This window comes from Ruegeria faecimaris (genome assembly GCF_900182615.1).
GTDB lineage: Bacteria > Pseudomonadota > Alphaproteobacteria > Rhodobacterales > Rhodobacteraceae > Ruegeria > Ruegeria faecimaris.
The window spans coordinates 1-51709 of sequence record NZ_FXTE01000020.1; the positions used below are offsets into that span (position 1 = coordinate 1).

46 protein-coding genes, 3 tRNA genes and 1 riboswitch are annotated in these 51709 nt (G+C 57.1%); of the genes, 27 read left to right on the plus strand and 22 right to left on the minus strand.

Annotated elements, in window-relative coordinates; genetic code table 11:
- Positions 1 to 270 precede the first annotated feature (270 nt).
- Entirely contained in the window at positions 271 to 1206 is a 936-nt protein-coding gene (locus tag FN806_RS19340) for a LysR substrate-binding domain-containing protein (RefSeq protein WP_142640206.1), read from the minus strand.
- A 239-nt stretch (positions 1207 to 1445) separates the two neighbouring features.
- Here FN806_RS19340 and FN806_RS19345 point away from each other — a divergent pair, with 239 nt between their 5' ends.
- The 5 genes from FN806_RS19345 to FN806_RS19365 all read left to right on the plus strand — a co-directional run bounded on the left by FN806_RS19345 (position 1446) and on the right by FN806_RS19365 (position 8261).
- Positions 1446 to 2399, plus strand: a complete 954-nt coding sequence (locus FN806_RS19345) for an ABC transporter substrate-binding protein (RefSeq protein WP_142640207.1) — start codon at positions 1446 to 1448, stop codon at positions 2397 to 2399.
- 82 nt (positions 2400 to 2481) lie between these two features.
- Positions 2482 to 3510, plus strand: coding sequence for a quaternary amine ABC transporter ATP-binding protein (locus FN806_RS19350; protein WP_142640210.1), 1029 nt, complete (start codon positions 2482 to 2484; stop codon positions 3508 to 3510).
- Complete coding sequence (locus FN806_RS19355; RefSeq protein ID WP_142640212.1) at positions 3510 to 5492, plus strand: ABC transporter permease; 1983 nt, start codon at positions 3510 to 3512, stop codon at positions 5490 to 5492. The genes FN806_RS19350 and FN806_RS19355 overlap by 1 nt, the downstream gene beginning before the upstream one ends.
- Position 5493: 1 nt before the next feature.
- A complete protein-coding gene (locus FN806_RS19360) occupies positions 5494 to 5865 on the plus strand; it encodes a cupin domain-containing protein (RefSeq protein WP_142640214.1) in 372 nt (123 codons plus the stop codon).
- A complete protein-coding gene (locus FN806_RS19365; protein ID WP_142640216.1) occupies positions 5862 to 8261 on the plus strand; it encodes a trimethylamine N-oxide demethylase in 2400 nt (799 codons plus the stop codon). The genes FN806_RS19360 and FN806_RS19365 overlap by 4 nt, the downstream gene beginning before the upstream one ends.
- Before the next feature lie 410 nt (positions 8262 to 8671).
- On the opposite strand, the gene arsJ is transcribed toward FN806_RS19365, so the two are convergent.
- The 3 genes from arsJ to FN806_RS19380 are packed head-to-tail and all read right to left on the minus strand — an operon-like array spanning position 8672 to position 11756.
- Positions 8672 to 9931 carry an organoarsenical effux MFS transporter ArsJ gene (gene arsJ / locus FN806_RS19370; RefSeq protein WP_142640218.1) on the minus strand — a complete coding sequence of 420 codons (1260 nt, stop codon included), beginning with the start codon at positions 9929 to 9931 and terminating at the stop codon, positions 8672 to 8674.
- Positions 9928 to 10926: an ArsJ-associated glyceraldehyde-3-phosphate dehydrogenase gene (locus FN806_RS19375; RefSeq protein ID WP_142640220.1), complete on the minus strand. Its 999-nt coding sequence runs from the start codon at positions 10924 to 10926 to the stop codon at positions 9928 to 9930. The genes arsJ and FN806_RS19375 overlap by 4 nt, the downstream gene beginning before the upstream one ends.
- On the minus strand, positions 10923 to 11756 hold the full coding sequence (locus FN806_RS19380) for an arsenate reductase/protein-tyrosine-phosphatase family protein (protein WP_142640222.1): 834 nt from the start codon (positions 11754 to 11756) through the stop codon (positions 10923 to 10925). The genes FN806_RS19375 and FN806_RS19380 overlap by 4 nt, the downstream gene beginning before the upstream one ends.
- A gap of 176 nt (positions 11757 to 11932) precedes the next feature.
- Between FN806_RS19380 and FN806_RS19385 the strand changes: the two genes are divergently transcribed.
- Positions 11933 to 12008: transfer RNA gene (locus FN806_RS19385), tRNA-Thr, on the plus strand.
- Between the two features lie 251 nt (positions 12009 to 12259).
- Here the strand turns inward: FN806_RS19385 and FN806_RS19395 are convergent.
- Positions 12260 to 12335 (minus strand) — tRNA-Lys (locus FN806_RS19395).
- A 212-nt stretch (positions 12336 to 12547) separates the two neighbouring features.
- On the opposite strand from FN806_RS19395, the gene dapF reads away from it, so the two are divergent.
- Positions 12548 to 13390 (plus strand): diaminopimelate epimerase, encoded by an 843-nt coding sequence (dapF, locus tag FN806_RS19400; RefSeq protein ID WP_142640224.1) that lies wholly within the window; start codon positions 12548 to 12550, stop codon positions 13388 to 13390.
- The gene (gene mtaB / locus FN806_RS19405) at positions 13387 to 14643 is read left to right on the plus strand and encodes a tRNA (N(6)-L-threonylcarbamoyladenosine(37)-C(2))-methylthiotransferase MtaB (protein ID WP_142640226.1); all 1257 of its coding nucleotides are present in this window, start codon (positions 13387 to 13389) and stop codon (positions 14641 to 14643) included. The genes dapF and mtaB overlap by 4 nt, the downstream gene beginning before the upstream one ends.
- A 139-nt stretch (positions 14644 to 14782) precedes the next feature.
- On the opposite strand, the gene FN806_RS19410 is transcribed toward mtaB, so the two are convergent.
- From FN806_RS19410 to petA, 3 genes are read right to left on the minus strand one after another with little or no spacing between them, the layout of a single operon-like run.
- Positions 14783 to 15568, minus strand: a complete 786-nt coding sequence (locus FN806_RS19410) for a cytochrome c1 (RefSeq protein ID WP_142640228.1) — start codon at positions 15566 to 15568, stop codon at positions 14783 to 14785.
- A 17-nt stretch (positions 15569 to 15585) separates the two neighbouring features.
- Positions 15586 to 16917, minus strand: a complete 1332-nt coding sequence (gene petB, locus FN806_RS19415; RefSeq protein WP_142640230.1) for a cytochrome b — start codon at positions 16915 to 16917, stop codon at positions 15586 to 15588.
- An 11-nt stretch (positions 16918 to 16928) separates the two neighbouring features.
- The gene (gene petA / locus FN806_RS19420; protein WP_142640296.1) at positions 16929 to 17513 is read right to left on the minus strand and encodes a ubiquinol-cytochrome c reductase iron-sulfur subunit; all 585 of its coding nucleotides are present in this window, start codon (positions 17511 to 17513) and stop codon (positions 16929 to 16931) included.
- 485 nt (positions 17514 to 17998) lie between these two features.
- Here petA and FN806_RS19425 point away from each other — a divergent pair, with 485 nt between their 5' ends.
- Positions 17999 to 18442: a c-type cytochrome gene (locus FN806_RS19425; RefSeq protein ID WP_142640232.1), complete on the plus strand. Its 444-nt coding sequence runs from the start codon at positions 17999 to 18001 to the stop codon at positions 18440 to 18442.
- 13 nt (positions 18443 to 18455) lie between these two features.
- On the opposite strand, the gene FN806_RS19430 is transcribed toward FN806_RS19425, so the two are convergent.
- Complete coding sequence (locus FN806_RS19430; protein ID WP_142640234.1) at positions 18456 to 19070, minus strand: FMN-binding negative transcriptional regulator; 615 nt, start codon at positions 19068 to 19070, stop codon at positions 18456 to 18458.
- Positions 19071 to 19124: 54 nt separating this feature from the next.
- A riboswitch (FMN riboswitch) is annotated at positions 19125 to 19270 on the plus strand.
- A 128-nt stretch (positions 19271 to 19398) separates the two neighbouring features.
- On the opposite strand from FN806_RS19430, the gene FN806_RS19435 reads away from it, so the two are divergent.
- The 5 genes from FN806_RS19435 (at position 19399) to cobO (ending at position 23326) form a co-directional block, all read left to right on the plus strand.
- Positions 19399 to 19839, plus strand: a complete 441-nt coding sequence (locus FN806_RS19435; protein ID WP_142640236.1) for a 6,7-dimethyl-8-ribityllumazine synthase — start codon at positions 19399 to 19401, stop codon at positions 19837 to 19839.
- 94 nt (positions 19840 to 19933) lie between these two features.
- The gene (aroC, locus tag FN806_RS19440) at positions 19934 to 21034 is read left to right on the plus strand and encodes a chorismate synthase (protein WP_142640238.1); all 1101 of its coding nucleotides are present in this window, start codon (positions 19934 to 19936) and stop codon (positions 21032 to 21034) included.
- The gene (locus FN806_RS19445) at positions 21018 to 21680 is read left to right on the plus strand and encodes an HD domain-containing protein (RefSeq protein WP_142640240.1); all 663 of its coding nucleotides are present in this window, start codon (positions 21018 to 21020) and stop codon (positions 21678 to 21680) included. Before aroC ends, FN806_RS19445 begins: the two co-directional genes overlap by 17 nt.
- 54 nt (positions 21681 to 21734) lie before the next feature.
- Positions 21735 to 22670: a DMT family transporter gene (locus tag FN806_RS19450; RefSeq protein WP_142640242.1), complete on the plus strand. Its 936-nt coding sequence runs from the start codon at positions 21735 to 21737 to the stop codon at positions 22668 to 22670.
- 56 nt (positions 22671 to 22726) lie between these two features.
- On the plus strand, positions 22727 to 23326 hold the full coding sequence (gene cobO / locus FN806_RS19455) for a cob(I)yrinic acid a,c-diamide adenosyltransferase (protein WP_142640244.1): 600 nt from the start codon (positions 22727 to 22729) through the stop codon (positions 23324 to 23326).
- 104 nt (positions 23327 to 23430) lie between these two features.
- Here cobO and FN806_RS19460 read toward each other — a convergent pair whose 3' ends face one another.
- From FN806_RS19460 to FN806_RS19470, 3 genes are all read right to left on the minus strand, one after another.
- Complete coding sequence (locus FN806_RS19460; RefSeq protein WP_142640246.1) at positions 23431 to 23796, minus strand: SPW repeat domain-containing protein; 366 nt, start codon at positions 23794 to 23796, stop codon at positions 23431 to 23433.
- 109 nt (positions 23797 to 23905) lie between these two features.
- The gene (locus FN806_RS19465) at positions 23906 to 24856 is read right to left on the minus strand and encodes an AraC family transcriptional regulator (protein ID WP_142640248.1); all 951 of its coding nucleotides are present in this window, start codon (positions 24854 to 24856) and stop codon (positions 23906 to 23908) included.
- Positions 24857 to 24981: 125 nt separating this feature from the next.
- Entirely contained in the window at positions 24982 to 25848 is an 867-nt protein-coding gene (locus FN806_RS19470) for a branched-chain amino acid aminotransferase (RefSeq protein ID WP_142640250.1), read from the minus strand.
- 160 nt (positions 25849 to 26008) lie between these two features.
- On the opposite strand from FN806_RS19470, the gene FN806_RS19475 reads away from it, so the two are divergent.
- From FN806_RS19475 to dxs, 6 genes are all read left to right on the plus strand, one after another.
- A complete protein-coding gene (locus FN806_RS19475) occupies positions 26009 to 26521 on the plus strand; it encodes a MarR family winged helix-turn-helix transcriptional regulator (RefSeq protein WP_142640252.1) in 513 nt (170 codons plus the stop codon).
- Positions 26518 to 27219 (plus strand): response regulator, encoded by a 702-nt coding sequence (locus FN806_RS19480; RefSeq protein WP_142640254.1) that lies wholly within the window; start codon positions 26518 to 26520, stop codon positions 27217 to 27219. Before FN806_RS19475 ends, FN806_RS19480 begins: the two co-directional genes overlap by 4 nt.
- Before the next feature lie 68 nt (positions 27220 to 27287).
- Positions 27288 to 28214, plus strand: a complete 927-nt coding sequence (locus tag FN806_RS19485; RefSeq protein WP_142640256.1) for a histone deacetylase family protein — start codon at positions 27288 to 27290, stop codon at positions 28212 to 28214.
- Positions 28211 to 28453: an exodeoxyribonuclease VII small subunit gene (locus FN806_RS19490; RefSeq protein ID WP_142640258.1), complete on the plus strand. Its 243-nt coding sequence runs from the start codon at positions 28211 to 28213 to the stop codon at positions 28451 to 28453. Before FN806_RS19485 ends, FN806_RS19490 begins: the two co-directional genes overlap by 4 nt.
- Complete coding sequence (locus FN806_RS19495; RefSeq protein ID WP_142640260.1) at positions 28454 to 29320, plus strand: polyprenyl synthetase family protein; 867 nt, start codon at positions 28454 to 28456, stop codon at positions 29318 to 29320. It abuts the gene before it with no gap.
- A 16-nt stretch (positions 29321 to 29336) separates the two neighbouring features.
- Entirely contained in the window at positions 29337 to 31265 is a 1929-nt protein-coding gene (gene dxs, locus FN806_RS19500) for a 1-deoxy-D-xylulose-5-phosphate synthase (RefSeq protein WP_142640262.1), read from the plus strand.
- Between the two features lie 223 nt (positions 31266 to 31488).
- Here the strand turns inward: dxs and FN806_RS19505 are convergent, their stop codons facing one another.
- Positions 31489 to 32685, minus strand: a complete 1197-nt coding sequence (locus tag FN806_RS19505) for a BCCT family transporter (protein WP_142640264.1) — start codon at positions 32683 to 32685, stop codon at positions 31489 to 31491.
- 139 nt (positions 32686 to 32824) lie between these two features.
- On the opposite strand from FN806_RS19505, the gene FN806_RS19510 reads away from it, so the two are divergent.
- From FN806_RS19510 to msrA, 3 genes are all read left to right on the plus strand, one after another.
- Positions 32825 to 33703, plus strand: coding sequence for a DMT family transporter (locus FN806_RS19510; protein WP_142640266.1), 879 nt, complete (start codon positions 32825 to 32827; stop codon positions 33701 to 33703).
- Between the two features lie 93 nt (positions 33704 to 33796).
- The gene (msrB, locus tag FN806_RS19515) at positions 33797 to 34246 is read left to right on the plus strand and encodes a peptide-methionine (R)-S-oxide reductase MsrB (protein ID WP_142640268.1); all 450 of its coding nucleotides are present in this window, start codon (positions 33797 to 33799) and stop codon (positions 34244 to 34246) included.
- Complete coding sequence (gene msrA, locus FN806_RS19520) at positions 34243 to 34752, plus strand: peptide-methionine (S)-S-oxide reductase MsrA (RefSeq protein ID WP_142640270.1); 510 nt, start codon at positions 34243 to 34245, stop codon at positions 34750 to 34752. The genes msrB and msrA overlap by 4 nt, the downstream gene beginning before the upstream one ends.
- Before the next feature lie 21 nt (positions 34753 to 34773).
- Here msrA and FN806_RS19525 read toward each other — a convergent pair whose 3' ends face one another.
- From FN806_RS19525 to FN806_RS19560, 8 genes are all read right to left on the minus strand, one after another.
- Complete coding sequence (locus tag FN806_RS19525; RefSeq protein WP_142640272.1) at positions 34774 to 36777, minus strand: hydantoinase/oxoprolinase N-terminal domain-containing protein; 2004 nt, start codon at positions 36775 to 36777, stop codon at positions 34774 to 34776.
- Positions 36778 to 36849: 72 nt separating this feature from the next.
- Entirely contained in the window at positions 36850 to 37887 is a 1038-nt protein-coding gene (queG, locus tag FN806_RS19530; RefSeq protein WP_142640274.1) for a tRNA epoxyqueuosine(34) reductase QueG, read from the minus strand.
- 79 nt (positions 37888 to 37966) lie between these two features.
- Positions 37967 to 38632 carry an FtsZ-binding protein FzlA gene (gene fzlA / locus FN806_RS19535; protein WP_142640277.1) on the minus strand — a complete coding sequence of 222 codons (666 nt, stop codon included), beginning with the start codon at positions 38630 to 38632 and terminating at the stop codon, positions 37967 to 37969.
- Positions 38633 to 38690: 58 nt separating this feature from the next.
- Positions 38691 to 39425 (minus strand): monofunctional biosynthetic peptidoglycan transglycosylase, encoded by a 735-nt coding sequence (gene mtgA / locus FN806_RS19540; RefSeq protein ID WP_142640279.1) that lies wholly within the window; start codon positions 39423 to 39425, stop codon positions 38691 to 38693.
- A 39-nt stretch (positions 39426 to 39464) separates the two neighbouring features.
- Complete coding sequence (locus tag FN806_RS19545; protein WP_142640281.1) at positions 39465 to 40379, minus strand: Hint domain-containing protein; 915 nt, start codon at positions 40377 to 40379, stop codon at positions 39465 to 39467.
- Positions 40380 to 40563: 184 nt separating this feature from the next.
- Positions 40564 to 45096: a glutamate synthase large subunit gene (gltB, locus tag FN806_RS19550; protein ID WP_142640283.1), complete on the minus strand. Its 4533-nt coding sequence runs from the start codon at positions 45094 to 45096 to the stop codon at positions 40564 to 40566.
- Positions 45093 to 45527, minus strand: coding sequence for a GFA family protein (locus tag FN806_RS19555; protein WP_142640285.1), 435 nt, complete (start codon positions 45525 to 45527; stop codon positions 45093 to 45095). Before FN806_RS19555 ends, gltB begins: the two co-directional genes overlap by 4 nt.
- A 23-nt stretch (positions 45528 to 45550) precedes the next feature.
- Positions 45551 to 46984, minus strand: coding sequence for an NAD(P)-dependent oxidoreductase (locus FN806_RS19560; RefSeq protein ID WP_142640287.1), 1434 nt, complete (start codon positions 46982 to 46984; stop codon positions 45551 to 45553).
- A gap of 230 nt (positions 46985 to 47214) precedes the next feature.
- On the opposite strand from FN806_RS19560, the gene FN806_RS19565 reads away from it, so the two are divergent.
- Positions 47215 to 48018, plus strand: a complete 804-nt coding sequence (locus FN806_RS19565) for an undecaprenyl-diphosphate phosphatase (protein WP_142640289.1) — start codon at positions 47215 to 47217, stop codon at positions 48016 to 48018.
- Here the strand turns inward: FN806_RS19565 and FN806_RS19570 are convergent, their stop codons facing one another.
- Positions 48019 to 49002 (minus strand): complex I NDUFA9 subunit family protein, encoded by a 984-nt coding sequence (locus FN806_RS19570; RefSeq protein ID WP_142640290.1) that lies wholly within the window; start codon positions 49000 to 49002, stop codon positions 48019 to 48021.
- 198 nt (positions 49003 to 49200) lie between these two features.
- On the opposite strand from FN806_RS19570, the gene FN806_RS19575 reads away from it, so the two are divergent.
- The 3 genes from FN806_RS19575 (at position 49201) to FN806_RS19585 (ending at position 51524) form a co-directional block, all read left to right on the plus strand.
- Positions 49201 to 49287: transfer RNA gene (locus FN806_RS19575), tRNA-Leu, on the plus strand.
- Positions 49288 to 49350: 63 nt separating this feature from the next.
- Positions 49351 to 50523 (plus strand): DUF6538 domain-containing protein, encoded by a 1173-nt coding sequence (locus FN806_RS19580; protein ID WP_142640292.1) that lies wholly within the window; start codon positions 49351 to 49353, stop codon positions 50521 to 50523.
- Positions 50524 to 50570: 47 nt separating this feature from the next.
- A complete protein-coding gene (locus FN806_RS19585) occupies positions 50571 to 51524 on the plus strand; it encodes a hypothetical protein (protein ID WP_142640294.1) in 954 nt (317 codons plus the stop codon).
- Positions 51525 to 51709 lie beyond the last annotated feature (185 nt).

The window sequence follows — 51709 nt, forward strand, 5'->3', positions numbered from 1 at the left end:
TCGATGCCGATCTTCGCACCAATCTCCTGAATCGGCTTCTTCTTCGCCTCACGCGCAATTTCGATGTCAGATTTATAGCTCATTGGGTTTCGGTCTCCCTGCATAAAATAGGCCAATAGTGTTCCAACCAGAACGGCAAGGAGCCGAACCAGATTCGCATATATTTTTCTTTAAAGTAAATATTTATTCCCTAGGGTCAATATGCGAGTTTAACACTCCCTGAAAGTGCTACTCGATTCATCATTAGGAAACAGAGGCTGGCCACAGCGATCAGGCGTATCTTTTCCGACCCGCGCTGAGACCAAGCAACCAATCTTCAACGATGCGCTGCTCTGGGAAAGCTTTGTGAAGAGGCCTTTTTAACAGGTAGTATCCGGACTGTGTTCGCACTGATGCGCCCTGAACCGGTCTGACCAAAGTGCCGCTTTCAAGCAATGGGTCAACAAGATGGGCCCAACCCAATGCAATTCCCAGTCCATCGACAGCTGCTTGCACTGACAACGGATAGGTATTGAACTCCACTGCCTGTTCCATCGAGGACGTCGATACGCCATTGCCACTGAACCAAGTGCGCCATGTCATCCACTCTGCATGGCCACTGGCCACTTCAATAAGGTCCAGTTCCGGCAGCGCAGATATATCTGCCGCCTTGGGGTTGCTCTTGAGATACTCTGGGCTGCAGACCGGAAATACGGTTTCTCCGAACAAAAGCTGTGCCTCGTATCCCGGCCAATCGCCATCTCCACGCAGGATCGTCAAGTCCATCGAATCCGACAGGCACTCTGCGTCGCTGTCAGAAGAGACCAGCGAAATACGGATGCGGCCATTTGATTTGTTGAACTTGCGAAGTTGCGGCATCAGCCAAAGAGAAGCGACAGAGTTGGTGGCGGAGATCGATACCGTGTTGGCCTGATGTTTGGCCAGCATATCCCGGCTGACATCCCGCATCAGGTCCAGCGACTTCTCCACGGTTGCCAGCAGGATGGCCCCTTGTTGGGTAAGCGAAACAGATCGGTGCCCTCGCACAAACAACGGCACATCATAGTGTTGCTCTAGCAACCGCACTTTGCGGCTGATCGCCGTTTCAGAGATGTTCAGAACCTTACTGGCCTGCGCAAAGCTCTGCGCCTTTGCGGCAGCTTCAAACGCCAACAAATAGTCGAGCGGTGGAAGGACTTTCCCTGTGACTGAAGTTTTCTTTGGCATTTCAGAGCGGATTCCCGAACTGGACGTTATAGCGATCGAAAAACATTTGGCCTCATCTGCTGGCAATCGATCAGGCAACTAATTGTTAAGATAGCAAAAAGTCGGGTTAGCCTCAAGAATTTATAGCCAAAGACCCTCAAATTTCTGTTCTGCGTCTGGGGCGATTCTGCGCAGAATGCACAAATTCGGGGCCGGAAGAGTCCACAACCTAAAAAATGAACATCACTCAGGGAGCAAACATGAAACTTACAAACCTCCTTTCTGCTGCAACTTTGGCAGCAGTAGCGGGAACAGGGGCGACTGCAGAAGACAGCAGCGACCCGATCGTGATCCCAATTCACAATTGGTCCAGCCAGATCGTGATGTCGAACGTTGTCGGCCTGATCTTTGAAGAGATGGGCAACAACGTCGAATACGTCACCACCGACAGCCAGGCGGTCTATGAATCGGTGCGCCTGGGCGATGTGGCGTTGGAGATGGAAGTCTGGGAAGGCGCGTTTGGCGCGTCCTACAGGGCGGCATTGGAAAAAGGTGGCCTGCATGACGCAGGTGATCATGACGCCGTTACACGTGAGGATTGGTGGTATCCCATGTGGACCAAGGAATCCTGCCCGGGCCTGCCAGATTGGAATGCACTGAACGACTGCGCACACCTGTTCGCGACAGCCGAAACCGGCGACAAGGGTCGGTATCTGGATGGTCCAGTTGACTGGTTGAAGCATGGTAAAGAACGCGCCGAAGCACTTGATCTGAACTTTACCGTGATCAATGCGGGTTCCGCCGCAGCCCTTTGGGCCGAGATTGGCGCGGCTGAGGCCGACAAAACGCCGGTACTGGTTTTTAACTGGACGCCAAACTTTGCCGAAGCCGTCTGGCCTGGTGAGTTCGTTGAGTTCCCAGCATGGGAAGACGGATGCGACAAAGACCCGGCCAAGGGTCCTAATCCGAATGCGTTGTATGATTGCGGCAACCCCGCCAAAGGCTACCTGAAAAAGGCAGCCTGGGATGGTATGAAAGACAAATGGCCGGCCGCGTATTGCGCCCTGACAGAGATTTCTTTCACCAATCCGCAGATTGCTGAGATGGCGAAGCTGGTCGACACAGATGAGCTTGAACCGGAAGAAGCCGCCGAAGAATGGCTGGACGCCAACCGCGCTGTCATCGATCCTTGGATCAGTTCCTGCAGCTCATAATCCGGCTACATCCACCGAAACTGGCGCGGCCTTGACCATCTGATCGATGCAAGGCCGCGCTCAACAAGAAAGTTAGGCAGCCATGTCCACCACAGCGCCTGTCATCTCAGCCAAAAATGTATGGAAACTGTTTGGGCCCTCGCCAGAGAGCTACCTGAAGTCCATGCCCGCTGGCCGCGGTTTTGATGAAATCCGTGCAGATGGTTATATCGCCGGTGTCAAGGATGTCTCGATTGAGGTTGGCCGTGGCGAAATGCTGGTCATCATGGGTTTGTCAGGGTCAGGCAAGTCGACGCTGGTACGTTGCTTTTCGCGCCTGCACGACATTACAGGTGGAACGATTGAGGTTGACGGTCAGGACATCATGAGCCTGAGCGAGCGCGATCTGATTGAATTGCGCAGAAACAAGATGGGCATGGTGTTTCAGTCTTTCGGACTGCTGCCACATCGCACGGTTTTGGACAACGTGGCCTTTCCGTTGGAAATGCGCGGACAAGATCGTCATGATCGGCGCGAGCGAGCGCTGGAAGTCATTAAGTTGGTGGGCCTTGAAGGTCGGGAAGAATACTTCCCACGGGAATTGAGCGGCGGCCAACAGCAAAGAGTGGGAATCGCCCGGTCGCTCGCCATTGAACCCGATATCTGGTTTCTGGACGAGCCATTCTCGGCGCTTGATCCACTGATCCGCCGCGAAATGCAGGATGAATTCCTGCGATTGCAAGAGATGCTAGGCAAAACCATCGTTTTCATCACGCATGATTTTGACGAAGCGCTACGTCTGGCAGACCGGATTGCAATCATGCGCAACGGCGCGGTCGAACAATGTGACACCCCCGACAAGATTGTGATGAACCCTGCCACCGAGTACGTGGCCAAGTTTACCGAAGATGTCGACAAGGCCCGGGTCGTACATGCCAAAGGCCTGGCAAAACCTGTGAACGGTCATGCCTTGGAGGGCGCACCAATCAATGGTGGATCAACCATTCACGAACTGGCGCGGGTTCTTGTCAACGATAACCGCATTCTTTTGCCGGTGGCGGATGACAAAGGCGTTGTCACCGGTGTTTTGGAACGTGACGCCGCATTGAATGTTCTGCTTGGAGCTGAATGATGGCGGCGCTGTCCACCGAAGTACCGGACACTTCAGACGGGACGTGGGGAAAAGCCAGAGTCCTGACTACACTGCTGGCCGCCGCCTTCGTGCTGATCGTTGCCAAAGCTGTCGGAGTTCTGCCCGAATGGCTAAACCGCATCCCCGAAGCCGCGATTCCGCCGACGGCGCAGGTTCTGGATGCAGTCTTCTACTTTATCCAAAATGATCTTGGCCTGATCTATGTCACACGATTTATCGCCGAAGGTCCGCTTGAGTTCCTGCTGGATACGTCAGCGAACCTTCTGGAAGGCAAGCGCCGTTGGCCCAATCTAGGCCCGATCCCATGGTCCGCAATCGCCGCAGTGGCAGCCGTCGTCGGCTACGCCGTAGGTGGTTGGCGTCTGGCCGCATTAGGCGCGGGAACCTTCATCTGGACGGCCGCAATCGGGCAGTGGAAGATCGCCATGCAGACGATGTCTGTCATCGTGGTTGCCGCACCGCTGGCGTTTCTTTTGGGCTTGATACTGGGCATCGCCGCCTGGAAATACCGCTGGTTCGAGCGGATGCTGAAACCCATGCTGTCCGTGCTGCAAACCCTGCCCTTCTTTACGTATCTCTTGCCAGCAGTGATCTTTTTTAAGGTCGGACCGACAGCTGGGGCCGTCGCAACAATTACTTTTGCCATCCCGCCGATGATCCTGATGACCACTCTGGGCTTGAAAAAAGTCAGCCCCGAAGTGATCGAAGCAGGCCAGATGTCTGGATGTACCAAATGGCAGATGTTGCGCCACGTCTACGTTCCAGCCGCGCGGACCGAGGTTCTGGTCGGCGTCAATCAGGTGATCATGTTGTGTCTTGCGATGGTTGTTCTGACCGCCTTTATCGGAATGCCCGGTCTTGGCGCGAAACTGCTGGCGATGATGGGTAGTTTCAAGCTGGGCCGTTCTTTCGAGATTGGCGTAACCATCGTCCTTCTGGCTGTCACGTTGGATCGGATGTCAAAGGCCTGGGTCGTCAAACAGCCAGTGCACTTCGAACGCGGCACCCCATGGTGGAAGCGCCACCAGATTTCGCTGGTCGCACTGGGTCTGTTTGTTGGGTTCACTCTGCTGTCTCAGGTCTTCCCGATCCTGGCCGAAATTGGCCGCAAGCAGCATCTAAGCCAGGGCAAGGAAATCGACGTGGTTATCAAGTCGTTCCTGGCCATCGACATGATCAAAGGGACAACCGAATGGTTGCGCTGGTTTCTGAACGTCAAGGTTCTGATTCCATTCCGGAATACGCTACTCGCCATTCCAACTCCCGCGTTCATCCTTCTGGTTGTTTCCTTTGCTTATTGGGTTGGTGGCCGAAAGCCCGGCATCTACGCAGCAGTCTTCTTTACGATTGTCGCGTTCTCGGGCTGGTGGGATCGGTCGGTTATCACTTTGTATACCGTGATCTCGGCCGTTGCGCTGGCAACCATGATCGGTATCCCCCTGGGCGTTGTCGCAGCGCGGTCCGCGCGTTGGTCCAAGAGCATTTTGCTGGCTTGCGACACTGCGCAAACCTTCCCCAGCTTCATTTACTTGATCCCTGCGATCATGTTGTTCGGGGTCAATGATGTCGCGGTTGTGTTCTCGATTCTGATCTTCGCCGCCGTCCCGCTGATCCGGTACACCATTATTGGCCTCAGCAACGTGCCGCCGGAAATGACCGAGGCAGCAGATATGTCCGGCTCGACCCGCCGGCAAAAACTTATGTCGGTTCAGTTCCCTCTGGCGCTGCCAACTATGGCGGTCGGGTTTAATCAAGCCATCATGTTCGCCTTCTTCATGGTCATTATCGCGGCCTTCATTGGAACGCAGGATCTGGGGCAGGAACTTCAACGAACTCTGGCAGGTACCGAACTGGGCAAGAACTTTGTGCTCGGCATGAATGTCTCGCTGATGGCGCTTACCTTCGACATGGCGATCAGCAGCTGGGCTGATCAGCGCAAAAAGCGGTTGGGGCTCGACTAAGATGGCACAACAACAGAGCGCACGCACCGTTATCCGCTTCGATGACCCCGGATTTGTCCGGATGCGGATGGACGGCCTGCCCGATGCGCAGGTCTGGTGGAAGAATATCAGTTTCGATGAAGAAACCGGACAAGGCAGCTATCTGATGAAGATGGCGCCAGGCACACGTTCGAACCCTCATGTCCATTACGGGCCGGAAGAGTTCTTTGTGCTTGAGGGCGATCTGACCGACCACGACGGGTTTCGATATCGCAGCGGCGATTTTGTCAGCCTTGCTGCCGGGTTCAGCCACTATTCGCGAACCGAGGCGGGATGCCTCTTGGTGGTCACCCATCGCGGTGCAACCGAAGCCATTCAGGAAAACACACTATGAATGTGAAGCCGGCCTTCGAAGTTCCATTCGAACGCAGCGGGGTTCTGGTCCCCGGCCTTCCGATCCTGCCGCATGGAACGGAACGCCACCCGATCCCCGGAATGGGGTCGCGCGCGGTACCGGTGTCCAAAGGCGATACCATCACGCTGCTGGATCGCGATGGGATGCAACCGGCTGAGATGGTCTTCTTTTCCCCTGACCGAAGCTCCGATGCAGCCATGCTGGGCACACAGGGGCATGGACGGCCCGAAGGTTTGATCACAACCCTCGCAAATGGATCAGCATCTGGCAAAAAAGTTCTGCGTGCATTGGAAATCGCGGGCTTCGACATCGGAAAAGGCGACGCAATCCGGGCATTCGCTGACGGGTCACGCCCCGGCGACATGGTGCATTTCGTGGCAGAAAGCGATGGTCTTTTGATTGTCGCTGCACCAGGCAAGGCTATGCGCCCCGAGGACAACAACCCTCCTACGGATATCATCTTGTACATCCAGCGCTCAGCGCCCGGATTGGAAAAGCCCGATGTCGGACCGCCCGATCCGCTGGCCGATCCGCTTAAGGATTTCAATATTCAGCCGGGAAATGCGCACTCATATGAAGTGAAGGCCGGTGAATTCATCCAGATCGTCGATATTCGTGGCCGAGAGTGTTCCGATTTTCAGGCATTCAGCCGCCGCGCACTGGATCAGGGGATCGAGCGTGAAATCGACCCGACAACAACACGCAGCCTGATGGGCAGCTTGTATCCTCAACCCGGGATTTTCTCAAAGTACTGGTCAGTAGATCAAGAGCCTCTGATCGAAATCGTTCAAGATACCTGTGGGCGCCATGACACGTTCGGTCTGGCCTGTACGGCGCGATATTACGAAGACCTTGGCTATCCCGGCCATGTGAATTGTTCGGACAATATCAACAAGGATCTGGACCAATATGGCATCAAGCCGCGCGGTGGCTGGCCAGCGATCAACTTCTTTTTCAACACGATGCTGGATGACACCAACGCCATTGGCATGGACGATCCGTGGTCGCGACCCGGTGACTTCGTCCTGCTGCGCGCCCTGACCGACCTGGTTTGCGTCAGCACCGGCTGTCCCTGCGATATCGACCCGGCAAATGGCTGGAATCCAACAGACATTCAAGTGCGAACCTATAAGGCGACCGAGGATTTCAAGCGGTCCTATGGCTATAGAAAATCTGCGGAGGCGGATGTGGAAGAAACTAAGAAAACAGCATTTCACGACTGCTTTGCACGGCACACCCGTGATTTCGTCGAATACAATGGCTATTGGCTGCCCAACACGATGACCAATCATGGCGCGATTGCCGAATATTGGGCTTGCCGGGACAAGGTTGCTGTCATGGACCTCAGCCCGCTGCGCAAATACGAAGTCGTGGGACCTGACGCCGAAGAACTGATGCAGCTTTGCGTGACCCGCAACATGAAAAAGCTGAGCGTTGGTCAGGTCGTTTATACGGCCATGTGCTATGAGCACGGCGGTATGATCGACGATGGCACCGTCTACCGGTTGGGTGAGACGAACTTCCGCTGGATCGGTGGGAATGACACCAGCGGGTTGTGGCTGCAGGAACAGGCGCTCAAACGCAATATGAATGTCTGGGTGCGCAACTCTACGGACCAGTTGCACAACATTGCAGTTCAGGGGCGGCATAGCCGCGACATACTTTCCAAGATATTCTGGACACCGCCTCAGCAACCAACGATCGACGAACTGCCGTGGTTCCGGCTTTCGGTCGCGCGGGTTGGTGATGTGCAGGGGACTTCTGTTGTAATTTCTCGGACCGGCTATTCCGGAGAGCTTGGGTATGAAATCTTCTGCCACCCCAAGGATGCCGTCGAAATCTTTGATCGTGTCTGGGAGGTGGGCCAAGAGTATGGCATTGCGCCTCTGGGCCTGGGCGCATTGGACATGTTGCGGATCGAGGGCGGTCTGATCTTTGCCGGGTCAGAATTCGACGATCAGACCGATCCGTTCGAGGCCGGCATCGGCTTTACTGTGCCGCTGAAATCAAAGACCGACGACTTCATTGGGCGGGCGGCGATAGAGGAGCGCAAGGCCCACCCACACCGCAAACTGGTTGGATTTGAGATCGAAGGGGGTACGGTCCCCTCACCCGGTGACTGCGTGCGCGTTGGGAAAGCGCAGGTCGGAGAGATTACCAGCGCGATGAAATCACCCATCCTCGGCAAGGTCATCGCTTTGGGTCGGATTTCGGTTACCCATGCCATCGTTGGAGCGGACATCGAAATCGGGCAGCTGGACGGCCAACAAAAGCGGTTGAAAGCCAAGATCGTGCCATTCCCGCATTTCGATCCAACAAAGGAACGTGTGAAGGGAATGTACGCAGAAGCGACGGTTCCGAACGCTGCAGAATAGCGACGGTGGTGTGACATTAACTTCTACCCGACCAAGGAATGCTGATGCTCGGACCTCATGCAACTCGAGTGGTGGCTTTCCAGGTCAAATGCCTCTGGGCAGTGACATTGGATTGTTAAGGCTGAGCGGTCGGCCACGAACCACTGCAAGCCTTATTGCTTGGGTACCAAAAAAATAATCTTTTGCTTCAGTGAGCTTTCGAACGCGTTGCTTTGCGCGCTTCCCGAGTGTGCCACTGAGATTTCGAAACAACAAATTGGATCCGCTGAAATGCCCTGCGGCATCGCCAATAAAGCGTTTCTGCCGGATAGCGTAACATGTAGGGGCTAATTCCACTTGTCCCGTCACAGAATTCATCCGCAAAAATAATGAAGTCCATGCCGCATTCGCGAGCAAGCTTGGTGAGAATGCTAACCCACCGCCAAACGGTCCTGCATCCTGTCCGAGGCCATGGCGGACAGAGCGACCATTGTTGCGGCTGTTCCCAGAACCATTGCCAAACCACCGATCTGGTAAGTGAGGCCAGACAGCACTGTGCCCAGCAATCGGCCAGCCGCGTTGGCCATGTAATAGAAACCGACATCCATCGTGACCCGCTCGGCCTGAGAAAAGGACAGGATCAGATAGGAATGCAGCGAGGAGTTCACGGCAAAGATCACTCCAAAGATCAGCAAGCCGATCACCAGCGTAATTGTCAGCCAAGTGGCGGGCCCCGAGGATAAGGCCACAGCAACGGTCAGGGCAGCAGGCACGCAGAACAGGGTTACGGCCCAATCGCGCGCGGCGCAGATCAATTGGGGCTCGGACCGGTCAGAGGCGCGCAGGATCTTCGGGGCGCTGGCCTGAACTGCGCCGTATAGGATGATCCAGGCCGCCATGAATGTCCCGATCATGAAAAAGGCCGCTCGGTTCCCGGTTTCGGACCCGTCGGACAATACCGCATAGAAATAGATCGGAATCCCGACCACAAACCACACATCGCGCGCGCCAAACAGAAACATGCGGGACAAGCACAGCCAGTTGATATTGGGGGATTTCGAAAAAACCTCAGAGAATTTTGCGCCTTTACGCCCTTTGGGCAGGCCCGGCGGCATGAACAAAATCACCGAAATCAAGATGACGCCCAGAACGCTGGCCATGGCCAGGACAGCCCAGTTAAAGCCAAACGTTGCCAACAGACCTGCGCCCAGCAAAAAGCCCAGCCCTTTGACCGCGTTCTTGGACCCGGTCAGCAGGGCAACCCAGCGAAACAGGCCGCCATCCTCGGTCGGGGCCAGCAGTTTCACGGCGGATTTCGAAGACATCTTGGCCAGATCCTTGGCCACGCCGCTGGCACCCTGAACGATCATGACAAAGGCCACTTTAGCTGGAATGGCCCAATTAGGGTCTAGTTGAGTCAGCAGCAGCAACGCCCCCACCTGCAGGCCAAGCCCCGCATAGAGCGTCGAGGTCAACCCGAACCGAGCCGCAATCCAGCCCGCCGCCAGATTGGTGCCGATACCGGCAATTTCATACAGAACAAACAGATAGGCCAGCTGGACCGGCGAGAAGCCCATCGTATGAAAATGCAGCAGCACCAGCATACGAAGCGCGCCGTCGGTCAGCATGAATGCCCAATAGGCTGCCGTGACCGCGATATAGGCGGACAACCCTTCGGGCTTCTGGGTCACAGCGCGGCTCCGACCATGAGCGCGACGTCGACCAGACGGTGTGCGTATCCCATCTCGTTGTCATACCACGCATAGATCTTCACCTGCGTGCCATTCACCACCATGGTCGACGGCGCATCGATGATCGAAGAACGCTGATCATTGGTGTAATCGGTCGACACCAGAGGGCGGGTTTCATAGCCCAGAATGCCGCTCAGTTCACCCTCAGCGGCGGCTTTGAAAAACGCGTTGACTTCTTCGACGGTTGTTTCCCGCTCCACTTCGAACACGCAATCGGTCAGCGAGGCATTCAGCAGCGGCACCCGGACCGCGTGGCCGTTCAACCGGCCTGTCAGCTCGGGGTAGATCAGGGTGATCGCTGTGGCCGAGCCGGTGGTGGTTGGGATCAGCGAATTCAGGGCCGAGCGCGCGCGGCGCAGGTCTTTGGCCGGGCGATCCACGATGGTCTGCGTGTTCGTTACGTCGTGGATTGTGGTCATCGACCCGTGGCGAATCCCGATATTTTCATGGATCACCTTGACCACCGGCGCCAGGCAGTTGGTGGTGCAAGAGGCGGCCGTCACGATGTGATGCGCGCTCGGATCATATGTGCCTTCGTTCACGCCCATTACGATATTGGCGGTCGGGCCATCATTGACCGGTGCCGAGACGACAACCTTCCTGACGCCTGCATCAAAATATGGCGCCAGCTTGGTCTCGGTTTTGAAGGCGCCAGTGCAGTCAATCACCACGTCGACCCCGTCCAGTGGCAGCGCGTTCAGGTCGCGGGTACCGACAAACGGCAAGCGTATACCCTCTATGGTGACGCTGTCTTTGTCATAGTCAAAATCTGCTTCCCAGCGTCCATGAACCGTATCAAATTCCAGCAAATGTGCGTGCATTTCAGGATCACCGATCCCGTCATTGATCCAGGCGATCTTTGCGCCTTTCTCCAATAGTGGTTTCAGGGCCAGCTTGCCCATCCGGCCAAGGCCATTCACAGCGTAGGTTGTCATGTCATGTCCTCGTCAGATGTTCTGGCAATATCGTCGACAGCAGATTGCAAGGCGATCCGGTCGAGGCTTTCGACCGGCAGCGAGGTAAAGGCCTCGATCCTGCGCCTGAGCGAACCATAGGCGTTCTGGAAGGCCAGGCTTTTTTCAGCCTTCGTGCCTATCGCCATGACCGGGTCGACCACGCCCCAGTGACCGCTGATCGGCTGGCCATCCCAGGCCGGGCATTCCTCATTCGCGGCCTGATTGCAGACGGTAAAGACAAAATCCATCTCGGGCACGTCAGAGGTGGCAAATTCTGACATATGTTTCGAGCGCAGAGCCGAAACATCATGCCCTTTGTCCTTAAGGACCTGCACCGCTATAGGGTTGAGCCCGGATGAAGGCTGCGTTCCCGCAGAATATGCGTTGAAACGCTCACCCGCCAGCGCGTGAAGGATAGATTCAGCAAATATCGAACGGGCGGAATTGCCAACGCACAGGAAAAGAACGTTGTATTTTCGGTCCGCTGATCTGTCGCTTTCCCAGCCTGGCGGGATACAGATTTCGGGGCGTCCGCGGCAGCAATCGTTCAGTAGGTAATCCAGCATCTGCTGCACATTCTGCATCTCGATCGAGTAGAGCAAAGAGGTACCAGACCGATTCTGCCGGACCAGCCCTGCCTGTCGCAACGCGTTCAGATAGTTCGATAATGTGTTGGGCTTGATCCCCAGCCCCAAGGCAAGCTCTCCGGCCGGGACAGCGTCAGGAAAGCGTCGCATCAACATGCGAAACACTGAAAGCCGTTGCGGGTGACCCAAAGTCGCCAGTTGTTCTGTTGCTATAATTTCCATTTTTCATGAAATATCGAAATATATAACTGCAGTCAACCCGGTTCCGATTTCCAGTGCGCGCCGGACCCTCAAAGAACGGTGATAACAAAATGCGGAAACAGGTGCTTCTGAGGTCATGAAACCCGGGGTTTCACCGCTTGCAAGCACCCGCACGAGGGTTTAAATGAGCCTCGGTTGCCTCAATAGCTCAGCTGGTAGAGCAGGTCCTTCGTAAGGACAAGGTCGGGGGTTCGAGTCCCTCTTGAGGCACCATTTACATTCAGAGGCTAACAGAAGTCGCAAACCCTTGAACGTAAATTGATTTCTGCAGTTCGAAGGGTTTTGTCCCGCCAACTTGCCGTTTGGATTCTCACACCCGTAATTGGACGAAGGTGACATCGAAGCAGCCATCGCCGATAAGCTACAATCGCCACGGATCTCCTCGGCAGATCATCGCACATGCGGTGTGGTTATACGTTCGCATCAATCTGATCCTGCGTAACGCCTTGGTGCTATGTAAAAAGTGGTGAGCCGTGCAGGATTCGAACCTGCGACCCACTGATTAAAAGTCAGTTGCTCTACCAACTGAGCTAACGGCCCACTCTTTTGTTTGGATCCTTTGGATCCGTGGCGCTCTGTAAGGCATTTTCCCGACTGGGTTCAAGACCTTATTTCACACCTCGTTACGCCTGTAGTTTCTTTCGAAACGGCGTCCCGATAGGCGGCCTACTTAGGCAGGTGGCGCAAGGGGGTCAACCCCTTTTTTCACGAATCTGCGCCACAGGGTGGATTCCCATCCGCAGCAACGTTATATGCCCGCCATGCAAGGAATTCAGAACACCGGATTGCCCTTTATGAAGATGCATGGGCTGGGCAATGACTTTGTCATTGTGGATGCGCGCGCGCATGAGATCGGGGTGACACCAGCCTTGGCCCAAGCCATTGGGCATCGGCAATTTGGGGTCGGCTTTGATCAGCTCGCCGTCATCGAAAATGGCGCGTCAGATGCCCATCTGGTGTTCTACAACGCCGATGGCTCGACCTCGGCCGCCTGTGGCAATGCCACCCGCTGCATCGCGCGGTTTCTGATGGAGGAAACCGGCAAACAGACCCTGACCCTGACCACCGAGCGGGGAACGCTGTATGCAAGCGATGCGGGGGACGGGCTGACTTCGGTTAATATGGGACTGCCGCAGCTGAACTGGCACGAGATTCCATTGACCGAAGACGTGGACACCTTGGAACTGCCGATCGAAGGCGCCCCAACCGCCACCGGCATGGGAAACCCGCATTGCACCTTCTTTGTCGACAATGCCGAGGCGATTCCGCTGGCAGAGTTCGGCGCACGGTATGAGTATCATCCGCTCTATCCAGAACGGACCAATGTACAAGTGGCACAGCTGACCGGTCCGGATCATATCCGCATGCGCGTATGGGAACGGGGCGTTGGTATCACCCTGGCCTCTGGCTCTTCGTCCTGCGCAACGGCCGTGGCCGCAGCCCGGCGCGGCCTGACCGGACGCAAGGTTCAGATCGAGCTGGACGGCGGCACGATTTGGATTGATTGGCGCAACGATGGCGTCTGGATGACCGGCCCTACCGCCCATGTCTTCTCAGGCCTGCTGACGCCGGAATTCCTGAGGTCGCTGGGATGAACCCGCCCAAATTCACCACGCTGGGCTGCCGCCTGAACGCCTATGAGACCGAGGCGATGAAAGAGCTGTCGCAACAAGCCGGTCTGACCGATGCGGTGGTGGTGAACACCTGCGCCGTGACCGCCGAAGCCGTGCGCAAGGCCCGGCAGGAAATCCGCAAACTGCGCCGCGAAAACCCGAATGCCCGGCTGATTGTGACCGGCTGCGCTGCGCAGACAGAACCGCAGACCTTTTCCCAGATGGAAGAGGTCGATGCCGTCATTGGCAACACTGAAAAGATGCGACCCGAAACCTGGAAAGGTATGGCGGCGGATTTCATTGGTGAAACCGAGGCCGTCCAGGTTGATGACATCATGTCGGTTACCGAAACCGCTGGCCACCTGATCGACGGGTTTGGCACTCGGTCCCGCGCCTATGTACAGGTTCAGAATGGCTGTGACCACCGCTGTACCTTCTGCATCATCCCATATGGCCGCGGTAATTCGCGCAGCGTCCCCGCGGGCGTTGTTGTGGACCAGATCAAGCGTCTGGTCGATAAGGGCTATAATGAGGTCGTTCTGACCGGCGTCGACCTGACCTCATGGGGGGCTGACCTGCCTGCCCAGCCAAAGCTGGGTGATCTGGTTATGCGCATCCTCAAACTAGTGCCTGATTTGCCGCGCCTGCGGATCAGCTCGATCGATTCGATCGAGGTCGATGAAAACCTGATGCAGGCCATTGCCACAGAACCCCGCCTGATGCCTCACTTGCATCTGTCGCTGCAGCATGGCGACGATCTGATCCTGAAGCGGATGAAACGCCGCCATTTGCGTGACGATGCGATCCGCTTTACCCAAGAGGCCCGCAAGCTGCGCCCCGAGATGACCTTTGGCGCTGACATCATCGCCGGTTTCCCGACCGAGACCGAGGCCCATTTCGAAAACTCGCTAAGGCTGGTTGCCGATTGCGATCTGACATGGCTGCATGTCTTCCCCTACTCCAAACGCGAAGGTACACCCGCCGCCCGCATTCCGCAGCAGGTCAACGGCAATGTCATCAAAACCCGCGCCGCCCGTCTGCGCGCCGCTGGCGAGGTGCAGATTGGCAAGCACCTGACCGCCCAAGTTGGTAAGGTACATCACATCCTGATGGAAAACCCGCATATGGGCCGGACCGCGCAGTTTACCGAAGTTACGTTCCAAACCCCTCAATCCGAAGGGCAGATCGTGACCGCGACGATCACCGGCTGCTCGGATACGCAGCTCAGCGCCTGATCCGCCTCTTCATCTGGCTAAAAATACCTCGGGGATGAATTGGCCGCAGGCCAAGAAGGGGCTGGCCCCTTCCACCCCCAAGCAACAAAAAACCCCCGCAACCAAAGGCGCGGGGGTTTCTAACTTGTCTGAAAACCGCTTAGTGTTTCTTCTTGCCTTTAACGCCTGCCCACAGACGCTTGTTGACTAGGTACAGCAGGACCGACAGAAGCGTCAGGAAGACAACACCGACAAAGCCCGAATACTTACGCTCCATCATCTTCGGTTCAGCCGTCCACATCAGGAAGGCTGCAACGTCTTCCGACATATGCTCGACATCATTTGCGTGGCCATCGGCAAACTCGACCTGCTCATCCGACAGCGGGGGCGCCATCGAAATCCAACCACCGGGGAAGGCGGTGTTTTCGTACAGAACCGTTCCCGCTTCTTCCTTTTCGTGGCCGGTATAACCATCCAGCAACGAGGCGATGTATTCCGGGCCGCCCATGCCGTTGACCAGCTGGTTGATCCCCAGACCGTAAGGGCCGTGGAAACCAGCGCGCGCCTTGGCCATCAGGCTCAGGTCGGGTGCGCCAACGCCATCATTGGCGGGGAAATGGTCAACGGGTTTAGCCGGGCGGAAATCGTCCAGCTCGGGGTCGAACACTTCGAAGTTGCCCGCCGCATAGGCGGTGACTTCGTCTTCCGAATAGCCCAGCGCTTCGAGGTCACGCAGAGGCACATAGCGCAGGCCGTGACAGGCCGCGCAAACCTCGGTGTAAATCTGCAGGCCGCGCTGCAACTGGTGTTGATCCCAGGTTCCGAACGGGCCTTCGAATGAGAATTGGAAGTCCTCGATATGCTGTTCGCCTCCGCCTGCCGCGTTAGACGCGACAGGAGCAAGTGCGATAGCAAACGCGGCACCGATTGCAAGTTTCTTGAACATGTTTCCGGTCCCTCTTCTTACTCGGCCGGCGTGGCATCGGCGTCAGCCTTGCCATAATGCGCGTTGAAGTCTTCTTCGATGGTTTCCGGCTGTGCATCGGGTTTTTCGATGACACCCAGAACCGGCAGGATCACGAAGAAATAGCCGAACCAGTAGGCCGATGCGATTAACGAGAAGGTCGCATAGGGCTCTTCTGCGGGCATCGCACCCAGCCACATCAGGGCAAAGAAGTCGACGATCAGCAGGTAGAACCACCATTTGAACATCGGCCGGTATTTACCCGAACGTACGGTTGACGTGTCCAGCCATGGCGCCAGAGCCATAGCCAGGATCGCACCAAACATCGCCAGAACACCAAAAAACTTGGCGTCAATGATGCCGCCGGTGATGAAGCTGGCGAATTGAACAACCCAGACCTCGCCGGTAAAGGCACGCAGGATCGCGTAGAACGGCAAGAAGTACCATTCGGGCACGATATGTGCCGGTGTTACCAGCGGGTTGGCTTCGATGTAGTTATCCGGGTGGCCCAGATAGTTCGGCATGAAACCAACGATTGCCCAGAACACAACAAGGATGACCGCCAGTGCGAACAGGTCCTTGATCACGAAGTAAGGCCAGAAGGGCAGCGTGTCTTTCTCAGCCTCGGCTTTCGAACCGCGGCGAACCTCAACACCTGTCGGGTTGTTGTTGCCGGTGGTGTGGAAAGCCCAGACATGCACGATGACTAGCGCCGCAATTACAAAGGGCAGCAGGTAGTGCAGCGAGAAGAAGCGGTTCAGCGTGGCGTTGTCCACAGCCGGTCCGCCCAGCAGCCAAGTCTGGATCGCGTCACCCACAAACGGGATCGCACCAAACAGGCCGGTGATCACGGTCGCACCCCAGAAGGACATCTGACCCCAGGGCAGAACATAGCCCATAAAGGCAGTGCCCATCATACAGAGATAGATCAGCATCCCAATGATCCACGTAACCTCGCGCGGGGCTTTGTACGAGCCATAGAACAGGCCGCGGAAGATGTGGATGTATACCGCGACAAAGAACAGCGATGCGCCGTTCATGTGCAGATACCGCAGCATATAGCCGCCATTCACGTTGCGCATGATGTGCTCGATGCTAGCAAAGGCCAGATCAACATGCGGAGTGTAGTGCATCACCAGAACGATACCGGTGACAATTTGCAGGACCAGGCAAAACGCCAGGACGATGCCCCAGATCCACCACCAGTTCAGGTTCTTGGGGGTTGGGATCATCAGGGTGTCATAGATCAGGCCGACGATGGGCAGGCGGCTGTTCAGCCACTTCTCGCCACTTGTCTTCGGCTCGTAATGATCGTGGGGAATTCCGGACATCTGGGTCTCCCTTAGCCGAGTTTGATGGTGCTGGCGTCCGTCCACTCAGCGGGCGGAACGGGCAGGTTTTCAGGTGCGGGACCTTTGCGGATACGGCCAGCCATATCGTAATGCGAGCCGTGGCAAGGGCAGAACCAGCCGCCAAAGTCACCAGCATCGCCCAGCGGGACACAACCGAGGTGAGTACAGACGCCCATCTGGACGATCCAGGCACCTGCGGCTTCGCCTTCCGGCGACGGCATCACGCGGTTTGCATCCGTGGCCGGTGCATCAGCATTCAGATTGAAGTTACGGGCCAGCGGGTCAGGCAGGGCATCCACGCCATCGGCGTCCTGCTTCTGCGCTTCGTCGATTTCGACACCGGTGCGGTGACGGATGAACACGGGTTTGCCCAGCCATTTGACGGTCAGCTGGGTTCCGGGCTCGACACCGCTCACATCCACGCGGATCGAGGACAGCGCCTGAACGTCTGCCGAGGGGTTCATTTGGTTGATCAGGGGCCATACGGCTGCACCCGTCGCAACGACACCTGCGCCGCCTGCGACGTAGTAGAGGAAATCTCTGCGGGTGCCTTCGTGGTCTTCTGCGTGGGACACGAGGTTTTCTCCGATTCCGGCGCCCGGCAATACCGGGCAAACATGCATCAGCACCGCATCAAAGCGGCGTCTCATCGCGGCTATCTATCCGGGAGAAATCGGTTCGTCCAGCGGTCATAGGCGCGCACTACGCCGCATCTTGGCATTCATGTCACAACGAAAGGCGTTTTTTTCAAGGGATGGGCCGGATTACCCGTGAACGTTTGCCCTGCCGCGCGGGTGGTACAGGGAGTGATTCGGATGGCAACCAGGCAACGAAAACACCCTCACAACACAGAACCGAAGACTGTTGATCGGCGAAAATCTGCAAAATTCTGACCTGATTTTGCCACGCAAAAATCCACTTCGATTGAATCTACCTTGGTAAAAATAATGAGTTAAAAATAGATATTTTTCAACACACTAGATGAGTCTCAATTCGATTGCACATTTGGCTGGAATGTCCCAAGGGCCTGTAACAGGACCAACCTTAACGGGATTTTTCCATGCCAAAGCTTTTTACAGCCACTCTGACCTTCGCCCTGACTCTTTCATCGCAATCCATCGCCGCCGGCGATCCGGCAAAGGGAGAAAGCCTCTACAATCGGTGCTCTTCGTGCCATGCAATTATCAAAGATGGAAAAGTTCTGGTCAAAGGCGGCATCACCGGGCCGAATCTCTATGGGGTCGTAGGCCGGGTGGCCGGAACAGAAACCGATTACCTGAACGGAAGCGAACGCCTACCAATCGGGATGTACACCGATGACATGATCCGTGCCGGCCAGGAAGGGCTGGTCTGGACACAGGAAAACATCGTCGAATATTCGCAGGACCCGATTGTTTTCCTGAGGGACTATCTGGATGACGAAACCGCCCGTCCGAACATGAGCGTCAAACTGAAAAAAGGGGCTGAGGATGTCGCCGCTTATCTGGCGACCTTCAGCAACTGACCAGCCCGTCCGCTCACCTAGACCGCATGAGCGCGGCGAGGTGAGTGGTCTCGCTTCCGAACCCGTCTACCGCCACATGATCTGCGGCGGCTAGACGGACATCGTCCGGCTTGTTCTGGTTCAGCTTCCAGGTGCCCTGAATGTCATCTACCTGCAATTTGCAGGGCACAATCATGCGCATCATCTTGTCCAGAGCCTCCGCGCTCATCTTGCTGGCGCTCCAGGGTGGCTTGGGGTTCAACCGGCGCTCATAAAAATCCGACTGACGATCGAGTAAATCGCGCAACGCGTCCTGCGGAAGAAGCGAAAGCGTTCCGGTCAGGTGCACCGCCACATAGTTCCAAGTGGGCACCTGATCCTCAATCCCGTACCAGTCGGGCGAGATATATCCGTCAGGCCCCGATACAGCGATTCGAACCGTGCGCGGTTCATTCAATGCCCGGACGATCGGATTGGACCGCACCAGATGCAGCGAGGCTTCTGCGCCATCTTCTGACAACAGAAACGGCACATGGCTAAGCAAAGGCCCCTGGTCCGCTGACAAAGCCAAAACACCAAATGCGCGCTCGCGCGCAAAAGCAATATGACTGTCACGATCCTCGGCGCGGAAGGCGGGATTGGGGTGCATGGCGGTCCTCCTGCAAAAGCTCTTGCAGAACCGCGCACCTATTGGCAAGGTGCGCCTCGTTCTCAGGGCGGGGCGGAATTCCCCACCGGCGGTATGCGGGCGATGACCCGTAAGCCCGCGAGCGGCCCCTTTTCGGGGTGTCAGCAGATCTGGTGAGAGGCCAGAGCCGACGGTTACAGTCCGGATGAAAGAGAACGTGCAGTGTGCCGGTAACCCCGCGCGCCTGCTCGTGATCGCCTTGGGTGACGTGTCATGTCGTGCTGGCAGCGAAAAGTGGGAACCGGTTTTCGCAACCGCCAGCAGACCACCAAACCGGAAGGAGATCTTGATGACACACACCCGCTATGCGTTTGTTAAGGCCAGCTGGCATGCCGATATTGTCGACCGTGCACTCGACGGGTTTCTGGAATTGATACCCGCCGATCAAGTGGACGTGTTCGACGTTCCAGGCGCATTCGAAATGCCCCTGCTGGCCCGCGATCTTGCCCAGACTGGGCGCTATGCAGCTGTGACATGCGCGGCCTTTGTGGTGGATGGCGGCATCTACCGGCATGATTTCGTGGCGCAAGCTGTGGTCGACGGGTTGATGCGCGCAGGTCTGGATACCGGTGTTCCGGTTCTGTCTGTTTCGCTGACGCCACACCAGTATCAAGAGACGGACCACCACAATACCATCTACCGCGCGCATTTCGTGGATAAGGGGCGCGAGGCGGCACAGGCGGCGTTGAAAATCACCGCGATGCGGACGCAGCTGTCCTCGGCGGCCTGACCGGAAAGGGTTGGGGTGCTGGGCCCCAACCGCAAATCCGCTTGAGGCTACGGGCCTTGCCCGCTAATCACGATGCTCAGAAGGAGCACCCCTTATGTCGATGAACAGCTTTGGCCATCTTTTCCGCGTCACCACCTGGGGTGAAAGCCACGGGCCCGCCTTGGGTGCCACTGTTGATGGCTGCCCGCCGGGGGTGACCATCGACGCAGAGGTGATCCAGCACTGGCTGGACAAGCGCAAACCAGGACAGAATAAATACACCACCCAGCGGCGCGAGCCCGATCAGGTGAAAATCCTGTCCGGCGTGTTCGAAGGGCAGACGACCGGAACTCCGGTCCAGCTGATGATCGAGAACACTGATCAGCGGTCAAAAGACTACGGCGATATCATGGAAAAGTTCCGCCCGGGCCATGCTGATATCACCTATTGGCAAAAATACGGTATCCGCGATTATCGCGGCGGTGGCCGCAGCTCGGCGCGCGAAACCGCCTCGCGCGTTGCCGCCGGGGGCCTGGCCCGCGAAGCGATCAGGCAGATCGCACCGAATGTGCAAATCAACGGGTACATGACTCAGATTGGCCCGCACAAGATCGACCGCACGAATTTCGATTGGTCACAGATTGAACAGAACCCATTCTGGACGCCCGATGCGACAGCCGCCGAAGATTGGGCCGCCTATTTAGACGGGTTACGCAAGTCCGGCAATTCGGTCGGGGCGGTGGTTGAGGTCGTTGCGCGTGGTGTCCCTGCCGGGATTGGTGCGCCAGTTTATGCCAAGTTAGACACTGATCTTGCCGCAGCGATGATGTCGATCAACGCAGTCAAAGGTGTTGAGATCGGCGAAGGCATGGCCGCCGCTGAACTGACCGGCGAGGCCAATGCCGATGAGATTTTCATGGGGCAGAACGGCCCGCAATACAGCTCGAACCACGCAGGCGGCATACTGGGCGGGATTTCGACCGGGCAGGATATAGTCGTACGCTTTGCGGTCAAACCGACCTCGTCGATTCTGACCACGCGCAAAACGATCACCAAGTCCGGAGAAGAGACCGAGATCATCACCAAAGGCCGCCATGACCCTTGCGTCGGCATCCGTGCGGTTCCGGTTGGCGAAGCGATGATGGCCTGCGTAATCCTTGACCACCTGCTGTTGCACCGGGGTCAGATCGGCGAGAACCGTGGCCATATCGGCTGAGCTGCGCGCCCGGCTGCGCGGCATCGTCGCGCAGCGCATGAAAACAGATCCTGCCCATGATCTGGCGCATCTGGATCGCGTTTGGATCAATGTACAGGCCATCGCGGACACGCAAGCAGATATTCGGGTTCTGCTTGCGGCAAGCTATCTTCATGACCTGGTCAACTTGCCCAAAGATGACCCCGACCGCCACTTGGCTTCACGCCGGTCTGCTGCCGAGTCAGTGCCTATTCTGGAGGAATTGACGTTTTCACGACCCGAGATCGACGCCATCCAGCACGCCATTGCTGCACACAGTTTCTCGGCCGGGATACCGCCAGAAACACCCGAGGCCCGCATCCTACGCGATGCAGATCGGCTTGATGCACTGGGGGCCATCGGCATTGCGCGCAACTTCGCTGTTTCAGGTGATCTAGGTCGCGACCTGTATGATCCCGAGGATGCTTTTGCCACTGCCCGCGATCTGAATGATCAGCAATTCTCGATTGATCACTGGAAGGTCAAACTGTTGAGCCTGCCGGCAGACATGCTGACGCCCACCGGGCGCGAATTGGCACAGGCGCGTGTGGCACGGATGATCCGGTTTCTTGAGGCGTTCAGCGAAGAGATCGGCCAACCCCTGCCCGACACGTGGAAATCTGCCTGATTGGTACAATCCAATCGTTGATCTTTCGCAGTCAAAGGCTCAGGTTCTCGGCCAATGGCACAATCCCTGACTTCCCACCGACCCATGCTTGCAGTGGGCCTGAAACTGGCCGCGTTGGTTCTGTTCACCTCAATGTCTGCACTGGTCAAGGCCCTGTCCGAAGATTTCCCGCCCGGCGAACTGGTGTTTTTCCGGTCGCTCTTCGCCATTCCCGTCATCATTGCCTGGTTGCTTTGGCGCGGAGAGCTGGCGCAGGGCTTTGTGGTCAAAAAGCCGATGGGTCATTTCTGGCGCGGCGTTCTGGGCACTAGCGCCATGGGTTTGACCTTTACGGGTCTCAGCCTGTTGCCACTCCCCGAGGTAACAGCGATAGGCTATGCCACGCCGATCTTCACCCTGATCCTAGCCGCGCTGATTCTGGGCGAGCGCATTCGCATGATCCGCATCGGTGCCGTCGCGCTGGGATTGTTGGGCGTGCTGATTATGGTTTGGCCAAGGCTGGGCACCACCCAGATGGAGATGGCAGCCACAATCGGGGCGCTTTGCGTGCTGGCGGCCACACTCGCCCGTGCCTTTGTTCAGATCCACATCCGGCAGCTGGTCAAGGTGGATCACCCGGCCGCGATCGTGTTCTATTTCTCGATGACCGCTACCCTGCTTTCAGCTCTGACCGCGTTTTGGGGTTGGACCATGCCAACACTTAATCAGGCTCTAATTATGATCATAATGGGGTTGATCGGCGGTGTTGCACAGATTCTGGTCACCTCGTCCTATCGCTTTGGTCAGGCCTCAATGCTGGCGCCTTATGACTATACCACCATGCTGTTTGCCATATTCATCGGCTATATCTGGTTTGATGAGCTGCCGACGCTTGCGATCCTGTTGGGTGCGACGCTGGTGATAGCGGGCAATGTGGTCGTGATCTGGCGCGAACACCAGCTGGGACTGGAACGCGGCAAGGCCCGGTCCCTGACCGATCACAAAGCGTGACTTTACCTTTTTCAATCTTGCCCTAGTTTGGGCCCAACAATCTCAGAGGTGCCCGAATGAGCGACGCGCAGGATCACAAAGAAAAGATGCAGCAGGTGCAGGCCAAGCACCGCAAAAAAGTGTCCGAGGCCGTCGACCCGGGCCGTGGTCTGGTGCTGATCAATACCGGCAAGGGCAAGGGCAAATCCTCGGCCGCGTTTGGTGTCGTGATCCGAGCGCTGGGATGGGGTCAGAAAGTTGCCGTCGTACAGTTCATCAAGGGCAAGTGGAAAACCGGTGAGCGACGGTTCTTTGAAGAGCGCGACTTGGTCACCTGGCACACGATGGGCGAAGGCTTTACCTGGGACACTCAGGACCGCGAACGCGATATCGCTGCTGCCAACGCCGCTTTTGACAAGGCGCGGGCACTGATGGAAAGCGGTGAGTATGATCTGGTCGTTCTGGACGAGATCAATATTGCCCTGCGCTATGAATATCTGACTGTCGATCAGGTGATCGACGGGCTCAAGGCGCGGTCCGACAAGACCAGCGTGTTCCTGACCGGCCGCGACGCCCCGGAGGCGCTGCGTAACTATGCTGATCTGGTCACTGAGATGACCGAAGAAAAGCACCCGTTTCAGGCCGGAATCAAAGCTCAGCGCGGCGTGGATTTCTGAGCGCTTTATCAAGGTCACCGCGATAAGCCGCCCGTTGTTTGAACGGGCGGCTTTGTTTTCCGAGTGGGAAGCAAAGGTATCGAGGCGTCAGGGCATGTGCCTGTTCAAGCAAACGCCTCTTGCTCTGGCGCGCTGAGCGAGATGACCGCCACCACCGCCGCGCCGTTCAGCCAGTAGAATATCGCATCCAGACCCTGAAACCCAAACAGGCTGGGTGCCGCCAGAAACACCACCCCGACCAGCAGATCGACGCCTAGGTGGACGCGATAAGGCAATACCTTCCAAATCCCCAGATGATGATCGGTCAATACGGTCAGGACGAATGCTGCAATGCCGGTCACAACCGACAGCCACAGGGCCATCGGATTGGACTGACCCAACCCCAGAACAAACGGCAGCGCCATCAGGGCGATGGCAACCGGGTAATCGAGATAGGCATGAATATTGCGGGTAACGAAACGGAGAGACATTGCATTTTCCTTTCCTAGTTTGAGATGATCTCAAACTAGGACAAGTAGGTCGAACGCTTAATTCTGGATCGTCCATGAAACCTTGCAGATCGTTCAGAATGATGGAGGATCAATGCATGGCTCGATAAGCCGCCGGTGACAGACCGATCTGTTTCTTGAACACGCGGGAAAACGCGGCCTCAGAGGCATACCCCACCTCGGCCGCCGCATCGGAAACGTTCCAGCGGCTTTCGACCAATCCCTGACAGGCAATCTGCATCCGCCAATCGGTGAGGTATTGCATGGGCGTGGCCCCCATCTTTTCAGCAAAGAGCTGGGCAAAGGCCGTGCGGGACATAGCGGCCTCTCGGGCCAGGGTCTCAACGCTCCATACTTCCGCTGGTGCGCGGTGAAACGCGGTCAGCGCGCGTGAAATTCGCGGATCTGCAAATCCTGCCAGGGCCGAGTCACTTGGGCTTTGATACTCAAGATAAGCACGGATGGCCTGCGCGAACAGCACTTCGGACAGTTTCAACGCGATCAGGTCGCCACCGATACGCGCGCCGCTGACCTCGGATCCGATCATGCGCAGGGTGGACTCGAACCAGGCCCCAGCCTCTTCGCCGTAATTCTCGATCAGGATGTAAGGCGGCAACCGATCCAGCAACATATGCCCGGTACCTTGTCGACCCGGAGGGCCGGTGAACGAGAAGTGGCCGCAGATCAGTTGCGTGTCACGACCTTTGTCCTCTCCGCCATAGATCAAAACCCCATCCCCCGTGTAACCCGCATCTTCCAGCACCTGCTCCAGAGGCAAAGCGTCCAACGGCTTGACTTCGTTGCACAGCAACGCATGGGCCGTACCATGGGGAATCAGGATCAGATCACCCTGCTTCAAACGCAGAGTTCCCGCTGTATTAGAGACGAAAACATGAAGCTCACCCCGTTGAACAAAATGAAACCGGGCGACGTTTTCAAAGGCTGGAACCTGAATCCCGAACGGAGGAGTAAAAGAAGTGCGGAAGTAAAATGTCCCGCGCAAGGACAGACGGGTGAGGATATCGCTGAGAAGGTCTAACATTACCGTAACCTACACCCCGCCACGCGTTCGTCCAGTTACCTGTACGATCTGCAATGAATTGCGAATGAACGGCAAAGAAAAACCCCAGCGAAATCGCGGGGGCTCTATCTGTCTCAAATCTGCGATCAGGCGCGGACCAGCGCCTCATAATCTGCGGCGATTTCGCGGGTGAGGTCACCGACTTCGAACTTATAGTCGCCGATCTGGCCCACAGGCGTGACCTCGGCCGCAGTACCGGTCAGCCAGCATTGTTCAAAATCGGCCATCTCTTCGGGTTTGATGCGGCGCTCATGCACCGTGATGCCTTTGTCTTTTAGCATCTGGATCACTGTCTGGCGGGTGATCCCGTTCAAAAAGCAATCGGCCAGCGGAGTATGAACCTCACCGTCTTTGACGAAGAACACGTTGGCCCCGGTCGCCTCGGCAACATAACCACGCCAGTCCATGAACAGCGCATCCGAGCAGCCCTTGGCCTCGGCCTTATGCTTGGAAATGGTGCATATCATGTACAGCCCGGCCGCCTTGGCATGGACCGGGATGGTTTCAGGGCTGGGCCGCTTCCATTCCGCGATATCCAGCTTGGCGCCCTGCATCTTGGCGTCGCCGTAATAGGCACCCCAGGGCCAGACCGCTACGGCCATGCGGACCGGGTTCTTGGCCGAAGCCACGCCCATATCCTCGCCCGAACCACGCCAGACCAGCGCACGGACATAGGCGTCCTGCAAGCCACTTGCCTTCAGCGCGTCTTCCTTTGCCGCTTCGATCTGGTCGATCGTATAGGGCATCGGCATGTCCAGCGCCTCGGCCGAGGCGACCAGCCGTTCAGAATGCTTCCTACTTTTGAAAATTTTGCCGTTATAGGCCCGCTCGCCCTCAAAGACCGAAGACGCATAGTGCATCGCATGGCTCAGAATGTGGACATTCGCCTCGCGCCAGGGCACAAGTTCTCCATCCATCCAGATGACACCGTCACGATCATCATACCCCGCCATGCGAAACCTCCCTGCCTGGGTTGAATATTCCGATTATTGCGCAGTATAGGTCCGAAGTGGACATAAAGTTGCGCAAAAACTGCGATTCGATACCTGTCCGCTCTTGGAATGTCAACAACGCTGACATAAACTCGGACCTGTGTAACGAATGAGGCAGAATATGTCAGATACCCGCCCCGCCCAGGCCTTTGGCGGAGAAAGCCTGTTGTTTCTTACGGATGAACAGCTGCGGCAGGGGATCGAGGCGATGTTTTTTGCCTATCGCGGGTTCACGGCGGACCCGGATCGCATTCTGACACAGCTGGCCTATGGGCGGGCACACCACCGTGCTATCCACTTTATAAATCGCGCACCGGGGACGACCGTCAATAACCTGCTTGCTATTCTTGGGGTGACGAAACAGTCTCTGAACCGGGTCCTTCGGACATTGATTGACGATGGGTTGGTCGAAAGCAGGGTCGGTACAGTAGACAAGCGCGAACGGCACCTGTTTCTGACCGAAGCCGGGAGGGCGCTTGAAACCAGGCTGTCCGAGGCCCAGCGCGTGCGGATGCGCGCGGCCTATAAGGACGCAGGCCCAGAAGCGGTGTCTGGGTTTCGCAAAGTGCTTGAAGCAATGATGGATGCTGATATGCGTCATGCCTATACCAAATTGCGGGATACGACCTCATGAGTGATATGGACGCCCATCTGTTGATCGTTGACGATGACGAGCGTATTCGCGATCTGCTCAAGAAATTCCTGATGCGAAACGGGTTTCTGGTGACCGCGGCGCGGGATGCGGCCCATGCACGTCGGGTGCTGTCGGGGTTGGATTTCGACATGATCGTTCTGGATGTGATGATGCCCGGCGAAGATGGTGTCAGCCTGACCAGAGCCCTGCGCGAGACCCACACCACCCCGATCCTGTTGCTGACGGCGCGGGGCGAAACCGAACACCGTATCGCCGGGCTTGAGGCGGGGGCCGATGATTATCTGGCCAAACCGTTCGAGCCCAAAGAGCTTTTGTTGCGGATCAATGCGATCCTGCGCCGGATGCCGGAAACCCCGGCACAGGATGCCGCAACCAAGATTCTGCATCTCGGCCCGATCCGCTATGATGTTGAGCGCGGTGAGATGTGGCGGGGCGAAGAAACGGTCCGCCTAACCGCAACGGAAAGCCAGCTGATGAAGATCTTCTCGGCCCAACCCGGCGCCCCTATCAGTCGCGCCAAGCTGGTCGAGGATCTGGGCCGTGACAAGGGTCAGGCGCAGGAGCGTGCCGTGGATGTGCAGATCACACGGCTGAGACGCAAGATCGAGCAAGACCCGAAACAACCCCGGTACCTGCAAACCGTGCGCGGGGCCGGGTACATGCTGGCTCCGGATTGATTGAACCGCTGCGTGGCGGTTCTTTGCCTTCGGCGAAGGTATTTTGACCAGATGAACAGGGGATTGTGATGAAAACTGCCCTTTTGACCCATGCGGATTGTCTTGGGCACGTGACACCCGAGGGGCATCCGGAACAAATCGCGCGACTGGAACATATCCTTCATGCGCTGGATAGGCTGGACCTGGATCGTGTGACCGCGCCGCTTGCAGCCGATGACGACCTGCTGCGTATTCACCCCGAAAGCCATATTCGCGACATCCGCAAAAGTCGCCCGACAGAGGGATTCCGGCAGGTGGACGGCGATACATTCATGTCGCCGGGATCTGTAGATGCGGCCTATAGGGCTGCAGGGGCTGTGGTAAAAGCCGTGGATTTAGTGCTGGGCGGAGAAGCCCCAAATGCGTTCTGTGCCATTCGCCCTCCCGGCCATCACGCCGAGAATGAAACCGCAATGGGGTTCTGCCTGTTCGGCAACGCCGCATTGGGGGTGAAACACGCGTTGGATCATCACGGTCTGCGTCGCGTCGCTGTGGTGGATTTCGATGTGCATCACGGCAATGGCACGCAGGATTTGCTTTGGGATGAGCCGCGCGCGTTGGTGATCACCAGCCAACAGATGCCCTTGTGGCCGGGATCAGGCCGCGCCGACGAGACCGGCGCCTTTGAGAACGTCCTGAATATTCCACTGTCTCCCGGAACCGGCGGCGCCGAGATGCGCGCCGCCTATGAAACAATGGCTTTCCCGAGACTGCGCGCCTTCAAACCCGAGCTGATCATAATCTCTGCCGGGTTTGACGCCCATCAGGATGATCCGCTGGCTAATCTGAACTGGGCCACCGAAGATTTCGCCTGGATCACTGCCGAATTGTGCAAGATTGCCGATCAGCATTGCGCGGGACGTATCGTCTCGACTTTGGAAGGCGGGTATGATCTGAAAGCCTTGGCCGAGGCCACACGTGCCCATGTGGAAGAGTTGATGAAGGCAGCCCGATGACAGATACACCCGTTGACCAGATGACATTCGAACAGGCGATGAAAGAGCTTGAGGCCGTTGTCGGCCAGCTGGAGCGTGGAGATGTGGCGCTGGACCAGTCCATCGCCTTGTATGAACGGGGTGCAGCGCTGAAGAAACGCTGCGAGGATGAACTGAAGCGGGCCGAGGAAAAAGTGGCCGCGATCACCTTGGACGCCGATGGTCAACCGACCGGGACGACGGTTGTCGAAGGTCAGTAAATGTTTCGCGAAAGACTGGCGCAGGATGCGACGCTGATTCAGGACCATTTTGATCTGGTTCTGGGTGCGCTGGACGATCTGGATGTGACACAGGCGATGGCCTATGCCACGCAAGGCGGCAAAGGTCTGCGCGGGTTTTTGGTGCTGGAAAGCGCGCGGCTGCATGATGTGGATACTGCGCGGGCGATCTGGCCTGCCACGGGGATCGAGGCGTTGCACGCCTATTCTCTGGTGCATGATGACCTGCCCTGCATGGATGACGACGATTTGCGTCGCGGGCGCCCGACAGTTCATCTGAAATGGGATGAGGGCATCGCGGTTCTGGCAGGCGACGCGTTGCAGACGCTGGCATTCGAACTTTGCACCCGTTCCGAAATTGGCCCCGCCGAAATTCGCGCGGAATTGGCCTTGTCTCTGGCGCAAGCAAGCGGAGCGCAGGGCATGGTGCTGGGCCAGGCGCTGGATATCGCGGCGGAATCGGCAGACTCTCCGCTGACGCTGGAAGAAATCACCCATTTGCAGGCAGGAAAAACCGGAGCACTGATCGAGTGGTCTGCATGCGCCGGCGCGCGTCTGGCCCAAGCTGATCTTGCGCCCTTGCGCCAATATGCCCAATCCCTTGGTCTTGCTTTTCAAATCGCAGATGACATCTTGGATATAGAGGGTAACGCCGAAATTGCGGGCAAGCGCCTTCAGAAGGATGCCGAGGCGGGAAAGGCCACGTTTGTGTCTCTGCTGGGCCTCGACGCCGCTAGAACCCGTGCCGCGGAGCTGGTGGAACAGAGCTGCGCCGCGTTGGAAGGCTATGGCGCGTCGGCTGAAACCTTGAAGGACGCCGCCCGCTTCGTTATTGCCCGGGACAGCTAAGCCAGGAACGAGCCATATGTCTGACCGCCCGAACACTCCTCTGCTGGATCTTGTGAACCGCCCGGCCGACCTGCGGCAGTTTTCAGACGCGCAGCTGCATCAGGTGGCGCAGGAATTACGGGCCGAGACGATCTCGGCCGTGTCGGTCACCGGCGGGCATCTGGGTGCGGGTCTGGGCGTGGTGGAACTGACCACCGCGCTGCATGCGGTATTCGATACGCCGCGTGACAAAATCATCTGGGATGTCGGGCACCAGTGCTATCCGCATAAAATCCTGACCGGGCGGCGCGACCGGATCCGTACCCTGCGCCAACCCGGCGGGTTGAGCGGGTTCACCAAGCGCAGCGAAAGCCCCTATGACCCGTTTGGCGCGGCGCATTCCAGCACCTCGATCAGTGCGGCCCTTGGCTTTGCCGTAGCGCGTGATCTGGGTGGTGTCACACCTGAAGGCCTAGGCGATGCGATTGCGGTAATCGGCGATGGCTCGATGTCGGCGGGTATGGCGTTTGAGGCGATGAACAATGCGGGCCACCTGAAAAAGCGCCTGATCGTTATCCTCAACGACAATGAAATGAGCATCGCACCGCCGGTTGGCGCCCTGTCCAGTTATCTGTCGCGCATTTATGCCGAAGAACCGTTCCACGATCTGAAGGCCGCCGCCAAGGGCGCGGTGTCCTTGTTGCCGGAACCGTTCCGCGAAGGCGCCAAACGCGCCAAGGAAATGCTCAAGGGCATGGCCGTAGGCGGTACTTTGTTCGAAGAACTGGGCTTTTCCTATCTCGGCCCGATTGACGGGCACGACATGGATCAGCTGTTGCCGGTGCTGCGCACGGTCAAGGCACGGGCGACCGGCCCGATCCTGATCCATGTGTTGACCAAAAAGGGCAAGGGCTATGCCCCCGCCGAGCAGGCCCGCGACAAGGGTCACGCGACCGCGAAATTCGATGTTGTGACGGGTGAGCAAAAGAAGGCGCCGTCAAACGCACCCTCTTATACGTCGGTCTTCGGCAAGACCCTGGTGGAAGAAGCCGCGCGGGACGACAAGATCGTCGCCGTCACCGCCGCCATGCCCGATGGAACCGGGTTGAACCTGTTTGCCGAACGCTACCCGTCACGTTGTTTCGATGTAGCGATTGCGGAACAGCATGGTGTGACGTTCTCGGCGGCTTTGGCTGCGGGCGGGATGAAGCCGTTCTGCACCATGTATTCGACCTTCCTGCAGCGCGGCTATGATCAGGTCGTGCATGATGTGGCCATTCAGCGCCTGCCCGTGCGATTTGCCATCGACCGCGCTGGTCTGGTGGGCGCTGATGGGGCGACCCATGCCGGATCGTTTGACATTGCCTATCTGGCCAACCTGCCGGGCATGGTCGTGATGGCCGCCGCAGATGAGGCCGAGCTGATGCATATGGTGGCCACCGCCGTCGCCCACGACGAAGGCCCGATCGCCTTCCGCTATCCCCGCGGTGAAGGCGTGGGCGTAGACCTGCCCGAGCGTGGTGAAGTGCTTAAAATCGGCAAAGGCCGGATAATTCAGAAGGGCGCGCGTGTGGCATTGCTGTCTTTCGGTACGCGCTTGGCCGAAGTACAAAAAGCCGCCGAGGCCTTATCCGCGCGCGGCATCACCCCCACCATCGCCGATGCACGTTTCGCCAAACCGCTGGACCGCGACCTGATCCTGAATCTGGCCTCCGATCATGAGGCGCTGATCACCATCGAAGAGGGTGCGATTGGCGGTTTCGGCAGCCATGTGGCGCAGCTACTGGCCGATGAGGGTGTGTTTGATCAGGGCCTTAAATACCGCTCGATGGTGTTTCCGGATATCTTCATTGATCAGGCAAACCCGGCGGATATGTATGCGGTTGCCGGTATGAATGCCGAACAGATCGAGGCCAAGGTCCTGTCTGTTCTGGGTGTGGCCACGATTGGTGAAAAACGCGCCTGAGGGAACATTGAGGTTATCAACTCCAAGGAAGATGGAACCTCAAGAGAGCTCTCCAGTGAATGACGATTGAACTAAGCCAACATAAGTAAAAGATATTGCAAGTTTGTGATTTCACACGTGTCGCTTTGTTTGGCCTTTTTGACCCTTTCCGCATTGCTTACACAGTCGCGGCCAAAAAAATACGGGCACCAAGGCGCCCGTATTAGCTTTTTCTCGATGTTGATCAGTGAACCGTCTCGACCTTGTGGAAATCCAGATCACGGTCTTCGGGCATCCCAGTTATGCTCAGCACCTCTTTGCGTTTGGTGATCAGGATATAAACCACACAGGCCAGATAGAGGCCGACAACAACTGCGCCGATCCACTGGATCTGCAACCACTGGCTTTGGAACAGCAAGGTCAGGACGAACAGCAGCACAACATTGCCCGCCACATAGATCGCTTTACCAAAGCGGGCGACTGTCATGTTCAGGTTGTCCGTATAGAGCCTGATCAACGAATCCAGTGAGTTGATCACGAAAGTCACGCCCACAATCACCATCGCAATGTTGGTGATGCCAGCGGTGCTGATGCCGTTCAGGTGGTAATAGTAGAGAACGGTGAACCAGATCGCCAAAGGTATCGACGGAAAGATCAGCAGAGCAGCCAGTAGCTGCCAGGTCTTCAGCCCACCTACAAAGCGAGATGTGAACTGGCCGATCATGATCGACCAGGCAAACCACCAGAACAGGTAGAAGGCGTGATAATCTGTCAGCGGCAGGACAAACTTGTGCAGGTTGGTGAAATAGGCACCAACATTGCTTCCGGTTTCCACAAAGCCATTCACGCCCATGCCCGCAGCAACCCACATGCCCAGGATCAGTGCCAGGAACAAAAAGGTCGAGCCCACCGACAGGATACGCACGTATTTCAGGTCGGTCGAAGAATAGGCCGCTGCCAGAATGACGACAAACACGATGACATAGAAGGTGGTGACCACTGACTCGCCGTCTCCGACCTCGGGCAGGTAGCCAGGCAGGTAGATCAGGAACAGGCTGGCGGTGAAAGCGCAGGTGCCGATGATGACCACATTGTTGATCAGCTTGACCAGCGGGATTTCAAAGAACTTCACGCGCGGCTCGATGACACAGAAATAGAACGCGGTCAGAAAGTAGAACGCCCAGATCAGAAAGCCCCAGAACCCGAATTCGATCGCCAGTGGGTTGGCAAACGCATAGGCGGGATCTTCGGCATAGCCGCCGAATTCGGTCAGCGGAAACATGATCAGGCCGACATCCAACCCGGATGTGAACAGAATCGCGATGAAGGTGAACAGATGAACCGGCGTTACGCCGACGATCCGCAGATTCCACCACTTCACCACAAAGAAGGCAACAAGGCCCAACGCCAGCAAGACGCCAAATGATAGTATGTACTCCAATAGCACCGACAATCCTCCCATTAATGTCAGTTCATGACGCTGTTATAGTTTATTGGCTGATCAATCAATAAAAACAGCACTGCTTGCGGCGCGCGCTTATTCGGTCAACAGTGCGCGAAAATCTGAACAGGGGGTCGCGATGGATTTTCGCGCAATGGCCATGGGGCTGACATTTGCGTTTATCTGGTCTTCGGCCTTCACCTCGGCCCGGATCATCGTGGCGGACGCATCGCCGTTGTTTTCCCTGGCTCTGCGGTTTCTGATCTCGGGTTTGATTGGCGTCGTGATTGCACGGGCGATGGGCCAAAGCTGGCGGCTGACGCGGTCACAATGGTATGCCACCATCCTGTTCGGGATATGTCAAAATGCCCTTTATTTAGGCCTAAACTTCTATGCGATGCAAACAATCGAGGCCTCTGTTGCCGCCATCATCGCCTCGACCATGCCATTGCTGGTTGCCTTGGCCAGTTGGCTGTTTATGGGCGACAGATTACGGCCAGTTGGAATTGTCGGCCTGTGTGCCGGGTTCGCCGGTGTTGCTCTGATCATGAGCAGTCGGATCGGCGACGGCGTTGATCTGTTCGGCGTCTTGCTTTGTGGCATTGGAGCGCTTGCGCTGACATTTGCCACGCTCGCAGTGCGTGGGGCGACATCGGGCGGGAATTTCATGATGGTGGTTGGCTTACAGATGCTGGTCGGATCGGCCATTCTGTTTGTTGCAGCACCGGTATTCGAAACGATTCATTTCCACTTGACGGTGCCGCTGGTCCTGGCCTTCACCTATACAACTCTGTTTCCCGGCCTTCTGGCCACGTTCATCTGGTTCCTGCTGCTGAATCGGATCGGCGCAACCCGGGCGGCCACGTTTCACTTTCTCAACCCGGTCTTTGGTGTCACCATCGCCGCGATCTTGTTGGGCGAAAAACTGGGGCCGCTGGATGCGGTCGGGGTTCTTATCACAACACTGGGCATTCTGGCGGTGCAACTGTCTCGCCAACCCGGCAGAAAACCAGCCTGACCTTGCACAACTGCGCGAGCCCGGCAGAACACCCTTTGCTTTCCGCCAATAATCCCCATCTATTATGCGAACCACCAGAAGTCCGGAGGAGCAATGACCCGTTACACCAAATCCCCTGAGGCCGTCGCCGCATTGTCGCCCGAGGAATACCACGTCACGCAAAACAGCGGCACCGAACGGCCCGGAACTGGCAAACTGCTGAATAACAAAGAACCCGGCATCTACGTGGATATCGTCTCGGGTGAGCCTTTGTTCGCCTCGGCGCACAAGTACGAATCCGGCTGCGGCTGGCCCAGTTTCACCAAACCAATCGTGCATGAGCATGTTGAAGAACTGCGCGATGCCTCGCTGGGTATGATCCGGACCGAAGTTCGCTCGAAACATGGCGATAGCCATTTGGGGCATGTATTTCCCGACGGCCCCCGCGAACATGGCGGGCTGCGATACTGTATCAACTCAGCCTCATTACGGTTCGTCCATCGCGATCAGATGGAAGCCGAAGGCTATGGCGAATTCCTGATTCATGTGGAGGAGATCGAATGACCGAACATCGCGCCGTTCTTGCCGGGGGCTGCTTTTGGGGCATGCAGGATCTGATCCGCAAACGCCCGGGCGTTTTCCGCACTCGCGTCGGATATACTGGTGGAGACGTGCCCAACGCCACTTATCGCAACCATGGCACCCATGCCGAGGCGATCGAGATCTTTTACGATCCTACCGTGACCACCTATCGCGATCTGCTCGAATTTTTCTTTCAGATCCATGACCCGACTACGGTGAACCGGCAAGGGAACGACATGGGGATGAGCTATCGCTCGGCCATTTATTATGTCGATGACGCCCAGAAACAGGTCGCCCTGGACACCATTGCCGATGTGAATGCCAGTGGCATCTGGCCCGGCAAAGTCGTGACCGAGATTGAACCCGTTGGCGATTTCTGGGAGGCCGAGTCCGAGCATCAGGATTATCTTGAACGCATCCCGAACGGCTATACCTGCCATTTCCCGCGCCCGGATTGGGTTCTGCCCAAACGCGACGCGGCCGAGTAAGGATTAGCCCCGGATCAGGGGCTAGTCAGACGCCACCCGCGGCCTTCCACTGGCCTCGACGGTGATCATTGCCTCAACAAAGACCTCCTGCGCTTCGATACGGGCGGTGCGGATATCCCGGTCGACGATCACTCGGATATCCTCGGCACCGGCTCCGCGCACTTCTCCTTCCGCCTCATCCCTCAGGATGGATTCCAGCAGCGCCATCGCCTCGTCAGAATCGCTAAAGTCCTGAGGCCCGTCTTCAAGATGCACCCTGTACCGCCCTTCGGATGGCGCGGTGACGGTCCCGGCCCGGCGCAGTGTCAGCCTGCCAACCACAGCTCCAATCGCATTGGCCACGCCCGTGTGTTCCGGCAGAATCATGCGGCATCGCAATCTTTCCCCGACTGCGGGGTAATAGCTGGGGGCCGACGCCCCAAGACCGATCACATCCACATTCAGTGCCGCGTCCAGCGCCACCAAACCGCGATGCCCGGCCAGACCTTTCCGCGTCAAAACATGCCGGGCCAGATCGGGTGCCAGAACGCCGAAATCCTCGGCTTCTTCTGAAAAAGCGGTCTCTAACAAGGTCAAAGAGGTCTGTTCGGTCAGCTGATCAACGATCATCTGCGCCACCAGATCCGGTGTTGCAGCCAGCATATCACCGGTGCCAATCCGTTTTCGCGCCACCAGTTCCAGCGCTTTGCGTGCAGCCTCTGCGTCCCAGGCATCCAAACGGCCCAGAACATGGCTGGCATCCGAAGGTGTCACGCCGGATACCTGAACGATTCCACGATCCACCAAACGAGTAAGTGCGCCTGTCTCCATCCGCGTTTTAAGCAAATCAGACAGTGGCAGAACCTTCTGCCCCAAGCGATCCACCAGGGCGGTTTCCCTTGCCCCCAGACCTTCGGCATGAACACCCGGTACCAGACGTGCAAACCGGGTGTCATGTTCACCCACAGTTGGGGCCCGCAACTGCGCATCCAAGGCCGTGTGAACCTCGTCGGGCGCTTCTGACGCGATCAGAGATACGGGCAAAACACGGCGCGGTCCCAGGAAGATGCCGCCGCCCAGCCCTTCGGTTACAACATGTACCTGACTGTCCCCGCCCAACCCGTGGGTCCGCATTGCGACGGCCTCCACCATGGTGCGAAAGCCGCCAACCCTGGCACCTTCGGGATCAATGGCGGGCTTGCCATCCCGGATCAAGGCGACATCGGTCGTGGTACCACCGATATCTGATACCAGCGCGTTCTCGGCTCCCGTTAGCCAGCGCGCCCCGACGATCGAGGCCGCAGGGCCGCTCAAAATCGTTTCAATCGGTCGATCCCGCGCCTGTTCGGCGCTCATCAACGCTCCGTCGCCGCGAACCACCATCATTGGCGCTGAAATACCTAGCGTCACAAGCTGATCCTGTGCCCGTCCGATCAAGCGGTCGATCATGCCAATCAACCGTGCATTCAGCACCGCTGTCACCGCACGTTTTGGGCCATTCAACTTGGCCGACAGATGGTGCGAACATGTCACCGGCGCACCCGTCCGATCAGTAATAATGCGGGCGACCTCAAGTTCATGCGCCGGGTTTCTGGTGGCGAACTGACCGGCCACAGCGAAACCTGAAACCCCTGAATTAGAGTCTAAAAAGGCTTCAATCGCCTGAACATCCAATGGCCTGGCCTCTGTTCCAGCATGCGTGTGACCGCCCGCCACAACCAAAGCAGGATCCCCTTTCAAAGCATCCCGCAGACCATGCTTTTCCAGATCTCCTTCCCAGAACCCGATATAGACAAGGGCAACCCGGCCACCCTGCCCTTCGACCAGCGCATTCGTGGCCAATGTCGTTGACAGCGACGCCATTGAGATCTGCTCCGGTGACACCTGAGCCTGCGTCAGAACCGCAGAAATCGCCTTGCCGACGCCAATCGCCAGATCAGCTCGTGTTGTCAGAGATTTGGCTGAAGCAATCACCTCAGTCTCATCCCGGACCAGCACCGCATCCGTATAGGTTCCGCCTGTATCAACCCCCAAAGCCAGCGCCATCGGGTTCTCCTTCCTGTTCGCTGTGATTGGGTTTAGCGGTTTGCACCGACACGTCCAGCCTGTTTGCGGCACCTAGGAGAGTTGTTTGACCGCCCAGCGCGCGGCATCTGCCACGGCTGAATCCGGATCCTCTGTCAAATCCTGTGCAATCGGTATCAACCCCTGCAGGCCTGAGTTGCCAATGGCGTACAGCACATTTCGCACAAACCGGTCCCGTCCAATCCGCTTAATTGGAGAGCCCGAGAATTTCGTTCGAAATTCCGGATCGTCCAGGCCAGCCAATTCTGCCAGCCGAGGAGCCTTCAGATCCTCACGCGCTGCATAGCGCATGTCACTGGCCGTGACTGCGAATTTGTTCCAGGGGCAGGCGGCAAGGCAATCATCGCAACCATAGATCCGATTGCCGAGTTTCGCGCGCAGGTCTTCATCAACCGGACCCTTGTGTTCGATTGTCAGGTAAGAAATGCAGCGCCGCGCGTCCAACTGATAAGGCGCCGGGAATGCGTCTGTCGGACAGGCGGCCAAACAGGCCCGGCAGGATCCACAGTGATCCACTTCTGCTTGATCCGAAGGTAGGTCCAGAGTTGTAAAAACAGACCCTATAAAGGCCCAATTTCCCCAATCGCGACTTACAAGATTGGTGTGCTTACCCTGCCATCCCAACCCCGCAGCATGACCCAAGGCCTTTTCCGGAACCGGGGCGGTATCGACAAAGACCTTCACCTCGCCACCAGCCTCGGCTATCAACCAGCGGGCTAACCTTTTGAGCCGCTTCTTGACCAGGTCGTGATAGTCCTTGTTCTGCGCATAGACTGAGATCGCCCCCTTCTCGGGGTGGTCCAGAATCTCGGTTGGATCATGTTCGGGCGCATAGCTTTCTGCCAACATGATCACCGATTTCGCCTCGGGCCAGAGCGCTGCCGGATCGCCTCGCCAATGGGTCCGCTCGGCCATCCATCCCATTTGCCCGTGATATTCGGCCTGCAGGAACGCCTCCAGCCGAGCGGGCACTTCGGGGACATCCCACGGGCGACAAATGCGACAAGACACAAAGCCCTCGCTCAGCGCCTGTGCCACCAGCCTATCCTTTAAACCCGATCCGCTCTTCATCTGGCCCTAAATACCTTCGGGGGGAATCGCGCCCCAAGGCGCGATGGGGGGGGCAGACAGCCCCCCTTGTGCGACCCTATCAGAAATCCAGATCTGCGTAATGGGTGGGCGGCCTGAACCCAGGAACCTGATCCGCCAGGATCGACCGGAAAGCAGGTCGGGATTTGATCTTGGCGTACCAGTCTTTAACCGCCTGAGACCGATTCCAATCCACGTCTGAGATATAATCCAGCGTCGATAGATGCGCCGCAGCCGCAAAATCGGCCAATGTCATCTGATCCCCGGCCAGCCAACGGCGGTGATCCAGCAACCAGGCCATGTAATCCAGGTGATACTTTATGGCCTTGGCGCCTTGTTTGACATTCTTACTGTCAGGATAACCTTGCCCGGTGACCTTCTTGTTCACACGCTCATAAACCAGTTTGGATGTCACCTCGTGATGGAACTTGTCATCAAACCAGGCCACCAGCCGACGCACTTCGTATCGTGCCTCCGGCGTTTGGGGCATCAGCGCAGGATCGGGCCGGGTTTCTTCGATATATTCGCAAATCGCGTTGCTTTCGGACATGATCTTTCCGTCCAGACGAAGAACCGGGACTTTTCCGGCCGGGTTGCGCCGCAGGAAATCCGGGTCTTTCTCCCAGTATTTCTCCTCGACCAGCTCAACCTCAATCTTCTTTTCCGCCAGTGACAGGCGCACCTTGCGGCAGAAGGGGGACAAGGGAACATGAAACAAACGCGCCATGGGCTTCCAATCGAACCAGTGAATACACTCAAGCTTTAGCCTTGCAGGGCCTTGGGTTTCAATCCTCGAAACAATCCGCGCGACCATCTGCGCGAATGGTGGCCGCCCCATCGAGGATCGAGGCAGCCCGTCTGCGTGTGCGGACCGACGGATCCCGAACGGACCTGTTTTTGGGAGAAGGCAGGATTGCGGCAATACGTGCGGCCTGAACTGGCGACAGCTGGGCCGCGGTCACATTGAAGTTGCGCTGGGCTGCGGCCTCAACGCCAAACACACCTTCGCCAGTCTCGGCCACGTTCAAATAGACCTCGAGAATGCGCTGCTTGCTCCAGAAAATCTCGACCACGGGGGTGAGAGATGTCTCAAGCGCCTTACGCACCCAACTGCGTCCCTGCCACAGGAACACATTCTTCACCACTTGCTGCGTGATGGTTGAGGCGCCACGTGTACCGCCTTCCTCCAAAGCATCGCGAATGGCATCGACATCAAACCCCCAGTGCAGGCAGAAATTGGCATCCTCAGCCGCCACCACGGATCGCGCCATGACGGGCGAGATCTGTTCAATCGGCACCCAATCGCGCTGAACTTTGCCCAGCCGCCGCCATTCAGACCAGATCGTATGGGTTACCGGGGGATTCACCACAGAAAAAAGCACCACAAGCGCCACAACAAACGCAACCAGACCCAATACTGCGCGGGTCACCCAGCGGCGAATCCGCGATTGTGTCTGGTTCTTTGCCTTCGACGCCTTGCTTTTCTTACTGCTCGATTTGCGCGCTGCTTTCTTTGCCATATTGTTGCTATACGACGCGGCGACGATGTTTGGAACGGATTAAATCGCCAAAGCGCGCGCCTCGCGCGGGCGTATCACGGGGCGGGCGGTTTCTGGCAGGACCGCGTCGCGGGTCTGCAATTCGGGAAACAGGGCCAGAACTTCAGCCTTTGTCTCGGCGTCAGACTGAGAGAGCGCGTGCCCCGGGTAATAACTTTCGCTTTTGGCCCCATTTGCAATGACGATCTCATGGCGCGAAAAGAGAAGATGAATATAGTCGATCTGACCACCCTCAACACGCGTAACAGAATCCCCGTTGACCAGGCAATGCGCTGCGATCAGCACTTCGGAATGGCCGAACAAATACGGCGCCCGCCAGTCCGAGACCAGCATCCGGTGCTGTGGCGACACGATCAAAGGCTGTTCCAGCCCTAGCACGCCAGCCTCAAACCGAATGGGCGCCAGCTTGCCTTCGGCCTCAACCGTGGTCCGCCCCACCCAAAGCAGCGGCTGCGCACCGTTGTCCGATGTGATGACCATATCGCCGGGCTTCAGATCTTCGACTGAGCAAGCGCCGTCAGGCGTTTCGATCAGCGTTCCGGGGGTGAAACAGGGCGGGCCAAGATTGCCAACATCTAGCGGCCCCTGCGTGTTGACAAATGTTGATGAGACAAACGTGCCCGGTTGCAGAACCTGCCCGTCTGTTGGTGTAAAGACACGGGTTCCGTCAGCAAGATAGAAGGTCGTGCCGGTATAGGTGACATTGCCAACGCCTGTCACGTTAATCGTAACAACATCACCCGGCCACGACGAAGTTACATCCTGGCCGTTTACCGTATCCCCGCTGGGCGCGTCGATCTCGCCATCGTCATCCACATCGGTGAGGTTGAATTTATCAACAACTACCGATGTACCGCCCGGTGGCGGATTCGCGGGGTCAAACGAATAAAACTGATCAAGATAGGTGGTTGGCATCTAACAGACTCCTACGCGTTCGCACGACTGCACAGCAGCCTAAACGCAACTTCCGAACAAAAAGTGACGAAATCTAGGCTTATTGGGCCCGTTTCGACAAGCAAACGACCACCTAGGACCAATAAAAGAAAACCCCACGTGGTTTAAAAGACACGCGGGGTTGCCATTTTCATTGGTCCTCAGATTACTCTGCAGGAACAGCTGTTGCCTCGACCGCCAACGGATGGCTGAGCTTGTTCAGCATCTCTTTCGGGCAGACCTGGATAAAGTTCGCCTTCTCGACCTCCCAGTGCTGCAGGATATCCGCAGCCTTGCGGCTAATGGTTTCGGCCTGATGGGTTTCGATCAGCGATTTCAGCTGGTCTTCCCAATGGCCAATGGTCACGGGGCATGTCACCAGCGTTTCCATATTCATCAGCGCCTGCGCCTTGCCGTCGGGGTCGTACAGGTAAGCCATGCCGCCTGTCATGCCCGCTCCGAAATTGGCGCCGATACTGCCCAGGATCACGGCGACCCCGCCGGTCATGTATTCGCACCCGTTCGAGCCGCAGCCTTCGATCACCACCTTGGCGCCTGAATTGCGCACAGCGAACCGTTCCCCGGCGCGGCCTGCTGCAAACAGATACCCGTCCGTGGCCCCATACAGAACCGTGTTGCCAATGATGGTGTTGTCATCCGCCTTCAGCGGGCTGACCTGCGGTGGACGCACAACAATCATACCACCAGACAAGCCCTTTCCGACATAGTCATTGGCATCACCCGAAACTTCAAGCTTGAGTCCCGGCGCTGCAAACGCTCCCAGCGACTGACCGGCAGAGCCCTGCAGCTTCACGTGCAGGTGATCCGACTGGAACGTGTTCCGCATCCCGAAATTTTGCACGATATGGCTGGAAACCCGCGTCCCAACGGTTCGGTGCGTGTTTTGCACTGCGTAAGACAGCTGCATTTTCTCGCCGTCTTTCAGGAACCGGGCGGCATCGCGCACGATTTCCGCATCCAACGTATCGGGCACCGCGTTCCGGTCTCTGTCGCGATTATAGACGATGTTATGGGCACCATCGACGGTGATCAGCAGCGGGTTGAGGTCCAGATCATCCAGATGCGCCGACCCTCGGCTGACCTGCGCTAGCAGATCTGCCCGACCGATGATCTCGTCAATCGAGCGCGCACCCAGGCTGGCCAGCAGCTCGCGCACTTCTTGCGCGTAGAAGGTGATCAGGTTGACGACCTTATCGGCATTACCGGTGAATTTGGCGCGCAGGCTTTCGTCCTGAGTACACACGCCAACTGGGCAAGTGTTGGACTGGCACTGACGCACCATGATACAGCCCATCGCGATAAGGGCAGCAGTGCCTATACCGTATTCCTCGGCCCCCATCATCGCGGCCATGACGATGTCACGACCGGTACGCAAGCCGCCATCGGTTCGCAGGGTCACGCGATCCCGCAGGTTGTTCATCGCCAGAACCTGATGCGCCTCGGTCAGGCCCATCTCCCACGGCAGACCAGCATATTTGATAGATGTCGCAGGCGACGCGCCGGTGCCGCCATTGTGACCCGAAATAAGGATAATGTCCGCTTTTGCCTTGGCTACACCTGCAGCAATCGTGCCAACACCCGAGGACGCCACCAGCTTGACCGTCACCTTACAGCGCGGGTTGATCTGTTTCAGATCATAGATCAACTGCGCCAGATCCTCGATCGAATAGATATCGTGGTGCGGCGGCGGTGAGATCAGTGTTACACCCTTGGTCGAATGGCGCAGGCGCGCAATCAGGTCGGTGACCTTCATGCCAGGCAACTGACCGCCCTCACCGGGTTTGGCACCCTGGGCAACCTTGATTTCCAGCTCTTCGCACTGGTTCAGGTATTCGGCGGTTACACCGAACCGGCCCGAAGCCACCTGTTTGATCTTGGCCGAGGGGTTGTCACCATTGGGTTCCGGCACGAAATGCGCCGGATCTTCGCCGCCCTCGCCGCTGTCGGATTTCGCCCCGATCCGGTTCATCGCAACGTTCAGCGTCTTGTGCGCCTCGGGCGACAGCGCCCCCAGCGACATGCCCGGCGTCACGAACCGTTTGCGGATCGAGGTGATAGATTCCACCTCTTCAATCGGGATCGGCTTGCTCAGCGGTTTGAAATCCATCAGGTCGCGCAGATGGATCGGCGGGTTCGATTGCATCTTGGCCGAATACTGCTTCCACAGCTCGTAAGACGCCTTGTTGCAGGCCATCTGCAGCATATGCATCGAGGTCGCTTCCCACGCATGGGTCTCGCCTGATTTACGGGCCTTATAGAAACCACCGATCGGCAGAACATCCAGACCGCTTTCCCAGCCCTTGGCATGGATCTCTTCGGCCTTGGATTGAATGCCGGTAACACCGATGCCGGAAATCCGGCTGGTCATACCGGGAAAAAACTCGGCGACCATGGCACGGCTGAGGCCCACAGCCTCAAAGTTCAATCCGCCACGATAGGATGAGATCACCGAAATCCCCATCTTGGCCATGATTTTCAGCAAGCCCTGGTCAATCGCCTCGCGGTACCGCGCGACATTTTCGGTCAGGCTGCCATCCAGCAACCCGCGATCAATACGATCGGCCAGAGAATCTTCGGCCAGATAGGCGTTGACCACAGTGGCCCCGCACCCGATCAGAACGGCGAAGTAATGCGGATCAACGCATTCCGCCGACCGCACGTTCAGCGAGCAGAATGTGCGCAGACCCTTGCGGGTCAGATGCGAATGCACCGCGCTTGTTGCCAGGATCATTGGCATCGCCACGCGACCCTGACCTGAATTCATATCGGACAACACCAAATGCCCCGCGCCCGAGCGCACGGCCTCTTCGGCTTCGGCTCTAATACGGGCCAAAGCTGCGCCCAGCGCCCCTTGTCCGGCTTCAAAGCTACAGTCGATTTCTGCCAATGGGGCATTGAAGTTTTCTGCCAGTGCTTCCCATTGGGCATTGCCCACAAACGGGCTTTCCAGCACGATAATTTCGGTTTGGCTGCTGTCTTCATCCAGCACGTTTTTCAGGTTTCCGAACCGGGTTTTCAGCGACATCACACGATATTCGCGCAACGAGTCGATGGGAGGATTGGTCACCTGGCTGAAGTTCTGGCGGAAGAAATGGCTGAGCGGACGGTACTGTTTCGACAGAACAGCCGATGGCGTGTCATCGCCCATTGAAGCCAGTGCCTCTTTGCCATCTTCGGCCATTGGCGCCAGAATCTGCTCCAGTTCCTCGATCGAATATCCGGCGGCGATCTGACGCTTGCGCAGCTCCTCGCCCGCATAGATCGGTGCTTCGGTGATTCCAGCCAGAGACTCGTCCAAATCGTTGATCTTGCCGACCCAATCGCCGAATGGCAGTGCGCGGGCCAGCTTGTTCTTGATCTGCGTATCGCGATACAGCTTGCCCTTTTTCATATCCACGGCCAGCATTTGGCCCGGGCCCAACGCGCCTTTTTCGGTCACGCTGGCCTCATCAATCGGGACCATCCCGGCCTCGGAGCCTGCAATTACAAGACCATCTCCAGTGACCACATAACGCATCGGACGCAATCCATTCCGGTCAAGACCGGCACAGACCCAGCGGCCATCGGTCATGGCCAACGCGGCAGGGCCATCCCAGGGTTCCATCACCGAGTTGCAGTAAGAATACATGTCGCGCCAGGCCTGCGGCAATTCCACCGCCTGCTTGGACCAGCTTTCGGGCACCAGCATGGTTTTCGCCATCGGGGCCGAGCGGCCTGCGCGTACAAGAACTTCGAATACAGAGTCTAATGCGGCAGAATCCGACGATCCACCAGCGATGATCGGTTTGATATCCTCAGCGTAATCGCCAAAGGTGCCGCTGGCCATGCGGATTTCATGGCTTTTCATCCAGTTGACGTTGCCCCTGAGGGTGTTGATCTCACCGTTGTGGGCCAACATGCGGAAGGGCTGGGCGAGCCACCATTGCGGGAAGGTATTCGTGGAATAGCGCTGGTGATAGATGGCAAAGGCGGATTCGAACCGTTCATCCATCAGATCGGGGTAGAAAACCGCAACCTGCTCGGCCAGCATCATGCCCTTGTAGATGATTGACCGGCAGGACAGTGACGCCAGATACAGCCCGGAAATCCCGGCCGCTGCTGCAGCCTTTTCAATGCGGCGACGGATGACATAAAGCTCACGCTCGAATGTCTCTTCGTCCACGCCTTTGGAATTCGAGATCAGGATCTGCTCAATCTCGGGCCGGGTCGCGTTGGCCTTTTCGCCGAGGCAGGTGACATCAACCGGAACGTGGCGCCAGCCATAGATATAATAACCCATGCGCAGCACTTCGGATTCCACGATGGTCCGGCACTGTTCCTGCGCGCCGAAATCGGTGCGGGGCAGAAAGACCTGACCAACCGCGATCAGCTGATCTAATTTGGGCTCGTGCCCGGTGCGACGGATCTGGTCATAGAAGAAAGGAACCGGGATCTGCACATGGATACCCGCGCCGTCGCCGGTTTTGCCATCCGCATCTACCGCGCCGCGGTGCCAGATCGCCTTGAGCGCGGCGATGCCAGCATCCACAACCTTGCGTGACGGCTTGCCATCGACTGAGACCACAAGACCCACACCGCAGGACGAATGCTCTTCTTCCTCGGAATAGAGACCGTTTTCGGCCATGAACTGACGTTTGGCTTCTTCGGCCCGTACCCAATCGGCATCATATTTGGTCATTGGCTGTCTCCTTCTTCCGGCAGGGCGTACATGGCTTCGACCTCAGCTTTGGTCATCTGCCGGCGCTCGCCTGCGAACGCGTACCCGTCAGGCTTTTTGTCGATATAAAGTTCCAGTTGCAGCGGATTGTCCGTGTCGTCGAACAGGCCTGCTGCCATTTGGGTATGCCCGTGCATTTCACCCGGCAGCGTAATCCGGTACCACAGGGCCGATCCGCAATCGGCGCAAAATGCACGTTCCGCCCAGTCCGAGGACGTAAAGGTCTTAACCGGCCCAAGGGCCGCATACCCCTCTTGCGCGGGAAACGTTATCAGCATCGAGCTAGTCCAGCGGCGACACTGGTCGCAATGGCACGCGCCCAACGACTCTTTCGCCGGGGTGGCAGTCACTGTGACCGCGCCGCACATACATTGGCCTTGCAATTCGGGCATCTCTGTCCCTCCTGTCGCGGGGCTTATTCGGCTGCAACCGCAGCCGCGTTGTTGAAACGGTCAAGGATCGCGTCGGCGCAGTCGCGCCCATCGCGGATCGCCCAGACCACCAGCGAGGCACCGCGCACGATGTCACCGATGGCATAGACCCCGTCCATCTCGGTCTCGCCGGTCTCGAATGCTGCTTTTACAGTGCCCCAGCGGGTCACGGGCAGGTCACGCTGGCCAAACAGTGTGGGCAGGTCTTCGGGCTCGAACCCCAGCGCCTTGATCACCAAATCAGCGTCTTCGACATAATCCGCGCCTTCGATCAACTCGGGGGCCTGACGGCCGGTGGCATCGGGCTGACCCAGACGCATCTTCTGGACCATAACGCCGGAAACCTGATCATCGCCGGTAAAGCCCTTTGGCGCGCTTAGCCATTCGAATACGACGCCTTCTTCCTCGGCATTCTGCGTTTCGCGCTGCGATCCGGGCATGTTCGCGCGGTCGCGGCGATACAGGCATTTGACCGAGGTCGCACCCTGACGGATCGAAGTCCGCACGCAATCCATCGCGGTATCACCGCCACCGATCACGACAACTTTTTTGCCTTCGGCATTCAAACGGCCATTGTCGAAATCTTCGACCTCATCGCCAAAGCTTTTGCGGTTCGAGGCTGTCAGGAAGTCGATGGCCTTTTCAATACCCGTCAAACCGCTGCCAGGCATGGACAGGTCGCGTGACTTGTAAACGCCGGTTGCGATGATAATCGCATCATGTTTGGAACGGATTTCCGCGAATTTGGCGGCGTCCACGTCGCAATTCAGAACAAACTCAACCCCGCCATCAGCCAACAGGTCATTGCGGCGCTGAACAACGTCTTTTTCCAGCTTAAAACCCGGAATTCCATACATCAGCAGTCCGCCTGCCCGGTCATGGCGATCATACACGGAGACCTGAATACCCGCACGGCGCAGCATGTCCGCCGCTGCCAGTCCACCAGGGCCGCCGCCGATGATGCCGACGCTTTCGCGGCGCTCAGCACCCGGTACGACCGGCTTGACCCACCCCTTTTCCCAGGCTGTGTCGGTGATATATTTCTCGATCGAGCCAATGGTAACAGTGCCGTGCCCGGATTGTTCGATCACGCAATTCCCTTCACACAGGCGGTCCTGTGGGCAGATGCGCCCACAAATCTCGGGGAAGGTGTTGGTGGCCTGACTGGTGTGATAGGCCTCTTCCAGACGGCCCGTTGCGGTCAGGTTCAGCCAGTCGGGAATGTTGTTGTGCAGCGGGCAATGCGACTGACAATAAGGCACACCGCATTGGCTGCAGCGGCTGGCCTGTTCTTCAGCTTTGGCAGCAGCGAATTCGGCATAGATTTCGTCAAAGTCTTCCGTACGGGCATCTGCGGCCCGTTTTTCCGGCATTACTCGGTCGATCTGCACAAATTTCAGCATCGGTTGCTTGGCCACGGGTCAGACTCCATGAATTGGCTTGGTCGCGCCTCTTTAAAAGATGCGTAGGAGGATTAAAAGTCAAGTGTGCTGACCTTTTTTCAAAAACTTTTCTGGATTCCACCGATGACCAGTGAGAAATACAGGATATTAGTTCCGATTCGGACCTATTTGCATCCTTTTCTTTTCCTTACCGCGCTTATACGCAGGGATCACAAAGAACACGTGGCGGCAGCACGGGCAGGTAAATGAGTCTTTTTCAGTTGATTCTTGCAGCAGTCATTCAGGGAATTACCGAATTTCTGCCGATCTCATCTTCGGGTCATCTGATACTTTTACCCAGCCTGACCGGTATGGACGATCAGGGGTTGGCCATCGATGTCGCTGTGCATGTGGGCACTCTGGGCGCCGTAATTCTGTATTTCTGGTCTGATGTGAAAATGGCGATTTCCGGACTGCCGCAGGCTCTTTTGGGGCGCACCGATACTCCACAAGCCCGATTGGCCCTGGGGCTGATTCTGGCCACGATCCCAACCGTCATTGTCGGAGCGATCCTGTTCAAAACCGGGCTCAGCCAGTCTCTGCGCTCAATGACGGTCATCGGCTGGACGATGCTGGGGTTCGGCATATTGCTCTACTGGATGGACCAGAAAGGGCCGCAAAGCAAAGAAACCTCTGACTGGGGCCTGCGCGATGCGATGATCATGGGCCTGTGGCAAGTCCTGGCGCTGATCCCCGGAACATCCCGGTCCGGGATCACGATCACCGGGGCGCGCCAGCTTGGATACAGCCGCGAGGACGGTGCACGCATCGCGATGTTGATGTCCATACCCACGATTCTGGCATCCGGAGCGCTGCTGTCCACAGAGGTCATCCGCCAGGCAAATGCCCAACTGGCGTTCGACAGTGCTGTTGCTGCGTTCTTTGCGTTTCTGTCCGCGCTGCTTGCCTTGTCGCTAATGATGCGTCTGTTGCGCAGCGTCAGCTTTACGCCATACGTGATCTACCGCGTAGTAGTGGGCGCAATCCTTCTGGTCATCGCCTACAGCTGATCAGGTCCGCATATTGCTGGCCGAGTTCTGTATGTCATCATACTGACCCGAGGGGCGGAACTTCCACAGATAATCCGGCAGGACCGATTCCAGCGTCGCCGGCTCGATCCCCAGATCAGCAAAGCCAAGCGCGCTATCTGAGACAACATTGTCGTGACGCAGATTCTTGAGCTGATCACGCGTCAGGATATTGTTCGGAAACAACTGAAAGCTCGCAAATTTCATTATGTCCAGCATTCCCGCCATGACCCGGGCCACCCAAAAGGGAATCCCAAGGATAATCCGGTGGCGGTTGATCACATCCAGCATTTGCTGCATCAACGCACGGAAGGTTTTCACTTCGGGTCCGCCCAATTCGTAGACACCCCCGCTGGCCTGCCCCAGCACGCCCTGCACCGCAGCCTTGGCGACATCATCCACATAGACCGGCTGAAATTGCGTCTGGGCCCCGACCAGCGGCAGAAATGGCCCCACCCGGGTCATCGCAGCGAAACGGTTGAAGAACTGATCCTCGGTTCCGAAAATCACCGAAGGGCGCAGGATCATTGCACCCGGCATATGCGCCAGAACACCGGCCTCGCCCTGCGCTTTGGTACGAGAATATTCGCTCCCCGCCTCGGCATCAGCACCAATGGCCGAGATATGGACCATACGGGTTACACCTTCAGCGGCTGCTAGACGCGCAACGCGTTCAGCCCCTTCGGTTTGAACGGTATCGAATTCATTCCGGCCAATCTCGTTCAACACACCAACACAGTTCACCACCGCATCAGCCCCCCGCATCGCCAAAGCAACCGAAGCGTCATCGCGGATGTTACACAGGACAGGTTCGACTTGCCCCACCGCACCGTAGGGTCTAACAAACATCGCTTCGTTCGGACGGCGCACCGCAACCCGAACGCGCCAGCCTTCATTCGCCAGACGTCGCGCAATATACCGGCCGACAAATCCGGATCCGCCATAAATCGTGACCAGTTTGGACATTTGAGGGCTCCTGCTATTGGGTCCTGATCCGATCTACCGCCCAATGCCCTTTCAAACAAGGCGCAATAACGCCGCGCAGCCACGAAAAAGCAACGCGGCACAGACGGTTGAAAGCAGTGGTTAAAAAACTTTCAAAAAACTTTCCGAATCCGGTTGACGCCTTCCGCCAGTAGGCTTAAACGCCCCTCCACGACACCTGCCCAGGTGGCGGAATTGGTAGACGCGCTAGCTTCAGGTGCTAGTGTCCGTATGGACGTGGAGGTTCGAGTCCTCTCCTGGGCACCATCCCCCGAGCTTAACCCATTGATCTCCCTCAGTATCCTTGTGGAAACTGCGCGGGTGTAGGACATGGCGTATGACAAATCAGTCCCCTTTTCGTTCACCAAGAACGGCATCTACTACTTCGAACGGAGGGTCCCGAGATACCTTCAAAGGCACTATTCTTCCAGGAAGATCAGCTATTCGTTGAGAACAAGATCAGCTTCTGTTGCTGCTTCTCGCGCAAGCAGGGCGGCTCATCAGCTCGATGAATACTGGTATTATCTGCGTATCAGAGACATCGAACTACCAGGTAAGAACAGGCTGCGTATCGCTGCCAATACACACAGCAATCCATCAAATGTTCCGCTCGCGGACACTGTGACGCTGTCAGAGGCCGTTGCAGTTTACCTGAAGTTAAAGGGCGCAGATCGTCCGATCACATTTCATCGTGCGGCTGAGAGATCCTGCGGTTATTTGATTGATGTTGCTGGTGACAAGGACCTCCGGGCGTACACCAAGAAGGATGCAAACAGCTTTCGAGACGTACTCATTGAACGAGGGCTTTCCGGTAGCAGCATTACGCGTGTGTTCGGAACGGTTCGGTCTATAACGAACTTCGCTGCGAGTGAGATGGGTTTCTCTCTTACGAACCCTTTCGGTGGCGTGTACTTTGATCGCCAAGCTGGAGTCAGGGATCGCGAACCTCTGCCGATAGAAGCTGTTCGCATGGTGCAGCAGGAGTGCCAGCGTTTTGATGATGATCTTCGTTGGCTTGTAGCTCTCGTCTCGGATACTGGGATGCGACTCGCCGAGGTCGCAGGTCTTTCTTTGGATGATCTCGTGATTGACGGAAAGAATCCCAAGGTGGTCATTCGCGAACACCCGTGGCGGCGCCTCAAGACCGCCAGCAGTGCACGTGAGGTTCCGCTCGTCGGCGCAGCTTTGTGGGCAGCAAAACGTATCCACGGCGTAGCTTCCGATAAGGTGCATGCCTTTCCACGCTACAACCGCTCGAGCCAGACAAACGCGAACTCTGCAAGCGCGGCGCTCAACAAGTGGCTTAGACCGATAGTGCCCGCAAACTGCACAATGCACAGTTTCCGCCACTCAATGCGCGACAGGCTCCGGGCCGTAGAATGCCCTTCTGACATCGTGGATCAAATAGGAGGATGGCAGACCGAGGGCGTCGGGCACAGCTATGGGCGGGGCTACAGCATTGACGTGCTGCACAAGTGGTTGACGAAGATAGAATTCTTGTGAAGGTTCGAAAAAGTGTCTTTATCATTAGATGTTTAAGGTTAGGTGATTTGACTTCATACGTTATCAAAAGTGACATATCGGAGAAGCAGCTCGAAGCAGACGTGGCGAGTTTCTTGGGCTGGTGTTCGACAGGTCTTCCCTTCAAACTCGTCGACGTTAACGAACAACTTACTGGCGCGGACAAGCGCTTGGACGTAGCCATACCGGTCTACATTCAATTCAAGAAATCTACTGGGTTAAAACAGCTCCCTCGAGCAATCGGAAAAACTAAGGCTTCGGGCAAACGACGTTCAAATGAAAGCAAGCTACAGAAAGTTCGGCGGTTCCGAAGAGACCACATGCTATCGGATGACCCGAGCCTCTACTTCCAACTCAGACGCAAAGCCGAGACAGCTGACGATCTGCAGCACAACGTCCTTTTGTCGCATAACCGACCGGGGTTGAGCTACGCGATTTATGTAGCTCCAACATACCTCACTCGGCGCGAATTCAATGAGGAGTTAACGAAGGGCCCAAGGTTCGTTAACCCTTGGGAGATGCGGCAGTGGTCACTTCACAGCGATTTTGCCGAAATGTACTGGCTCAGCCGATACGATAGGCAGCCGTTTTTGAGAAATCACGTTTCAATTACGCCTCATGAAAGGGTGGCTAATCATAACCACTACTATGCATTTTCGACCGCGGGTGACGAAGTCAGTTGGCATTCTCCTGAAGTCCTGGAGGGGCGGCACAGCCGACTATCTGATTTTATGTCGATCCGGGCACGTGAATTGCTGTCCGGTGAAGCCACTTCAGCACCGGAGGAAATTATCGAACATATCTCAGAAATCACCGCTGGTTTCGCGGAGGTACCTATTCAGCAGTTTCTTTTTGGTGAAACACCATTGGAGCAGCTTCAAAGCTATGGTCGCTGGCTTAACAAGAGCTGGGGCATACGTCAGATACTATTGTGCGCAAATCGTGAAGACCTGAGTTCGCTTTTTCTGAGAACCAGTTATTAGTTTCTCGCGGGCTCATGGCTGAATTGAACCCTACACCCGCGCAGTTTCCACAAGGATACTGAGGGAGATCAATGGGTTAAGCTCGGGGGATGGTGCCCAGGAGAAGCAGTTCTACTCCCGTTACAGGCACCGTCACAGGTGATCACCTCAGTGAAACAAGGGGTATCAGTTGGGGTGAATCCACG

Coding starts and splice junctions, on each gene's coding strand:
- FN806_RS19570 (WP_142640290.1), bottom strand. CDS start 49,002: ATGTCCAAACTGGTCACGATTTATGGCGGATCCGGATTTGTCGGCCGG.
- msrA (WP_142640270.1), top strand. CDS start 34,243: ATGACCGAACATCGCGCCGTTCTTGCCGGGGGCTGCTTTTGGGGCATG.
- FN806_RS19350 (WP_142640210.1), top strand. CDS start 2,482: ATGTCCACCACAGCGCCTGTCATCTCAGCCAAAAATGTATGGAAACTG.
- FN806_RS19450 (WP_142640242.1), top strand. CDS start 21,735: ATGGCACAATCCCTGACTTCCCACCGACCCATGCTTGCAGTGGGCCTG.
- dapF (WP_142640224.1), top strand. CDS start 12,548: ATGCCCGCCATGCAAGGAATTCAGAACACCGGATTGCCCTTTATGAAG.
- FN806_RS19430 (WP_142640234.1), bottom strand. CDS start 19,070: ATGCACCCCAATCCCGCCTTCCGCGCCGAGGATCGTGACAGTCATATT.
- msrB (WP_142640268.1), top strand. CDS start 33,797: ATGACCCGTTACACCAAATCCCCTGAGGCCGTCGCCGCATTGTCGCCC.
- FN806_RS19470 (WP_142640250.1), bottom strand. CDS start 25,848: ATGGCGGGGTATGATGATCGTGACGGTGTCATCTGGATGGATGGAGAA.
- FN806_RS19555 (WP_142640285.1), bottom strand. CDS start 45,527: ATGCCCGAATTGCAAGGCCAATGTATGTGCGGCGCGGTCACAGTGACT.
- FN806_RS19565 (WP_142640289.1), top strand. CDS start 47,215: ATGAGTCTTTTTCAGTTGATTCTTGCAGCAGTCATTCAGGGAATTACC.
- FN806_RS19380 (WP_142640222.1), bottom strand. CDS start 11,756: ATGGAAATTATAGCAACAGAACAACTGGCGACTTTGGGTCACCCGCAA.
- FN806_RS19345 (WP_142640207.1), top strand. CDS start 1,446: ATGAAACTTACAAACCTCCTTTCTGCTGCAACTTTGGCAGCAGTAGCG.
- FN806_RS19410 (WP_142640228.1), bottom strand. CDS start 15,568: ATGTTCAAGAAACTTGCAATCGGTGCCGCGTTTGCTATCGCACTTGCT.
- FN806_RS19375 (WP_142640220.1), bottom strand. CDS start 10,926: ATGACAACCTACGCTGTGAATGGCCTTGGCCGGATGGGCAAGCTGGCC.
- fzlA (WP_142640277.1), bottom strand. CDS start 38,632: ATGGCGCGTTTGTTTCATGTTCCCTTGTCCCCCTTCTGCCGCAAGGTG.
- FN806_RS19485 (WP_142640256.1), top strand. CDS start 27,288: ATGAAAACTGCCCTTTTGACCCATGCGGATTGTCTTGGGCACGTGACA.
- dxs (WP_142640262.1), top strand. CDS start 29,337: ATGTCTGACCGCCCGAACACTCCTCTGCTGGATCTTGTGAACCGCCCG.
- queG (WP_142640274.1), bottom strand. CDS start 37,887: ATGAAGAGCGGATCGGGTTTAAAGGATAGGCTGGTGGCACAGGCGCTG.
- FN806_RS19480 (WP_142640254.1), top strand. CDS start 26,518: ATGAGTGATATGGACGCCCATCTGTTGATCGTTGACGATGACGAGCGT.
- petB (WP_142640230.1), bottom strand. CDS start 16,917: ATGTCCGGAATTCCCCACGATCATTACGAGCCGAAGACAAGTGGCGAG.
- FN806_RS19435 (WP_142640236.1), top strand. CDS start 19,399: ATGACACACACCCGCTATGCGTTTGTTAAGGCCAGCTGGCATGCCGAT.
- FN806_RS19580 (WP_142640292.1), top strand. CDS start 49,351: ATGGCGTATGACAAATCAGTCCCCTTTTCGTTCACCAAGAACGGCATC.
- FN806_RS19495 (WP_142640260.1), top strand. CDS start 28,454: ATGTTTCGCGAAAGACTGGCGCAGGATGCGACGCTGATTCAGGACCAT.
- FN806_RS19545 (WP_142640281.1), bottom strand. CDS start 40,379: ATGCCAACCACCTATCTTGATCAGTTTTATTCGTTTGACCCCGCGAAT.
- aroC (WP_142640238.1), top strand. CDS start 19,934: ATGTCGATGAACAGCTTTGGCCATCTTTTCCGCGTCACCACCTGGGGT.
- mtgA (WP_142640279.1), bottom strand. CDS start 39,425: ATGGCAAAGAAAGCAGCGCGCAAATCGAGCAGTAAGAAAAGCAAGGCG.
- mtaB (WP_142640226.1), top strand. CDS start 13,387: ATGAACCCGCCCAAATTCACCACGCTGGGCTGCCGCCTGAACGCCTAT.
- FN806_RS19340 (WP_142640206.1), bottom strand. CDS start 1,206: ATGCCAAAGAAAACTTCAGTCACAGGGAAAGTCCTTCCACCGCTCGAC.
- gltB (WP_142640283.1), bottom strand. CDS start 45,096: ATGACCAAATATGATGCCGATTGGGTACGGGCCGAAGAAGCCAAACGT.
- FN806_RS19360 (WP_142640214.1), top strand. CDS start 5,494: ATGGCACAACAACAGAGCGCACGCACCGTTATCCGCTTCGATGACCCC.
- FN806_RS19525 (WP_142640272.1), bottom strand. CDS start 36,777: ATGGCGCTGGCTTTGGGGGTTGATACAGGCGGAACCTATACGGATGCG.
- FN806_RS19465 (WP_142640248.1), bottom strand. CDS start 24,856: ATGTTAGACCTTCTCAGCGATATCCTCACCCGTCTGTCCTTGCGCGGG.
- FN806_RS19460 (WP_142640246.1), bottom strand. CDS start 23,796: ATGTCTCTCCGTTTCGTTACCCGCAATATTCATGCCTATCTCGATTAC.
- FN806_RS19475 (WP_142640252.1), top strand. CDS start 26,009: ATGTCAGATACCCGCCCCGCCCAGGCCTTTGGCGGAGAAAGCCTGTTG.
- FN806_RS19425 (WP_142640232.1), top strand. CDS start 17,999: ATGCCAAAGCTTTTTACAGCCACTCTGACCTTCGCCCTGACTCTTTCA.
- FN806_RS19510 (WP_142640266.1), top strand. CDS start 32,825: ATGGATTTTCGCGCAATGGCCATGGGGCTGACATTTGCGTTTATCTGG.
- FN806_RS19365 (WP_142640216.1), top strand. CDS start 5,862: ATGAATGTGAAGCCGGCCTTCGAAGTTCCATTCGAACGCAGCGGGGTT.
- FN806_RS19355 (WP_142640212.1), top strand. CDS start 3,510: ATGGCGGCGCTGTCCACCGAAGTACCGGACACTTCAGACGGGACGTGG.
- FN806_RS19490 (WP_142640258.1), top strand. CDS start 28,211: ATGACAGATACACCCGTTGACCAGATGACATTCGAACAGGCGATGAAA.
- cobO (WP_142640244.1), top strand. CDS start 22,727: ATGAGCGACGCGCAGGATCACAAAGAAAAGATGCAGCAGGTGCAGGCC.